A 57,671-nucleotide genomic window follows, 5' to 3' on the forward strand; every position below is an offset into this window, starting at 1 on the left:
GCCAGGAGAAGATCCCGGTAAATTTGCGGAATGCGCAACTGCAGCACATGTGTATCCTGATTAAAGTCATAACTCGCGTCAGGAATATATTGACTGATATCATCGACAAGCGCGTCATCGTCCAGGTGATTAAAGCTGGAAAGCGTGTCTACCTTGACGCCCAATTCCCGGAGTTCACCTTTGGTCAACTCCGGAAGCAGTTTCTTTTTATCTTTGGAAAGCGTGTAATTAAGATTGCGAGCGTCGAGGCGCTGTTGGTCCCACACTATCGTTGTCAAATATTGGCCTGGCGATAAACCATTATTTTTCAGATAGGCTTCCAGCGCGCCTGTATTCTCGAGCGGCGTATCCGTTTCAAGCACGCTGAGATTAAAATAATCTTCTGCAAGAACAGGGAAATTTAACGCCAGTATCGATAATGTGCATGTATTTAACGTAAATGCCCGAAGTTTTCGATATATAGCCATTATGACGCTCTCTAAATACAAGGTTCCCGAAAAAAATCATAAAGGCCGCTTTTGCACTTCCGTTTCAGATCCAAAGTCATTCATTGCAGACCACGCAACGTCCCCTTTTGCGCCCGCAGGTATCTCGAAAGATTGCTCGCTAAAGGGGGCCAACATCATGCTGAGCGCACTTGGCATATTTGAATTTCCTACCGGTTTAGCGTCACGCCCACCCACGGTTAGCTGTCCGAAAGTGATGAAAAAGGGAGAAGGATTTTTGACTGCCATACGATTACCGGTTCGCTTAAACTCTAAGGATTTCCAGGCATCTCTTGCATCGCTATCGCTTAACCCCGCAGGGCGATAAAAAAGCTTCAGTTTCGTCTTTATGGCAAATTGCAGCATATTTTTATCGCGCATATTTTCCGGGATCGCAGAAACAGACTTCACATTTGTCATAAAAATGGACTCGCGATCCTGAGGCAGCGCGTTTTCATGTCCCGTATAAACAATATGCAGTAGGGTTTGTCGGTTTTCATCAATCTTATAAATAGGGGGCGTAATAACAAAGGGCGCTTTGCTATCGTCGAGGTTGCTCACCCAACTTTGTACGAGATAACGTTTATCGGTATCTTTATTTTTTAACGCTATCTGGACTTCCGCCTGCTTAGCGGGGTAGATAATGCGCGTTCCGCCCAACACGATACCTGCCATTGCGGAATGCGATAACATGAAGAAAATAAAAGCGTATATATAGCGAAAGTTATTCATACTCTTTTTCAGTCCGTTGAAAAAACTGGCCCGCCCCGGGCCAGCAAAACTATCCTTAACGATAGAGCAAGGTATAGGTTGTTTCAGCAGAGTAATCACCCACCGTTGGCGCTGTGCTTCCTACCTGAATGACTTCAGCGGTATAGTTAAAAGCAACGTTCGCGCTATTGGCCTTATCCAGTGATGTGTCGGGTTCTGAACCATCAAATTTCACATAACTACTGCTTCCCTCAGGCAACAAGCGAACCCCTAAGTTTTTAGCTTTACCAGTAGTTGTTAATACTTCATCGGAATAACCGTCGATGCGGGTGCCTTCGAATTTAACGTTCAGTTTGCCGACAGAAGCATCACATTCCGTCAGGGCGATTTCGACTTTTTGCGTGTCGCCCACCTTTTTATCGGCGCCAAAAGCAGTCGCGGACAAATCATTAAATGTCACCGTTCCGTTAGTTGCCGTCCCATTGATATTAACGACACAACTATCATTAAGGATTTTGCCGCTAAACGTTATCGTTCCTGTATCAACAGCCATGGCTGGTGCAGAGAGCGCCGCGGTTAAACTGATTGCCAGCAGTGATAACACTGATTTTTTGCACATATAGCATTCCTTACTTATGCTCAATAATTGATAAAATGAATAAATACTGGAGAAAATAACAGATAAGGCGGACGTTACGGAGAACTCCATTACGCCTTCAATATTTACATTTACAGTTTCAATATTGAAAACAGCACATATCCTTTGCCTGAAAACCTCTCCTAAAAATATTATTATATTAAACCGCGGGAATGAACACCCTACGGAATGAGGAAAACGACAAGATTATACGCAAACGCCTGTATTATCTAGGAAATAAAAAACCTGATTTTTATTTAAAACGAAATTAAGTTAAATTAAAATTCATGAAATGAATATAACTAATATTATATTTGACATTAGCTAACCATTGACGCCGTTTGCTTTTATAAAAGAAAAAGCCAGATGTTATTCTGGCTTTTTCTCATGACATCAACGGGCACAGCGTCGCGTTAGTTACCGCCAAACATATCTTTGATCCAACCAGCCACGCCGTCGCTGTCTTTCTTCTCTTCCTGTGGCGCCTGCTGCTGTTGCGGCTGCGGCTGCGGCTGAGAAGATTGATCGAACGGGTTACCTGACGGTTGCTGCTGTTGCAGCATTTCACCCTGCTGGCAAAGCGCGTCAGGATCGGTTGTCCACACCGGCAATGTACGCATCCCGCCGCTGCAAACAAAGTTGCCGTCATAGTCCACGCCCATATCAACGATATCTTCCGGCGGCGTTAAGATCAGCGGCGTCGGCGTCTGATTCGCCAGATAGCGCTGGTAAATCGACATCGCCCCGCTCGCGCCATAGAGCTTCGTCGGCTGGTTGTTATCACGGCCGACCCAGGTAATCGTCACCTGACTACCGTCGATCCCGGCAAACCAGGTGTCCACGTTGTTATTGGTGGTCCCGGTTTTGCCCGCCAGATGCAGACCCGGATACTTCGCGCCAAGCTGGCGACCGGTACCGCGCTGGACAACCTGCTGCATCGTCCACAGCGTCATGTACGCCGCTTGCGCCGGAACGGCGCGCTCCGCCTGCGGGAAGCTTTGATACAGCACGGTGCCATCTTCCGCAATCACCGAACGCAACGCGGAGAGCGGCGCACGGTTACCGCCGCTGGCGATTGTTTGGAACGCTTGCGCCACTTCGACAGGCGTCAGGTTAAGCGCCCCCAACAGCATGGCCGGAACCGGATGCAATTGATCTTTTGGTACGCCCAGTTTTGCCCAAGTGTCAGTCACCGCAGGCAGGCCCAGCGCCATCCCCAGATTCACCGTCGGCACGTTCATCGAACGCGTCAGGGCATCGACCAGCATTACTTTTCCGCTTTCGCTATAGCGACGGTCATCGTTCTGCGGCGACCAGACCTGGCCGTTTGGCTGACGCAGCGCAATCGGCGCATCAGCGATCCACGTATTCAGGCGATAAATCTTTGGCTGGCTCAGGGCGGTCAGATAAGTAGCCGGTTTTGCCAGAGAACCAATCGAACGGCGCGCCTGCATCGCACGGTTATAGCCCGCAAACTGCGGTTCGGCGCCGCCGACCATCGCGCGTACTTCGCCGCTGAAGCGGTCCACCACCACGATCGCGGTTTCGAGATCGCTCAGCTTACGCTGCTTTTTCAGCAGCGGAATGCCTTCCACCGCCGCTTTCTCGGCGGCATCCTGCGCCACGGAATCGAAGGTGGTGAAAATCTTCACGCCGGAGAGATCTTTCACCTTATCGCCGAGCTTCGCCTGCAGTTCCTGACGCACCATCTGCATGAATGCCGGCTGCGGCGAGATCACCCCACCACGCGGCTGCACGCCCAGCGGACGCGCGCTCAGCATATCGTACAGTTCCTGATCGATGATCTGCTGCTGTTGCAGCAGGCGCAGCACAAGGTTACGACGCTCCAGCGCCAGCGTCGGGTTACGCCATGGGTTATAAATGGACGCCCCTTTCACCATTCCGACCAGCAACGCCTGCTGATCAAGGCTTAACTCTTCCACCGGGCGGCCAAAGTAGTACAGACTCGCCAGCGGGAAGCCGCGGATTTCGTTATCGCCGCTCTGTCCGAGATACACCTCGTTCATATACAGCTCAAGGATGCGGTCTTTGCTGTAGCGGGCATCCATCAGCAGCGCCATATAGGCTTCGTTGGCCTTACGCCAGTACGAACGCTCGCTGGTCAGGAACAGGTTTTTCACTAACTGTTGCGTCAGCGTACTTGCCCCCTGCACCGTCCGTCCGGCGGTCAGGTTCGCCAGAACCGCGCGGCCAATAGAGTACAGACTGACGCCGTCATGCTCGTAAAAGTGACGGTCTTCGGTCGCCAGCAGCGTATCCACCAGCAGATCCGGGAAGCCGCTGCGCGGCACAAACAGACGCTGCTCGCCGTTTGGCGAAGAGAGCATGGTGATCAGACGCGGATCGAGACGGAAAAACCCGAACTGGCGGTTATTATCCATGTTCACGATCGTATTCAGATGGCCGCCATCAAAGGTCAAGCGCGCGCGCACCTGCCCCTCTTTGCTGTCCGGGAAATCAAACGGACGGCGGATCATTTCAATGCTGTTGGCCTGCACGGTAAACTCGCCGGGACGCGTCATCTTCGTCACCTGGCGATACTGCGTCGCTTCCAGCAGTCGCACCATTTCGTTCTTGCTGACCGGCATTTCCGGCTCGAGATTCACCATCCGGCCATAAACGGCCGCGGGCAATTGCCAGACTTTGCCATCAATACGACTGCGGATTTTTTGATCCAGATAAACGCCGTAAATGGCGAACAGCACCAGAAAAACAATCGCTATTTTCAGCAGCAGCCACAACCAGCCGCGCTTACCACGAGGCTTACGCCCTTTGCCCTTACCTTTACGCGGCATCGGTTCTTCATCCTCATAGTCATCATCATAATCGTCGTCGTACTCATCATCTCTGAGTTGGCGACGGCTCACCTTTTGTTTCACCGGACGCGAGGGTTTCCCTTTGCGTCCAATCGGCTCGCGGTCATTCCCGGCCATGTTTTTTCTCCGCAACGTTCAGGCGCAAAGGCCCGATTTTCAGTTCTTCTGTCACCCGACAGAAGAAGAAATCTCTCAATTTATCGCTCGCTGTTTTACCAGATAACGCTTTGCTTACCGGCTTACAGAGGACATTCGTCCCACTATGAATACTTTTTGGTACGCCGCGTGGGCGCGGTATTCGCCGGGTCGTCAGGCCAGACATGTTTGGGGTAGCGTCCTTTCATCTCTTTTTGTACCTCGCGGTACGCCCCCTGCCAGAACGCGCTTAAATCACGGGTAATCTGTAAGGGCCGCTGGGCGGGCGATAAGAGTTCCAGTACCAACGGCACGCGCCCTTCGGCGATGGTCGGCGTACTGGCCTCGCCAAACATTTCCTGCATTCGGACCGCCAACGCGGGCGGGTTATCCTCATGATAACGAATGGCTATCCGACTTCCTGTCGGCACAGTGTAATGTGTGGGCAGCGAACTCACCAGACGTTGCTGCAGAGGATAGTCGAGCAGTCCCAGCAAAGCCTGATGAATATTCAGCGATTTCAGATTTTTTAACGAATGCACACCGGCCATATGCGGCAGCAACCAGCGCTCAAGATTCGCCAGTAGCGTCTGATCGTCCACCGCAGGCCAGTCATATTCCGGCAGCCACTTCGCCGCACACTGCAAACGCAGACGCAACTGCACCGCTTCCGGCGTCCAGTTGAGCACATCCAGCCCCCTGTCGCGGATCCCGTTCAGCATCGCCAGATGCAGCTCGTTTTCCGAGGGTTTCGCCAACGGCTGCACTTTCACCGTCAGTTGTCCGATGCGCATCCTGCGCCACGCTTTGAGCGTCCCCTGCGCCTCATCCCATTCAATCGTGTCCGACTGCTGCAACAGTTCCGGACATTGCCGGACAAGCGCGTCGATGTCCAACGGCAACGCCAGCAGGATCCGCGCGTCCGGCGACGCACTGCCCTGCAGCAAGAGCGGGGCGATCAGCCATTCATGACGTCCCAGCGCATCATCGGCGTCCAGCACTGCGCCCATGCCGTTTGCCAGTTGATAACGTCCGTCCAGGCCGCGCCGTCGCGCCACGCGATCGGCAAAGGCGTACGCCAGCAATGGCGCGATCCGCGAGACGTCCGCGACGCCGCTGCGGCTATTCAGGCGTTTCAACAGTTGCTGGCTGCGCTGCTGCCAGGCGGGCTGATGGCGTGAAAACGCTACGCCAAGATCGGTATTTCCCCCGCGCGGCGGCTCTTCGAGGATCGCCGCAAGCTGGGCGGCGGTCGCGGCGGCGTCGGGATCGGAAGCGCTCACTAACATGGCAGCCAGCCGCGGGTCGTTGCCCAACGCCGCCATCTTTTGCCCTCTTGCGCTCAGGCGTTCGCCATCCAACGCGCCCAGCATCTGTAACAGCCGTTTCGCCGCCTGTAAGTGTATCGCGGGCGGCAGATCCAGCCAGGTTAACTGTGCGGGATCGCTGCATCCCCATTGCAACAGCTCCATCAGCAGGCCGGAGAGATCGCTATGCAGGATTTCGGGATCCCCTTGCGCAGCGGCGCGTTCCGCCTGTTCTTTGGCGATCAGATGCAGGCAAATGCCCGGCGCCAGACGTCCGGCGCGACCGGCACGCTGGGTCATTGACGCCTGACTGACGCGCTGCGTAATCAGCCGGGTCAGCCCGGTACGCGCGTCAAATCTGGCGACACGCTCCTGGGCGCAATCGACCACCAGTCGGATGCCTTCGATGGTCAGACTGGTTTCGGCGATATTGGTCGCCAGCACTACTTTACGCATTCCCGGCGGCGCAGGCAGGATCGCCGTACGCTGGGCATTCAGCGACAGCGCGCCATACAGCGGACAGAGAAGGACATCGCTGCCGACACGCGCGCTCAGATGTTCCTGTACGCGCTGGATCTCGCCGACGCCGGGTAAAAACAATAGCAGCGATCCCGGTTCCTGGCGCAGCAGTTCGGCGGTGGCGACGGCAACGGCCTCATCAAAACGCAGTTGCGCCGCCAGGGGTTGATAGCGGCGCTCAACGGGGTAAGCGCGCCCTTCGGACACCACCACCGGCGCATCCGGCAGACGCTGCCGCAGGCGATCGTTATCCAGCGTGGCGGACATGATCAGCAGCGTCAGGTCGTCGCGCAGCCCCTGCTGCACATCAAGCAACAGCGCCAGCGCCAGATCCGCCTGCAGACTGCGCTCGTGGAATTCATCAAGGATCACCAGGCTGACGCCGCTTAGCTCCGGGTCACGCTGTATCATTCGCGTCAGCACCCCTTCGGTGACCACCTCCAGCCGCGTGGTTGGCCCCACGCAGGATTGCGCGCGCATCCGGTATCCCACCGTTTCGCCGGGCTTTTCGTTCAACAGCTCCGCCAGCCGCTGCGCCACGTTACGCGCCGCCAGACGACGCGGCTCAAGCAGGATAATCCGCCCGTTAAAGCGTTGATGGGAAAGAAACTGCAGCGGCAGCCAGGTGGATTTACCGGCGCCGGTCGGCGCGCTCAGCAGAACCTGCGGCGCAGAATCCAGTGCGGCAAGCAGTTCAGGCAGTACGGCGGCAACAGGCAATGACGTCACAAATGACTCCAGAGGGTTAACATTCTTCGCGCTGCATTGTAGCATCGCGTTAATTCATAACCGAGTACCGAAGATGTCTGAGCCGAAACGGCTGTTCTTTGCCATTGAGCTGCCCGCCGACGCGCGCGCGCAAATTGTTCACTGGCGCGCGGCGCACTTCGCACCCGAGGCGGGGCGACCCGTAGCGGCCGACAACCTGCACTTAACGCTGGCGTTTTTAGGCGACGTTAGCGCCGACAAACAACAGGCGTTAGCTACGCTGGCCGGACGCATTCGCCAGCCTGCTTTCACGCTGACGCTGGACGATGCGGGGCAATGGCTGCGCTCCCGGGTGGTCTGGCTCGGCACGCGCCAGTCGCCGCGGGGTTTACTGCAACTGGCCAATATGCTGCGCGCCCAGGCCGCGCGCAGCGGCTGCTACCAAAGCCCGCAGCCGTTTCATCCGCACGTAACTTTGCTGCGCAACGCCAGCCATGCGGTCGCCATTCCCGCGCCCGGTTTTTGTTGGTCGTTTCCGGTAACTGAGTTTACGCTTTACGCCTCCTCGTTCACCCGGGGACGAACCCGATACACGCCGTTGCAGCGCTGGACACTCAGCGAATAATTTAAGGACACGCGTGATGCAGTTTTCTCCCCCCCTCCAGCGCGCCACGCTGGTTAAGCGTTATAAACGTTTTTTAGCCGATGTGATCACACCCGACGGAACCGAACTCACGTTACACTGCCCAAATACTGGCGCAATGACCGGTTGCGCAGAGCCCGGGGACACCGTCTGGTATTCGACGTCAGAAAATACTAAACGCAAATATCCGCATACCTGGGAATTAACTGAAACCCAAAATGGCGCGCTTATTTGTGTTAACACATTATGGGCGAACAGGCTGACGAAAGAGGCTCTGGAACAAGGCAGGGTTTCAGAACTTTCAGGATACAGTACCCTGAAAAGCGAAGTAAAATACGGCGCCGAACGAAGCCGCATCGATTTTATGTTACAGGCAGATTTCCGGCCTGACTGCTATATTGAAGTGAAATCGGTAACGCTGGCGGAAAAGGATTTCGGTTTTTTTCCCGATGCCATCACTGAACGAGGTCAGAAACATCTTCGGGAATTGATGAGCGTAGCGGCTGAAGGCAAACGCGCCGTGATTTTTTTCGCCGTTCTGCATTCCGCCATTACACGGTTTTCACCTGCGCGCCATATTGACGCGAAATACGCGCAACTATTGATTGAGGCACAGCGTAAGGGGGTAGAAATTCTGGTTTATAAAGCGGAACTTTCTGCCGGGAGTATGACTCTTAAAGAGCCATTACCCATTACTTTTTAGTGATGTAAAATTTTGGTTATTTAGTATTCTGGTCGCGTGCGCAAATACGCTTTTCCTCACAGGGTTGTCAAGTGTTACGTTTAGTTAATTGCTATCCGGAAAAGCATCTGCTATTTATAGCGACCTGATTTTTCCCCCGAACATGGGGATCGATAGTGCGTGTTAAGGAGAAGCAACATGCAAGAAGGGCAAAACCGTAAAACATCGTCCCTGAGTATTCTCGCCATCGCTGGGGTGGAGCCGTACCAGGAGAAACCGGGCGAAGAGTATATGAACGAAGCCCAGCTGTCGCACTTCAGGCGTATTCTTGAAGCATGGCGTAATCAACTTAGGGATGAAGTCGATCGCACCGTTACTCATATGCAGGACGAAGCTGCCAACTTCCCTGACCCGGTAGACCGTGCCGCGCAGGAAGAAGAGTTCAGCCTTGAGCTGCGTAACCGTGACCGTGAGCGCAAACTGATCAAAAAGATCGAGAAAACGCTGAAGAAGGTTGAAGATGAAGATTTCGGCTACTGCGAATCCTGCGGTGTGGAAATCGGTATTCGTCGCCTGGAAGCGCGTCCGACAGCCGATCTCTGCATCGACTGCAAAACGCTGGCTGAAATTCGCGAAAAACAGATGGCGGGTTAATCCCCACCGTTTGATCACGTTTACACCAGGCGGGGACTTCCCCGCCTTTTCATTTGTCCGTAACGATGACTGACTCACACTATATTGGCCGCTTCGCCCCTTCCCCTTCCGGCGCACTGCATTTTGGCTCCCTGATTGCCGCGCTCGGCAGTTATTTACAGGCGCGCGCCCAAAACGGCATCTGGCGCGTACGCATCGAAGATATCGATCCTCCTCGTGAAGTTCCCGGTGCCGCTGACACCATTCTGCGCCAGCTGGAACATTACGGTCTGCTCTGGGATGGCGAAATACTCTGGCAATCCCGTCGCCATGAGGCGTATCGCGAGGCGCTCGCCTGGCTGCGCGATCACGGGTTGAGCTATTACTGCACCTGCCCCCGCGCGCGCATTCAACGCATCGGCGGTATTTATGACGGCCACTGCCGCGACAAGCATAACGGGCCGGATCAGGCAGCGGTACGCATCAGGCAACGTCATCCGGTCACCCGCTTTCACGATCGCCTGCGCGGTGATATTCAGGCCGACGAACGGCTGGCGCAGGAAGATTTTATTATTCATCGCCGGGATGGGTTGTTTGCCTATAACCTGGCGGTGGTAGTGGACGACCATTTCCAGGGCGTCACGGAAATCGTGCGCGGCGCCGATCTCATCGAACCAACGGTTCGACAAATTTCGCTCTACCAGTTGTTCGGCTGGACAGTGCCCGACTATATTCATTTGCCGCTGGCGCTGAATGCGCAGGGCGCAAAACTGTCTAAACAAAATCATGCGCCTGCTTTGCCGCAGGGCGACCCGCGTCCTGTCCTCATTGACGCGCTGCGCTTCCTCGGACAGCGTATTGCGCCAGACTGGCAGGCCATGCCAGTGGAGGCGATTCTTCAGTTCGCCACAGAGAACTGGCGCCTGGCAGACGTGCCGGAATCGGCATCTGTAAATCCGCCATTCTCAAACGCGTCGTGCTGAGCTATGATTAGCCGCTATTTTTGCTCGTTGTCTTTCGCATTTTCATAATCCGAAAGCCCGCGGGTAAATTGATTTGATTGATGATTGACACTACCGAGGTGCACTATTTTTACCCGAGTCGCTAATTTTTGCCGCAAGGTGCTAAGCCGCGAGGAGAGCGAGGCAGACACTGCCGTCGCCCGTCCACATATGACGGTCATCCCACGCGAGCAGCACGCTATTTCCCGCAAAGATATCAGTGAAAATGCCCTGAAGGTAATGTACAGGCTCAACAAAGCGGGATATGAAGCCTGGCTGGTTGGCGGCGGCGTCCGCGACCTGTTGCTGGGCAAAAAACCCAAAGATTTCGACGTGACCACCAACGCGACGCCGGATCAGGTACGCAAACTGTTCCGCAACTGTCGCCTGGTCGGTCGCCGATTCCGTCTGGCGCACGTGATGTTTGGTCCGGAAATTATTGAAGTCGCCACCTTCCGCGGTCACCACGAAGGCAGCGAGAGCGATCGCACGACCTCCCAACGTGGGCAAAACGGTATGCTGCTGCGTGACAATATTTTCGGCTCCATTGAAGAGGACGCCCAGCGCCGCGACTTTACCATTAACAGCCTGTATTACAGCGTCGCTGACTTTACTGTCCGTGATTACGTGGGCGGTATGAAGGATTTACAGGACGGCGTCATCCGTCTGATCGGCAATCCGGAAACCCGCTACCGTGAAGATCCGGTGCGGATGCTGCGCGCGGTGCGTTTCGCCGCCAAGCTGGACATGCGCATCAGCCCGGAAACCGCAGAGCCGATCCCGCGTCTGGCGACGCTGCTGAACGACATTCCGCCAGCCCGTCTGTTTGAAGAGTCGCTGAAGCTGCTCCAGGCAGGCTACGGCTACGAGACCTATCTTAAGCTGCGCGAATACAGCCTGTTCCAGCCGCTGTTCCCGACCATTACCCGCTATTTCACCGAAAACGGCGACAGCCCAATGGAGCGCATCATCGCCCAGGTGCTGAAGAACACCGATAACCGTATTCACAACGACATGCGGGTGAACCCGGCGTTCCTGTTTGCCGCCATGTTCTGGTACCCGTTACTGGAGATGGCGCAGAAAATCGCCCAGGAAAGCGGCCTGGCCTACTACGACGCATTCGCTCTGGCAATGAATGACGTGCTGGATGAGGCCTGCCGTTCGCTGGCGATTCCAAAACGCCTGACCTCGCTGACCCGTGATATCTGGCAGCTTCAGCTACGGATGTCCCGCCGTCAGGGAAAACGCGCGTGGAAGCTCATGGAACATCCGAAATTCCGCGCGGCTTACGATCTGCTGGCGCTGCGCGCCGAAGCGGAAAAAAGCGCCGAGCTGCAACGCCTGGCACAATGGTGGGGCGAATTCCAGGTCTCTGCGCCGCCAGAGCAGAAGGGCATGCTCAGCGAACTGGATGAAGACCCGATGCCACGCCGCCGCAATCGTCGCCCGCGCAAACGCGCCCCGCGTCGCGAGGGTACCGCGTGACCCTCGCTTATATCGCGCTTGGCAGCAACCTGGCCTCCCCCCTGGAACAGGTTAATGCTGCCATAAAATCGATTGGCGACATTCCGCAGAGCCGGATTGTCGCCGTCTCCTCTTTTTACCGCACTGCGCCCTTAGGTCCCCAGGATCAGCCGGATTACCTGAACGCGGCGGTCGCGCTGGACACCGACCTTGCGCCGGAGACTCTGCTCGATCATACCCAACGGATTGAACTGCAGCAGGGGCGCGTACGCAAAGCCGAGCGCTGGGGTCCGCGCACGTTGGATCTCGACATTATGCTGTTTGGCGATCGTGTCATTCAGACCGAGCGCCTGACTGTTCCCCATTACGATATGCACAACCGCGGCTTTATGCTTTGGCCGCTGTTTGAGATTGCGCCCGATCTGCGGTTTCCGGATGGAAAATCGTTACAACAACGCCTCGCCGAACTCGGCGAAGAAAAACCCGACCGCGGGTAAATCCCCCTCCCCTTTAGCGTTTACTGCTTTCACGCCAATCGATTGCTTAAAACAATTGCCCCCCTGAATGTGACTGTTAGAATGCCGATAAATATGACGTTCACCATCAGGAAATGTTATGAAACCAACCACTATCTCACTGTTGCAAAAGTGCAAACAGGAGAAAAAACGCTTCGCCACTATTACGGCTTACGACTACAGCTTCGCTAAGTTATTTGCCGACGAAGGCATCAACGTGATGCTGGTGGGCGACTCGCTGGGGATGACCGTTCAGGGCCATGACTCCACCCTTCCTGTTACCGTTGCGGATATCGCCTATCACACGTGCGCGGTACGTCGCGGCGCACCGAACTGCCTGCTGCTTTCTGACCTGCCGTTTATGGCGTACGCGACGCCGGAGCAGGCCTTTGAAAACGCGGCGGCGGTGATGCGCGCCGGGGCGAACATGGTCAAGATTGAAGGCGGCGCATGGCTGGCGGATACCGTAAAAATGCTCACCGAGCGTGCCGTTCCGGTCTGCGGTCACCTGGGGCTGACGCCGCAATCGGTCAATATTTTCGGCGGTTACAAGGTTCAGGGGCGTGGTGACGCCGGGCAAGCGCTGCTTGATGACGCGCTGGCGCTGGAAGCCGCGGGCGCACAGTTGTTGGTGCTCGAATGCGTGCCGGTTGAACTGGCAAAACGCATCACTGACGCGCTCACCATTCCGGTGATCGGCATTGGCGCGGGCAACGTGACTGACGGTCAGATTCTGGTGATGCATGACGCTTTCGGCATCACCGGCGGTCATATTCCGAAATTTGCCAAAAATTTCCTTACCGAAGCAGGCGACATGCGCGCCGCGGTGCGGCAGTATATTGCCGAGGTGGAGTCCGGCGTCTATCCGGGCGAAGAACACAGTTTCCATTAAGGAGTTTTGTTGTGTTGATAATTGAAACCCTGCCGCTGCTGCGCCAGCATATCCGCAGAGCCCGCCAGGAAGGAAAACGCATTGCGCTGGTTCCAACCATGGGCAACCTGCACGACGGTCATATGAAGCTGGTTGATGAAGCGAAAGCCCGCGCCGATATCGTGGTGGTCAGCATCTTCGTTAATCCGATGCAGTTCGACCGCCCGGACGATCTGGTGCGTTATCCGCGCACGCTGCAGGAGGACTATGAGAAGCTGAACAAACGTAAAGTCGATTTTGTTTTCGCGCCGGCAGCCGATCAAATCTACCCGCAGGGCACCGAAGGCCAGACGTATGTTGATGTTCCAGGTCTTTCCACCATGCTGGAGGGCGCCAGCCGCCCGGGCCATTTCCGCGGCGTTTCCACCATCGTCAGCAAGCTGTTTAACCTCGTTCAGCCGGATATCGCCTGTTTCGGTGAAAAAGATTTTCAGCAACTGGCGCTGATCCGCAAAATGGTGGCCGATATGGGCTACGACATTGAAATCGTCGGCGTACCGATTATTCGCGCCAAAGACGGTTTAGCCCTCAGTTCACGCAATGGTTATTTGACCGCGGAGCAGCGCAAAATCGCCCCGGGTTTATACAAGGTCATGTGTGAGATTGGTGAAAAACTGCAGGCCGGCGAGCGCGAACTGGATGAAATGATCGCCCTTGCGGAAAAAGCCCTGAATGAGAAAGGCTTCCGCGCCGATGATATTCAGATCCGCGACGCCGACACCCTGCTTGCGCTGACGGAAACCAGCCAGCGGGCGGTCATTCTGGTGGCCGCGTGGCTGGGACAGGCGCGCCTGATTGACAACCAGACGGTAACATTAACCCAGTAGACAGGGGTTAAAAATCGGGCAATACTGCCTGAGAAAATTCTCAAGGCAGGGCGCGCCCTGCCGGGTTAACGACAGTACATACTCATCAATCTTCTCAGGCGTCCTGTACAGGGACAGCCTGAATGATGACGAATATTTTAAGGTAGACGTTATGATTCGCACTATGCTGCAGGGCAAACTCCACCGCGTGAAAGTGACTCAGGCGGACCTGCACTATGAAGGTTCCTGCGCCATCGATCAGGATTTCCTTGATGCCGCCGGGATCCTCGAAAATGAAGCTATCGATATCTGGAATGTATCGAATGGCAAACGCTTTTCCACCTATGCAATTGCCGCCGAGCGCGGTTCGCGCATTATCTCCGTCAACGGCGCGGCGGCGCATTGCGCCAGCGTGGGGGATATTGTGATCATCGCCAGCTTCGTCACCATGTCCGACGAAGAAGCGCGCCGCTGGCGGCCAAATGTCGCCTACTTTGAAGGCGACAATGAAATGAAACGCACCGCAAAAGCCATTCCGGTTCAGGTTGCCTGATATCTACCCCTGCGGCTGATTGCTGATCAGCCGCGACATCGTCTCCAGCGAGTCCGTTCTCAGGATGTACAGGCGCTTCAGCAATAACGGATTATCTCCCGGCTTAACCTTCCCTTTTACCGTCGTCACCGCCAGATGAAATCCGGCGTCTTTCGCGGCCTTAACCGCCGTCGCGTTATAACCGCCAAACGGATACGAAAGGTAACGCACCTGCGGCGTAAACTGCGCCAGCGCCCGGCGTGACCGTTTGAAATCAAACAGAATATTATGGTGGCTGCGGCTTAACAGAATGGGATGACGATAGCCATCAACCCGATGCAAAAAGTGGGTATGCGACTGAAGGTCAAAAACATCACGGATGTGGTTAAGCTCGGAAACACTCATAAACTGTAGCGAACGTGGATCCCACTTCTGCGGTCGACCTTTTATGCGCGAGGTGATAATGAACGCGGTGGCCTTCATGCCGTACTGCTTCAACACCGGATACGCATAGCGGCTGACGGACTTGAGACCGTCATCAAAGGTAATGACCACCGCCTTCCCGGGCAGGTTCATTTTATTGCGCACATACCCTTCAAGCTGCGCCATCGTCAGCGTGGCGTAACCCTGGTCCCGCAGCCAGGTCATCTGGTTACTGAATGCCCGCACGCTGGTGGTTGTCGAAGTATGACGAAAGCGGGTGTTTTCTTCATCACGCAGAATGTGGTGGTAAGTGAGCACCGGCAGCCCCTTGTCCTCCTGGGCATCCAGCGCGCTTATCCAGGCCAGCCGCTCGCCAATGCGGATTTGATACCAGGTCTGGTTAAGCCGATCCTTCAGCTTACTGATGACGGGATAACGTACGTTTTCCGCCAGCACGCCAAACGGCGCGCTGCCCACATTCGGGGCGTTGTAAACGGGCGTCGCTTTCCAGGTCACCAGGTTTTGGTTACTGAGTGGCTTATTGAGATCGCCTAAGCTGTCTTCAACCCGCTGCTTGCCCTGTACCGGCGCCAGGTGCCCTTTATCGATAAAGCCGGTTCCGAAGCCAAATGAAAATTCATAATAGTCAGCCGCCACGGGGATGACCGCAAGGATTTGCCCGGCGCGAATGTTCCCCACCGTTATCATTTTGTCGCCAATCTGCGCCCAGATCGCCGCATCTTCGGTGGTTTGCATATAACGGGCAGGCAACGCCGCGCTGACGACTGTAGAGACACACAGCAGCAGAAAGAGAAGGTATTTTTTCATGACACGAACCGGGAAAGAGACAACGCGAGGATTGTATCAATTCATCTCAGTGATCAAAATGACCCAGCGCCTGTCCCGTCAGGCGCTAGCAGTCATACAGATCGTGCAACAGCACAAACGGTGGATTCTTTTGCTGCTGATGCCAGAGACTGGTTACCTCCGGCGCGCCACGCGACACAATATGATGGCGAAACGCCTCGCTGCTCATCGTTGCGCGGAAGGGGAGCATCTGCTCCAGCAAGGGAAAATGGATGCCAGAAATGACTTCACAACGGGGATGTTTGTGGCTCATCAGTGACGCCACCCGATACGGCGCAGCACCAGACGTATCGGTTAAAAAGATGACGCCGTCGCCGGTATCCGTTTCGTGCAGCGCATCGCACAACATCCTGCTCAGCATGTTGGCGCTCAGACCGCGCCAGAAATTCACCGCCCGGCATTGCGCCAGTGGGCCATATTTCGTTTCCAGACGCTCCAGCAGTTCCTCTGCTTTATCGTCATGACAGGTAATCACCCAGCCTAACATTGTTTGCCTCCTTAGCAGGCAAGTAGTTTATCAGGGTGATAAATAGAGAATGATGACAGCGGTCAAATGTTATCCCCTCCCCGAACGGAGAGGGGAATGAGGCCATTAGCTACGCAGGCCGCGACCGCGCTGGATCAGCGTCCAGCAAAGCAGATAAAACGCGACGATAAACACCACCAGCACACCGAACGTGGTCACCAGCGGCACATCGTGAATGCCGAGGAAACCGTAGCGGAAGCCGCTGATCATGTAGACGATAGGGTTCAGATGCGACAGCCCCTGCCAGAACGGCGGCAGCAGCGTCAGGGAGTAGAACACCCCGCCCAGATAGGTCAGCGGCGTCAGCACGAAGGTTGGGATCAGGCTGATATCGTCGAAGGTTTTTGCAAACACGGCGTTAAGCAGACCCGCCAGCGAAAACAGTACTGCGGTCAGCACCAGCGTCAGCGCGACAAACACCCACGAATGCACCTGAAATGGCACGAAGAACAGCGAAATCGCCGTCACCAGAATACCCACGCATAAACCACGCGCCACGCCGCCGCCGACAAACCCGGCGATGATGACATGGGTAGGCACCGGCGCCACTAGCAGTTCTTCGATGTTGCGCTGAAACTTGGCGCTGAAGAACGAAGAGGCAACGTTCGCGTAGGCGTTGGTAATGACCGCCATCATGATCAGGCCCGGCACGATAAACTGCATGTAGCTGAAGCCATGCATTTCGCCGATTCGCGAACCGATCAGGTTACCAAAAATAATAAAATACAGCGTCATGGTGATAACGGGCGGCACCAGCGTCTGCACCCAGATGCGCATGAAGCGATGAATTTCTTTCGCCCAGATACTTTTCAGCGCGACCCAGTAAAGCTGCATCATGCGCGATCTCCTTGTTTTTCATGAACCAGTGACACAAACAGCTCCTCAAGGCGGTTCGCTTTGTTACGCATGCTCAATACCTGAATGCCCTGCTCGCTGAGCTGGCTGAACACGCTGTTGATCCCCTGTTCGCGCAGGACTTCCACTTCCAGCGTGGAGGTATCCACCAGCCGGTACTGATAGCCGTTCAGCTTTGGCAGCGGGCTTTTCGGCGCCAGGTCGAGAATGAAGGTTTCGGATTTCAACTTCGACAACAGAGTCTTCATTGAGGTGTTTTCCACCAGCTCGCCATGCTGAATAATACCGATGTTGCGGCACAGCATTTCCGCTTCTTCCAGATAGTGGGTGGTGAGAATGATCGTGGTGCCTTTGTCGTTTAAATCCTTCAAAAAACCCCACATTGAGCGGCGAAGCTCAATATCCACCCCGGCGGTTGGCTCATCAAGAATCAACAGTTTCGGCTCATGCATCAGGGCGCGGGCGATCATCAGGCGACGCTTCATCCCGCCGGATAACATCCGCGCGCGTTCGTTACGCTTCTCCCATAAATCGAGCTGTTTCAGATACTTTTCGCTGCGCTCGACCGCTTCTTTACGTTCGACGCCGTAGTACCCCGCCTGATTCACGACAATTTGCTGCACCGTCTCAAAAGGGTTGAAGTTAAACTCCTGCGGCACCAGTCCCAGCTGGCGTTTGGCGTTGACAATATCTTTTTCAAGATCGTAGCCAAACACGCTAACGCGCCCGGACGTTTTGTTAACAAGCGAACTGATGATGCCGATGGTGGTCGACTTTCCTGCCCCGTTTGGTCCCAGAAGCGCATAAAAATCACCCGCTTCGACCTGCAAATCGATACCGCGCAGCGCCTGAACGCCCCCCGGATACGTTTTTTTAAGTTGTTGAAGTTCCAGTGCAATGGTCATAAATTTTTACTTACCTTACGTTCTTACACTTTATATGTGGTTTAAATAATCGCGGAGTTGCCCTATATTAGCCCAACGCACTTATTTGGTTACAGGTCGTTAACCTCCATGAAAGACATAGATACACTCATCAGCAACAATGCACTATGGTCAAAAATGCTGGTGGAAGAGGATCCCGGATTTTTTGAGAAACTGGCGCAAGCGCAGAAACCGCGCTTTCTATGGATTGGATGTTCCGACAGTCGCGTTCCCGCAGAACGTTTAACCGGACTCGAGCCGGGCGAATTATTTGTTCACCGTAATGTGGCCAACCTGGTCATCCACACCGATCTCAACTGCCTCTCTGTGGTGCAGTATGCCGTCGATGTGCTGGAAGTTGAACACATTATTATCTGCGGCCACTACGGATGTGGCGGCGTGCAGGCGGCGGTTGAAAACCCGGAACTGGGTTTAATCAACAACTGGCTGCTGCACATCCGCGATATCTGGTTCAAACATAGCTCATTGCTCGGTGAAATGCCGCAGGAGCGTCGGATGGACACCTTGTGTGAGCTGAACGTAATGGAACAGGTGTACAACCTGGGCCATTCCACCATCATGCAGTCGGCGTGGAAGCGCGGTCAGAAAGTAACGATTCACGGCTGGGCGTACGGTATTCACGACGGGTTGCTGCGCGATCTGGAAGTGACGGCCACCAACCGCGAGTCGCTGGAACAGCGGTATCGTCAGGGCGTGTCTAACCTCAGTAAGAAACACATCAATCACCGCTAATTGACCATGCCGGGCGGCAACGCCATCCGGCATGTCTTCGCTTACTCGTCCAGCAGAACCACTTTACCGACATATGGCAGATGGCGATAACGCTGCGCGTAATCAATGCCGTAGCCCACCACGAACTCATCCGGAATCGAAAAACCGATAAATTCCACCGGCACGTTCACTTCACGACGGGAGGGTTTATCCAGCAGAGTGCAGATCGCCAGCGATTTCGGTTCGCGCAGCCCCAGGATCTCACGCACTTTCGACAGCGTATTCCCGGAATCAATAATATCTTCCACAATCAGCACGTCTTTGCCGCGAATATCTTCGTCCAGGTCTTTGAGGATTTTCACGTCTCGGGTAGTAGACATGCCGCTACCGTAGCTGGAGGCGGTCATAAAATCGACTTCATGAGATACCTGCACTTCACGGCACAGGTCCGCCATAAACATGAATGACCCCCGCAGCAGACCCACCAGCACCATTTCACTGCCGCTGTCTTTATAACGTTCAGTAATCTGACGACCCAGTTCGGCAATACGCGCTTTGATCTCCGCTTCAGGGATCATGACTTCTACAGTATGTTTCATATCTCTAACCATATGATTTAAAAACAAATCACTCAATGCCTGCTCCAGATGAACCGGCATCGAAATGCAAGGCACGCAGTATACCAGTAAAAGTATTTATTCGCGGCATCTGTTGATAAAGCTCATTTTGTGATGACGATCACACATGTTAAATCCTATAATTAATTGCTATTAAAAATTTAACAAATTGAGATGGTGTCTTTTTATGGCTGAAAACAATGCACGTTCGCCACGGCTTCTCGTGACGCTAACGGCCCTCTTTGCCGCGCTCTGCGGGCTGTATTTACTGATCGGCGGCGGCTGGCTGGTCGCTATCGGCGGCTCCTGGTACTACCCGATCGCCGGTCTGGCGATGCTGGGCGTCGCCTGGCTGCTCTGGCGCAGCAAGCGCTCCGCGCTGTGGCTGTATGCCTCTCTGCTGCTCGCCACTCTGATCTGGGGCGTATGGGAAGTCGGCTTCGACTTCTGGGCGCTGACGCCGCGCAGCGACATTCTTGTCTTCTTCGGCATCTGGCTGATTTTACCTTTTGTCTGGCGTCGCCTGATAATTCCTTCCGGCGGCGCGGTCGCCGCCCTGCTGGTCGCCCTGCTGATCAGCGGCGGGATCCTGACCTGGGCGGGTTTCAACGATCCGCAGGAAATTGACGGCACGCTCAGCGCCGAGTCGACGCCAGCCGAACCTATCTCGCCGGTGGCTGACGGTGACTGGCCTGCCTACGGGCGCAACCAGGAAGGCCAGCGCTATTCACCGCTGAAGCAGATTAACGCCGATAACGTTCACAAGCTGAAGGAAGCGTGGGTGTTTCGTACCGGCGACCTGAAGCAGCCGGACGATCCGGGCGAACTGACTAACGAAGTCACGCCTATCAAAGTGGGTGACACGCTGTATCTGTGCACCGCCCACCAGCGACTGTTCGCGCTGGATGCGGCGACGGGGAAAGAGAAATGGCATTACGACCCGGAACTGAAACCGAACGAGTCTTTCCAGCACGTCACCTGCCGCGGCGTCTCCTACCATGAAGCGAAGGCCGACACAGCCTCTCCGGAAGTGATTGCCGACTGTCCGCGCCGCATCATCCTGCCGGTAAACGATGGACGTCTGATTGCGCTGAACGCGGAAAACGGCAAGCTGTGCGAAACCTTTGCCAACAAAGGCGTGCTGAACCTGCAAACCAATATGCCGGATCAAACGCCGGGTCTGTACGAACCGACCTCGCCGCCAATCATTACCGATAAAACGATTGTGATTGCCGGGTCGGTCACCGATAACTTCTCCACCCGCGAAACGTCCGGAGTGATCCGCGGTTTCGACGTTAACAACGGTAAACTGCTGTGGGCGTTCGATCCAGGTGCGAAAGATCCAAATGCCATTCCTTCGGATGAGCACACCTTCACCTTTAACTCACCGAACTCGTGGGCGCCTGCGGCCTATGATGCGAAGCTGGACCTGGTTTATCTGCCGATGGGCGTCTCCACGCCGGATATCTGGGGCGGCCACCGTACGCCGGAGCAGGAACGCTACGCCAGCTCCGTTCTGGCGCTGAATGCCACTACCGGTAAGCTCGCGTGGAGCTATCAGACCGTTCACCACGATCTGTGGGATATGGACCTGCCCGCTCAACCGACGCTGGCGGATATTACCGTCAACGGCCAGACCGTGCCTGTTGTCTACGCCCCGGCGAAAACCGGCAACATTTTTGTCCTTGACCGTCGTAACGGCAAGCTGGTCGTCCCGGCGCCGGAAACCCCGGTACCGCAGGGCGCCGCAAAAGGCGACTACGTCACCAAAACCCAGCCGTTCTCCGAGCTGAGCTTCCGTCCGACGAAAGATTTGACCGGTGCGGATATGTGGGGCGCCACCATGTTCGACCAGTTGGTGTGCCGCGTGATGTTCCACCAGTTGCGCTATGAAGGTATCTTCACCCCGCCATCTGAGCAGGGTACGCTGGTGTTCCCGGGTAACCTCGGGATGTTCGAATGGGGCGGTATCTCCGTCGATCCCAACCGTCAGGTGGCGATTGCCAACCCGATGGCGCTGCCGTTCGTTTCGAAGCTGATCCCGCGTGGTCCGGGTAACCCGATGGAGCAGCCGAAAGACGCCAAAGGCACCGGCACCGAGTCGGGTATTCAGCCGCAGTACGGTGTGCCCTATGGCGTGACGCTGAATCCGTTCCTGTCACCGTTTGGTCTGCCGTGTAAGCAACCGGCCTGGGGGTATATCTCAGCGCTGGATCTGAAAACCAACGAAATCGTCTGGAAGAAACGCATTGGTACGCCGCAGGACAGTATGCCGTTCCCGATGCCGGTTCCGGTTCCCTTTAATATGGGAATGCCGATGCTCGGCGGCCCCATCTCAACCGCCGGTAACGTGCTGTTTATTGCCGCCACTGCCGATAACTACCTGCGTGCTTATAACATGAGCAACGGGGAAAAACTGTGGCAGGGTCGTCTGCCCGCAGGGGGCCAGGCGACGCCGATGACCTATGAGGTCAACGGTAAGCAATACGTGGTGATTTCCGCCGGGGGTCACGGTTCGTTTGGTACGAAGATGGGCGACTATATTGTCGCGTATGCCCTACCGGACGGCGAGAAGTAACGCTTATGCCCGGGTAAGGCCGGGCATACCGCCGGGGGCGCAATCACAGCCGCCCCCGGCATTTTTATACGGTAAATCCTAACATCATCCCCGTATCTTCATGTTCCAGCAGATGACAATGCGCCATATAAGCATGTTCTTTTGGCGCGTCGTGATCGAACTTCACTAACACTTCACTCACCCCGCCTTCAACCCGAACCGTGTCCTTCCATCCGCGGCGATGCGCCACTGGCGGCTGTCCATTTTCTGACAGAATACGGAACTGCGTACCGTGAATATGGAACGGATGCAGCATCATGTCGCCAACGCCAGAAATCACCCAACGCTCATGTTGTCCTTTGCTGGCGGCAAACATCGGTTTGTTCATGTCAAAGGCGACGCCGTTGATCATATTGGCATTGTGGAAGTCAACATGCCCGCCGTGGTTCATCTTCTCCATACCGCCGTGCTGCATATGGCCCTTATGCCCCTGCATCTGGCCATGATTCATACCCGACATCGCCTGCGGACCATACTTTTTCATCAGCAATTGCATGCCCATCATGTCAAGCATCGGGTCCATAGATAGCTGCAATTTACGTACGGTCAACCCGTCAAGCGACGGCAGGGCTGGCAATGTCGCGAGCGTGTCCGGCAGCGTCCCGGAGGCGTTTACCGCCACTGGCTGAATGCGCATCACCGGGTGCGGCTTATCAAACGGCGCGACCGCCATCCCCATCTGGCTGACGGGCAGGGTCACAAGGTCGAACGGCTTACCGTCGCTCACGTCCACCAGCACCTCAAAGCGTTCGCCCATCAACATCGGCAGTTCAGCCACTTTTACCGGTTCAGGCAACAGGCCGCCATCGCTGGCAATGACATAGAATGGACGCTTATCGCTGGTCGCAAAATTAAGCGAACGGGCGTTACAACCGTTGAGCAGACGCAGACGCAGCCAGCCGCGCGGCGCAGCATGTTGTGGGTAAAGCGCCCCATTGGTCAGCAGCGTATCGCCAAACCATCCGACGGCGGCAGTCATGACGTCCAGTTGATAGTCTATCTGCCCGGCGTCGGTAAAGCGCTTGTCCTGAACAATGACCGGCACATCGTCAATGCCCCACTGTTTCGGCAACAGCAGTGTGTGGATCTCGTCGTCTTCAATCATCACCAGACCGGCCAGCCCCATCGCCACCTGACGCCCGGTTTTGCCATGCTGATGGGGATGAAACCAGCAGGTCGCCGCGCGCTGTTCGGGCGTAAAGGTCACGGTGCGTTTTCCCCCGGCGGGAATAATGCCCTGCGGGCCGCCATCCACGTCGCCGGGCACTTCCAGCCCATGCCAGTGCACCGTGGTCTCTTCCGCCAGTTGGTTATGAATATCCACCGTCACCGTTTTACCGCGCTGTAATTTCAGGGCCGGACCAAGCACGTTGCCGTTATAACCCCAGGTCGTCGCCGTCTTCCCGGCAAACGTTGACTGCCCTGCCTGAATCGTCAACGAGAGACGATGACGGGCATCGGGAGTCAGAAGATTCGGAATGGGAAGCGCAGGGCGCTCAGCGGCAAAAACAGCGCGGCTCCACAGCGGCAAAGCCGACGCCACCCCAAGCGCCACAGAATATTTTAAGAAATCACGACGTTGCATAATCACTTCCTTATTTTGCAGCAGGCGAAAACAGCCCAATCCTTGAGCATAGACCCTCCCCTTACGGGAAGGTCAAGTTTATGACATCACGCTGAACAATAATAAAAGTCGTCGCCTTGCCAACAGTGTGCTAACGTTTAGTTTCCGTGATGCCGTGGTAGAAGCAATGAAGACGTTTTTCAGAACCGTGCTGTTCAGCAGTCTGATGGCTGTTTGCGCGAACAGTTATGCGCTCAGTGAATCTGAAGCCGAAGATATGGCCGATTTAACAGCCGTTTTTGTTTTTCTGAAAAATGACTGCGGCTACCAAAATTTACCCAACGGGCAAATTCGGCGCGCGCTGGTCTTTTTTGCTCAGCAAAACCAGTGGGACCTCAGTAATTACGACTCCTTCGATATGAAATCGCTCGGCGAAGACAGCTATCGCGATCTGAGCGGTATCGGTATTCCCGTCGCTAAAAAATGCAAAGCGCTGGCGCGCGACTCGCTGAGCCTGCTCGCCTACGTCAAATAAAATCATGCTACCCTGTTGTTGACATCATGACCGTGCATCCGCGGTCATAGTTAGCTATTATGTTGCGCCCTTTTTAACGGGTGTTAACAATGGAGGTATCAACCTTTGGCCGACAAACAGCAGTGGCATGAAACGCTACACGACCAGTTTGGACAGTACTTTGCCGTCGATAACGTGCTTTATCACGAGAAGACCGAACATCAGGATCTGATCATCTTCGAAAACGCCGCCTTTGGCCGCGTCATGGCGCTGGATGGGGTGGTGCAAACTACCGAGCGCGATGAGTTCATTTATCATGAAATGATGACACACGTTCCGCTACTGGCCCACGGCCACGCGAAGCACGTGCTGATTATTGGCGGCGGCGACGGTGCGATGCTGCGTGAAGTCACCCGCCACAAAAACGTTGAAACCATCACCATGGTGGAGATCGATGCGGGCGTGGTCTCTTTCTGCCGACAGTATCTGCCTGCGCACAACGCTGGCAGCTATGACGATCCGCGTTTTACCCTGGTGATCGACGACGGCGTTAATTTCGTCAACCAGACGCAGCAAACCTTTGATGTGATCATCTCCGATTGCACCGATCCGATCGGCCCCGGCGAGAGCCTGTTCACCTCGGCGTTCTACGAAGGCTGCAAACGCTGCCTGACCCCCGGCGGGATCTTTGTCGCCCAGAACGGCGTATGTTTCCTGCAACAGGACGAAGCTGTCGACAGCCACCGCAAGCTCAGCCATTACTTCGCCGACGTCGGGTTTTATCAGGCAGCCATTCCCACCTATTATGGCGGCATCATGACCTTCGCCTGGGCGTCCGATAACGACGCGCTACGTAGCCTGTCGACCGAAATCATCCAGGCGCGTTTCCACAGCTCAGGTCTGAAGTGCCGCTATTACAACCCGGCTATCCATACAGCAGCCTTTGCCTTACCCCAGTATCTGCTAGACGCACTGACCGCCTCGTCGTCCTAAGGAGAAGATAAGAAATTGAAAAAACTGAAACTGCATGGCTTTAACAACCTGACCAAAAGTCTGAGTTTTTGTATTTATGATATCTGCTACGCCAAAACCGCCGAAGAGCGCGACGGCTACATCGCCTATATCGATGAACTGTATAACGCCAATCGTCTGACCGAAATCCTGTCAGAAACCTGCTCCATCATTGGCGCCAATATTCTGAACATCGCCCGTCAGGACTACGAACCGCAGGGCGCCAGCGTCACCATTCTGGTGAGCGAAGAACCCGTCGATCCGCGGCTTATCGATAACACCGAGCATCCAGGTCCCCTACCGGAAGCAGTGGTCGCCCATCTCGATAAAAGTCACATCTGCGTGCATACCTACCCGGAAAGCCATCCGGAAGGCGGTTTGTGCACCTTCCGCGCGGATATCGAAGTGTCAACCTGCGGCGTGATTTCCCCGCTTAAAGCGCTAAATTACCTGATCCACCAGCTTGAGTCCGATATCGTGACCATCGACTACCGCGTTCGCGGCTTTACCCGCGACATTAACGGCATGAAGCACTTCATCGACCATGAGATCAACTCCATTCAGAACTTTATGTCTGAAGACATGAAGTCGCTGTATGACATGGTGGACGTCAATGTGTACCAGGAAAATATTTTCCATACCAAAATGCTGCTTAAAGAGTTCGATCTTAAGCACTATATGTTCCATACCCGACCGGAAGATCTGACCGAAGCCGAGCGCAAAGACATTACCGCAGCGCTCTGGAAAGAGATGCGTGAGATTTACTACGGGCGCAATATCCCGGCGGTGTAACGTTTACCAACGTGCCGGATGGCGTCATCCGGCAAATCGGTTCTGCGTTTCGCCCGAAGTGTTTCACCCAATATGGACATGGCCGTGGTCGGCCCCGCCAGGGACGATGGGCGCTATCTGACAGTGATATGGAAGCGCAGGCGGCAAGATTAGGCCCCGGTCTGGCCTATGTCCCCGAGGAGTAAGTTCGAGAAGATTTAGCCCACGGCAGGCTTATCCGGACGCTACAGAACCACCGTTTGGGCCTGGAAGGGGCGTTTTTGTATTATCCGCGTCGCAACGTGTCGCCCGCCCTGAGAGCGGTGATCGCTCCCTTTAAAATTCAGGCTGTACCAGCGTAAGAGCCACGGAGTGGGCTTTCAGTTCAGCCTGGACAGGGAAGGGCAGATTCACATCGGTCACCACATCGGTAAAACGGCTCAGCGGCGCTACGTTGAACAGCGAATGCGCGCCATATTTGCTGCTGTCGGCCAGCAGAACCTTGCGTTGGGCGTTAGCGATAATCTCCTGCTTCAGCCCTGCTTTGTCTTCCGTCGGCGTCGTGACGCCCTTTTCCATACTCCAGGTGTTACAGCTCATGAAGGCGATATCGGGATAGACGCTACGCAACATTTTGCGACCAAACTCGCCGATGCAGGACTGACTGCTGTCATCAATGCGGCCACCCACAATGGTGACTTCAATCTGGCGAAACTCGGACAAAAACAGGGCGATATGCAGATCGACGGTGATCACCCTGAGCGGCAGATGAGTCAGGCATTTTGCCAACTCCAGCATGGTGGTGCCGGCGTCCAACACCACTGCGTCGCCCGCCTGTACCATTGAGGCGGCAAAACGCGCGATCGCCCGCTTTTCAGCAGGCGATCGTAATTGCTTTTCATTGGTTGTGGGTTGCGCCGGTTCAAAACGCCGCAGAGCAACACCGCCGTGGCTGCGGCTGATCACGCCCTGTTCATCCAGCTTGATCAGATCGCGTCGGATCGTCGCGGGCGATGCTTCTACCGCATCTACCAGCTGTTCCACGGTCACCAGCGTATGATTTTTCAAATACGCCACAATCTTATCCAGACGGTGTTGTCCTTTCATAACAGGAAATTACGCCAGTTGCATTGCCAGTTTAATCGATACGGCCATGCTCTCAGATTTTGCTTTTCCCGTCCAGGCGATATCAAACGCCGTCCCGTGATCGGCAGAGGTACGAATAAACGGCAGACCGGCGGTGATGTTCACGCCATCATAGAAACCGAGCAGTTTGAGCGGAATATGCCCCTGATCGTGGTACATCGCCACCACCATGTCATATTGGCCTTCGTACGCCTGTAAAAACACGGTGTCCGGCGGACATGGGCCGTAAACGTCTGTTCCCTTCGCCTTCATGTTTTCAATGGCTGGCGACACGATGCGAATTTCTTCATCGCCAAACAGACCGTTTTCACCTGCATGGGGATTGACCCCGGCAACGGCGATGCGCGGTTGGGCGAAACCAACACGCTTCAGGAAGCGATCCGCGATGCCGATGACCGTCTCCACGCGTTGTCCGTTGAGGGTGTCGAGAAACTTGCGTAACGCAATATGGGTCGAAACGTGAATCACTTTCAGCTTGTCGGTGTAAAGCACCATCGCATAGTCACGGCTTTCGGTCAGCGTCGCCAACAGTTCGGTATGTCCCGGGTAATGATGCCCCGCCAGATGCAGCGCTTCTTTATTCAGCGGCGCGGTGGCGATGGCGTGTACATCGCCTTTCAGTGCCAGCTCTGTCGCACGTTTTACGCAACGGTAGGCCAGATCGCCCGCCTCGGCCTGCACTTTACCTGGCTCCAGCGCCTCCGGCTGCGCCAGCGGCTCGTCGATGACGTGAATCACGCCCGGCGTAAATCGCGCCTGCGTGACACCGTCAATCGCGCGAAAAGTCACCCCTTCCGCCAGCCCTTTGGCCTGCAAACGTTTGAGGGTTTGCAGGCATCCCACCACCACCAGCGGCGCGCCGTTAAGTTCATCTTCACAAAGCGCTTTGACAATGATTTCCGGACCGATACCCGCCGGATCGCCCATCGTAATCGCAATTGTTTTAGTTACCACTGTACATCTCCTCAATAAAATAAAGCGCATCACAAAGGGTGCTGTCTGAACCGAATCCGCCTGCTTTCGTGATCACCGGAAGGTCGTCGATTTCGCTGTTCACAAACGTCCCGCAGGGAATGCAGGGCGCGACCTCGCTCTGGATGCGATAGCCTTCCGCGCCAAGCGCGCTGGCAACCGCAGTGGCGATATCTCCTCCGGTCAGGAACAGCCCGCCAATACGCGCCTGTTCGATAATGCGCAGCGTAATGGTCCCGAGGCGTTGGCTGAGCATCTCACCAAGCTGCTGGCGGCTCACGCCTGCTTCAGTACACAGCGCGTCGATCATCTGCCGATCGTCCGCGCTCCGGCTGGTGCGGAGAATCGTGTGCTGCTGGCGGCCGAGCAGCGCGCAGGCCTGCTCCACCACCGCGGCGATTTCCTGTTCGGCCTGCGCCGAAATCAGCCGTGAGGCATCAATGTCCACCACGCTGGCGCGCGCCTGGCAGAGCGCTTTTTCAACCTGCCGCCGCGTGGCTTCGCTCATCGACCCCGCCACCACCAGCACCGGAAGTTCCTGCTTCTCCTGCATGAACATTCTGACCGGTAGCGCGTTCGCCAGTCCGGCAGCGCCGACCAGCAGCGGCAGCGTAGCCTGTTCACAAATAGCCTGGGCAATCAGCGACAGATCGCGATCTTCTACCGCATCGACCACCACCATACATTCCCCCTCGGCGGCAAAAGCCCTCAGCAACGCGCTGACCTGTCCGCGTCGCACGTCATCGAGCGACACGTCATGTACCGGGATATCGCTTTGTAGCGCAATCAGCTCCGCAATGCGCGAGGAGAGAATCGGCGTTTTCGGATCGCTGGCAAATTCGGTTTCCAGTAGCGGCGTACCGTTGACCAGGCATAATCCGTCACGGGTGGTGCGCCCGGCAGCGGGGATCGCCGCCGCGATCACCGCCAGCGTCCGGTTGGCGGCTCGCATCGCCGCCGTCACTTCCGCGCCAACGTTGCCGCGAAAGGTGGAATCAATTTTCTTGTATACCAGCGGGAGCGTCTCACCTTCGCACCAGGGCGCTAACGCCTGCGCTACCGCTTTCGCCGCCTGCTCTGCGGGTATCGCGCGGCTTTCGGTGTTGATAACCAGCACATCGGCACGACGCGAGGGCTTTTGCTCCGGCGTCAGCATCACCTCAGTGCGCGCCCCTTTCTTCGCCAACTGCACGCCGGTATCGTTAGAGCCCGTAAAGTCGTCGGCGATAACGATCATCTTCATGCTTTTTTCTCCTCAGCGACCTGACGCGCCTGCTTTTTGGCGACCCACGAAGTCAGGACAGGCGTCAGAATCGCGGTTGTGATCACCGATGCGGCAATCAGCGGGGCGGCAGCGGCAGCTACTTCCGCCAGCGACGGGTCTGCCTGGGCAATCGCCAGTGGCGTCGCCACCGCGTTCCCGGCGGTGCTGGAGGCCGCCGCGCCGGCAATGCCGGTTCCCCCCACCAGACGGTCGGCGCGAATGTTAAAGAAACCGCCGACGAAGGTGGTCAGTACGCCAAGCAGAATGCCTGCCAGACCGCCCTGCAGCAGCATTTCAAGGTTGATCCCCGCACCCAGCGCAAACGCGAAGAATGGGATCAACAGTGGCCCCCCTTTGGTCAGGAAGTCGCGCATGTTGGGATCAAGGTTACCGAGGATCATCCCCACCACCAGCGGAACCAGCACCGCGACCAGCGCCATGATCGGTATGTTCGCCATACCCGCCGCGCCCAGCGCGATCATCGTAAAGAACGGCCCGTCATTCAGAGACAGAATGGAAATAGCGCCGACATCACGCTCGTTGCCAAACTCCCCCACCAGCGCCGCGTAAAGCCCGCCGTTTGAGTTACTCATCGCCGCAATGATCGCCACGCCGCTTAAGCCGAAGATCCCTTCCGCACCAAACAGATGCTCAATGCCCAGGCCAATCGCAATGGCGACCAGCAGTTTGGTCAGGGTTATCGTACCGCCCTGCAACAGCGCCTGAGGTGCGGCTTTCACGCTAATCCCCGCCCCCATACAGAGCAGGAAGGCGCCAATCAGCGGCGCCGCGCCGTTTTTGAACAGCGCGGTGGTGAACCCGCCAATCTCCAGCGCCTGTGGGGCAAAGGTATTGATAATGGCGCCGATCACCAGTGGCACAACCATCATGCCGCCGGGTACGCGTTCTATTGCCTTTTTGATGTTCATGGTCTTCCCGCCTGTTGTTATGTTGTGATTAAATAAAATCACAAAGATTATATTTAATCAAATCTAAAGCACAAACGCGCCAGATCACAGATTCAAAATGATTAATAAAAATCAATAAGGACTATTACGGCTAAAAAAAAGCCGGACACTGGCGTCCGGCCTTGTGGATGATTGAATTCACTCAGGATTGCGCTAAAAAATCCCGATAAGCCCGCACCACCTGTAGAAAATCTTCCACGCCACACAGCGACAGGCTCTCTTCATCGTAGTAGTTCATGCCTTCTTCCATCTCATCGCCCGTAAACTCCAGTTGGTTCGCGCGGATCATCACCTCCTCGCCGTCCATCCAGAGCGTGTATTCATGACCCGCCCGCTGCCAGGAACGTTCACTGCCTTTTACCGCGCGTGCGGCCTGTTCCACTTCATCGAGCAACGCCAGGTTATCCTTCACTTCTTCATTAAACCAGTGCCCGACCACTTCGTGGCCCATCGACATACGCACTTTTACCCCACCGGTAACATCGCGCAGAAATTCGTAATCCATAAGGTGTTCCTCTGCAAAGCCCTTGAGCTAATTATCGCAGCAGAGAGGAAGAAAAAAAGCGTGAGAGGCGGGAGGAATGAAAATAAAAAACCCACCGCCGTTGCGATGGGTTGTCTCAGCCGGTGGGCCTGATAAGCGCAGCCCGTCAGATTAACCCGTACCGGATGGCGGCGTAACGCCTGTCCGGCACGGGAAAACCATCAAAACTACACTGCCGTCTGGAAGATCACCCCGTCAGCTTTCTCGGTGTACTGAGACAACTGGTCGAAGTTCAGGTAGCGGTAAGTATCGACAGCGGTTTTATCCACCTGCGCCACATAGGTTTGATACTCTTCCGGCGTCGGCAGTTTACCGATCAGCGCCGCAACCGCCGCCAGCTCCGCAGAAGCCAGGAAGACGTTCGCCCCGGTCCCCAGACGGTTCGGGAAGTTACGGGTAGAGGTGGAGACCACCGTCGCGCCGTCAGCCACGCGCGCCTGGTTACCCATGCACAGCGAACAGCCCGGAATTTCGATACGCGCGCCGCTCTTACCGAAGACGCTGTAATAGCCCTCTTCCGTGAGCTGCGCGGCATCCATGCGGGTTGGCGGCGCGACCCACAGACGGGTCGGCAACTGGCCTTTGTGCGCATCCAGCAGCTTACCGGCCGCACGGAAGTGACCGATGTTGGTCATACAGGAACCGATAAACACTTCATCGATCTTCTCGCCCTGTACGTCGGAAAGCAGACGCGCATCGTCCGGATCGTTTGGCGCACACAGGATCGGCTCTTTGATATCCGCCAGATCGATGTCGATTACCGCCGCGTACTCTGCGTCAGCATCGGCTTCCAGCAACTGCGGATCCGCCAGCCATTTTTCCATGCCCTGAATACGGCGTTCCAAAGTGCGACGATCGCCGTAGCCTTCCGCAATCATCCACTTCAGCAGGACGATGTTGGAGTTCAGATACTCAATGATCGGCTCTTTGTTCAGCTTGATGGTGCAACCGGCAGCAGAACGCTCGGCAGAGGCGTCGGTCAGCTCGAACGCCTGCTCGACTTTCAGATCCGGCAGACCTTCGATTTCGAGGATGCGGCCAGAGAAGATGTTTTTCTTACCTTTCTTCTCGACGGTCAGCAGGCCCTGCTTGATAGCATACAGCGGGATGGCGTGAACCAGATCGCGCAGGGTGATGCCCGGCTGCATTTTGCCCTTAAAGCGCACCAGCACGGACTCAGGCATGTCGAGAGGCATCACGCCGGTCGCCGCGGCAAACGCCACCAGGCCGGAGCCCGCCGGGAAGGAGATGCCGATCGGGAAACGGGTATGGGAGTCACCGCCGGTACCCACGGTATCCGGCAACAGCATACGGTTGAGCCAGGAGTGGATCACGCCATCGCCCGGACGCAGCGACACGCCGCCACGGTTCATGATGAAGTCCGGCAGCGTGTGGTGCGTGGTGACGTCGACCGGCTTCGGATACGCCGCAGTGTGGCAGAAGGACTGCATGACCAGATCAGAGGAGAAGCCCAGGCACGCCAGGTCTTTCAGTTCATCACGGGTCATTGGGCCGGTGGTGTCCTGAGAACCAACGGAAGTCATCTTCGGCTCGCAGTACGCGCCAGGACGGACACCGGTTACGCCGCAGGCGCGGCCAACCATTTTCTGCGCCAGCGAGAAGCCGCGGCTGCTTTCCGCTACATCTTTCGCCTGACGGAACACGTCTGAATGCGGCAGGCCCAGCGCTTCGCGCGCTTTGGTGGTCAGGCCACGACCGATGATCAGCGGGATACGGCCGCCGGCGCGCACTTCGTCGATCAGCACGTCCGTTTTTAACTCAAACGTGGCCAGCAGTTCATTGGTTTCATGGTTACGCACTTCCCCTTTGTACGGGTAAACGTCAATCACGTCGCCCATGTTCAGGTTGCTCACATCCACTTCAATTGGCAGCGCGCCCGCGTCTTCCATGGTGTTAAAGAAGATAGGAGCAATTTTACCGCCGAGGCACAGGCCGCCGCCGCGCTTGTTCGGCACGTGCGGAATGTCATCGCCCATGAACCACAACACCGAGTTGGTGGCGGATTTACGGGAAGAGCCGGTCCCCACGACGTCGCCGACGTAGGCCAACGGGAAGCCTTTTTGCTGCAGGGCTTCGATTTGTTTGATCGGACCGACCACGCCAGGCTGATCCGGTTCGATACCTTCACGGGCGTTTTTCAGCATCGCTAACGCATGCAACGGGATATCCGGGCGGGACCAGGCGTCCGGCGCCGGGGACAGATCGTCGGTGTTAGTTTCACCGGTGACTTTAAACACGGTAACGGTCATTTTTTCGGCCAGCGGCGGACGGTTCAGGAACCATTCGGCATCCGCCCACGACTGCATCACCTGTTTTGCAAATGCGTTACCCGCTTTGGCTTTTTCTTCCACATCGTAGAAGTTATCGAACATCAGCAGGGTATGGGACAGCGCTTTGGCGGCAATCGGCGCCAGCGTGTCGTTGTCGAGCGCGTCGATCAGCGGATGGATGTTGTAACCACCCTGCATGGTGCCAAGCAGTTCGATGGCTTTTTCTGGCGTAACCAGCGGGGAGGTCGTTTCGCCTTTGGCGACGGCAGCGAGAAAACCCGCTTTAACGTAGGCGGCTTCATCGACGCCAGGGGGAACACGGTTGATTAACAGGTCTAACAGGAATTCTTCTTCACCCGCAGGCGGGTTTTTCAGCAGCTCGACGAGCGCGGCCATTTGGGTTGCATCTAAGGGTTTGGGCACAATCCCCTCGGCGGCACGTTCAGCTACGTGCTTACGGTATTCTTCTAGCACGACGGTTCTCCTCGCTCTCATTGTCATAGTGCGGCGCTTTTATCGATGGGCGATTTTCTTCACGCTCCTGTGAGACAGCAGTTAGTAGGGTAAATGCCCGGTACCGCAACGGGCAGAATAACAGGATTTTAGTGGGGTGTTAATCTGTTTACAAAAAAGCAACATAAAAAAGTGGCTGAATCGTTAAGGATGGTCTAATGCGCTTTTCGGTATCCCTTAAAGGGCAGGAAGCACTGTTACGAATGGATACATTATTTTCGATTTTAATAATCACTCTACTGTAACGATCCCAAGATTAGTCAAAAATTAAACTATCGTCTCTTTATACTCCCGCAACACTGCACCTGCGGGTGGCAGCAATTCGACCATAGCGATTTCTTCAGGAATCGGGAGTAAGAAAATGACGTTGCCCTTCAAACCCCACGTGCTGGCGCTGGTCTGTAGCGCTGGGTTATTCGCCGCATCCGGCGTGATGTATGTAAAAAGCCGGACGCCAGAAGCCCCCACTCAGCCGGTTCCTGTCACCGCGCCTGCTCCTGCTCCCGCCGCGCCGGTGGCGAAACCCACATTTACCACCGCGCAAATCGATCAATGGGTCGCCCCCGTGGCGCTGTATCCCGATCCGCTGCTGTCCCAGGTGTTAATGGCCGCCACCTACCCGGCAAACGTGGTGCAGGCGGTACAATGGTCGCGTGATAATCCCACGTTGCAGGGCGATGCTGCGATTCAGGCCGTTTCCGGACAACCCTGGGACCCGAGCGTGAAATCACTGGTGGCGTTTCCGCAACTGATGGCGTTGATGGGAGAAAACCCGGAATGGGTGCAAAATCTGGGCGACGCCTTTCTGGCGCAACCGCAGGATGTGATGGATGCGGTACAGCGATTGCGTCAACTGGCGCAGCAGACGGGTTCACTGAAATCCACGCCGCAGCAAACCGTCACCAGTACGCCAAAGAAAAACGTCGCCACGCAGGCCTCGTCAACGTCCCATACCACGAACGTGCAGTCGACCACGCCGACGGTCATTAAAATTGAACCGGCAGACCCGCAGGTCGTCTACGTACCCAACTACAACCCCACAACGGTGTACGGCGCCTGGCCAAATACGGCTTATCCGCCCGTCTACCTGCCGCCGCCTCCGGGAGAGCAGTTCGCCAGCAGCTTTGTACGAGGCTTCGGTTACAGCCTCGGCGTTGCCACCACTTACGCGCTGTTCAGCAATATTGACTGGGACGACGACGATGACCACCACCATGATGACGATCATCACCATCATGATGATGGTGACTCTCATCATGACGGTTATCAGCATAACGGCGATAACATCAACATTAACGTTAACAACTTCAACCGTATCACCGGGCAGAACCTGAAAGAACAGAATCTGACCTGGCGCCATAATCCGGCATACCGTGACGGCGTTCCCTACCGCAACAGCGCCACCGCACAGCGTTTTCATCAGACCAGCGTCAGCGGTGGGTTAAGCGCAACGCCGCAGCCCGCTCCAGCCAGCCGTGACAGCCAGCGCCAGGCGGCAATGGCGCAGTTGCAACAGCGTCAGACATCTTCACGTGATGTCCAGCGTAACGCCGCCTCGCAGCAGTTAAACCAGATTGCCCAGCGCAATAATTACCGCGGCTACGATACGGATCGCGCCAGCGCCCATCACCAGACGGTACATAAACCGACAGTTGGGCAGCAGCAACAGCACCGTGAAGCGCGTAAAACGAAGGTACAGCAGCACCCGATTTCAGAACAGCAGAGGGACAACGCACGTCAGCGAATCGCCTCCGCCACGCCTGAGCAGCGCCAGACGTTCCGGCAACATCATGCCAATGTGTTTAGCGGCAACGACAGCCGTTCGCCAGACTGGCAATCGCAGTAGCGACGCGGTCAGGAAAGCCGTCGTATCAGCCACTTAAGCGATGAGCAGCGCGCCACCGCGCGTGAACATATATCTGAGCATCATGAATTTCGTCGTCGTTGATCGGAGCCGATAATGAAAAATATCCTGTTTAGCGCCCTTCTGTTCTCCCTGCCGCTGATGGGCTATGCGCAGCAGAACTTCGCCTCGCCGGACGAGGCGGCCAACGCCTTCGCCTCCGCAATCGCCAGTAAAAACGACACGCAGCTCACCGCGCTTTTAGGGGATAACTGGCGGCAATTTCTCCCGCCGGAGGGCGCCGACCCGGAAGCGGTCGCGCGTTTTAACCGCGACTGGAAAATCAGCCATCAGGTGGTGCAAAACGACAACGTTGCGCATCTGAACGTGGGGAAAGAAGGCTGGCAGCTTCCTGTTCCTGTCGTGAGGTCCGCAGCGGGATGGCATTTCGATATGGCCGCCGCGCAGGAGGAGATCCTCACCCGCGCCATTGGCCGTAATGAGCTATCGGCTATTCAGGCCATGCGCGCCTACGTGGATGCCCAGTATGATTACTGGCAGCGCAAGCAGATGTTCGCGACCAGACTGATCAGCAGCGAAGGTCAGCAGGATGGGCTTTACTGGCCAACGCGGCCAGGCGAAAGGCCCAGCCCGTTAGGCCCGGCGTTCAGTTCCGATCGTCACGCCGAGGGTTACCATGGTTATCGGTTCCGCGTAATTGCCAACGACAACGACAAAGGTTTTGCCCTTCTGGCCTGGCCCGTCTCGTGGGGAGAGACAGGGGTCACGAGCTTTATGGTGAATCAGGATGATCGGGTGTATCAGGCTGATTTAGGCAAAGAGACGGAGAAGCGCGTTACGGCAATAAATCAATACAGTGAAGATGAACCGTGGAAGCCTGTTGACTAGCAGACACAAAAAAGCGGCTTACAAGCCGCTTTTTATTTGCCCGACGGCACGTTGCTTATCGGGCTTACAATCGAACCGGGAAGATTATTTCTTCTTCGCTTTCGGGTTCGGCAGGTCGGTGATGCTGCCTTCGAACACCTCAGCCGCCAGCCCCACGGATTCGTGCAGCGTCGGGTGAGCATGGATGGTCAACGCGATGTCTTCCGCGTCGCAACCCATTTCGATCGCCAGACCGATTTCACCCAGCAGCTCGCCGCCGTTAGTACCGACAATCGCACCACCAATGACACGATGAGATTCTTTGTCGAAAATCAGCTTGGTCATGCCGTCCGCGCAGTCGGAAGCGATAGCACGGCCAGAAGCAGCCCACGGGAAGGTGGCGGTTTCGTAGCTGATGCCTTTCTCTTTCGCTTCTTTCTCGGTCAGACCGACCCATGCCACTTCTGGTTCAGTGTAGGCGATGGACGGAATTACTTTCGGGTCGAAGTAGTGTTTCTTGCCGGCGATAACTTCAGCGGCAACATGGCCTTCATGGACGCCTTTATGCGCCAGCATCGGCTGACCGACAATATCGCCGATAGCGAAGATGTGCGGCACGTTGGTGCGCAACTGTTTGTCAACGCGGATAAAGCCACGGTCGTCCACTTCCACGCCCGCTTTACCGGCGTCGAGGTTTTTACCGTTCGGCACACGGCCAATCGCTACCAGCACCGCGTCGTAACGCTGGGCTTCAGCAGGCGCTTTTTTGCCTTCCATGGAAACGTAGATACCGTCTTCTTTCGCTTCAACGGCAGTCACTTTGGTTTCCAGCATCAGGTTGAATTTCTTGCTGATGCGCTTGGTGAAGACTTTAACGATATCTTTGTCAGCCGCCGGGATCACCTGGTCGAACATTTCAACCACGTCAATCTCTGAACCCAGCGCATGGTACACGGTTCCCATTTCCAGGCCGATGATACCGCCGCCCATAACCAGCAGGCGCTTAGGAACGGTTTTCAGTTCCAGAGCGTCAGTGGAATCCCAGACGCGTGGATCTTCATGCGGAATAAACGGCAGTTGGATCGGACGGGAACCCGCCGCGATGATCGCGTTGTCGAAGTTGATTACGGTTTTGCCGTTTTCACCTTCCACTTCCAGGGTGTTCGCCCCGGTAAATTTACCCAGACCGTTTACCACTTTCACTTTACGGCCTTTGGCCATACCTGCCAGACCACCGGTCAGTTGTGTGATAACTTTCTCTTTCCAGGTACGAATCTTGTCGATATCGGTTTTCGGCTCACCGAAGACGATACCGTGTTCAGCCAGCGCTTTGGCTTCTTCGATCACTTTCGCAACGTGCAGCAGCGCTTTAGAAGGGATACAGCCGACGTTCAGACAGACACCACCGAGGGTGTTGTAACGTTCTACGATTACGGTTTCCAGACCTAAATCAGCGCAACGGAAGGCTGCAGAGTAACCTGCCGGGCCTGCCCCAAGTACCACGACCTGAGTTTTGATTTCAGTACTCATCATGACCTCTTAATTGATTTCCGGCGATCCCTGGTCTTGTCGCCCATCGTCCACCGGGTCGTTCTATCCGCCCGTATTTTACAAAATTGTTAACAATTTTGAAACAACAAAACGGCAACGATTTATCTTTAGCACCAATAACCCCAATGACAACATGAGATTACCAGAAAAAAGCCGGCCGTCGGGCCGGCTTTTTTGCTTACATCACCAGACGGCGAATGTCAGACAGCATATTGTTAATGATGGTAATGAAACGCGCACCATCAGCACCGTCAATCACACGGTGGTCGAAGGAGAGAGAGATCGGCATCATCAGACGCGGCACAAACTCTTTACCGTTCCACACCGGCTCCATCGCAGACTTGGAAACGCCAAGGATAGCGACTTCCGGCGCGTTGACGATCGGCGCGAAATGGGTGGTGCCCAGGCCGCCGATGCTGGAGATGGTGAAGCAACCGCCCTGCATTTCGCCCGCAGTCAGTTTGCCGTCACGCGCTTTCTTCGAGATCGTGGTCAGTTCACGGGAAAGCTCAGTCACGCTCTTCTTGTTCACGTCTTTAAAGACCGGAACCACCAGACCGTTCGGGGTATCAACCGCAACACCGATGTTGATGTATTTCTTCAGCGTCAGGCGCTGACCGTCTTCAGACAGTGAGCTGTTGAAGCGTGGCATCTGCTCAAGCGCAGCAGCAACGGCTTTCATGATGAACACAACCGGCGTGTATTTGACGTCCAGTTTGCGTTTTTCAGCTTCAGCGTTTTGCTGTTTACGGAACGCTTCCAGATCGGTGATATCGGTCTTGTCGAAGTGCGTAACGTGCGGGATCATCACCCAGTTACGGCTCAGGTTCGCACCAGAGATTTTCTGGATACGGCCCAGTTCCACTTCTTCAATTTCACCGAACTTGCTGAAGTCCACTTTCGGCCATGGCAGCATGCCCGGGATACCGCCGCCAGCGGCTGCAGCAGGTGCAGCTTCAGCGCGTTTCACCGCGTCTTTCACGTAAGCCTGAACGTCTTCGCGCAGGATACGACCTTTACGGCCTGTACCCTTCACTTTCGCCAGATTCACGCCGAATTCGCGCGCCAGGCGGCGAATCAGCGGGGTGGCATGGACGTAAGCGTCGTTCTCAGCGAACTCGGATTTGCCTTCCGCTTTTGCCGCAGGCGCCGCAGCAGGGGCTTCAGCTTTCGCCGCCGGCGCTGCCGCTTCCTGCTTAGCCGGAGCCGCAGCAGGCGCCGCGCCTTCCACTTCGAAGACCATAATCAGAGAACCGGTTTTGACTTTGTCGCCGGTGCTGATTTTGATTTCTTTAACGGTACCCGCGAACGGCGCCGGTACTTCCATCGAAGCCTTGTCACCTTCTACGGTGATCAGGGACTGCTCGGCTTCAACCTTGTCGCCGACCTTGACCATCACTTCGGTCACTTCAACTTCGTCACCGCCGATGTCCGGTACGTTAACGTCTTTCGCGCCGCCAGCCGCAGCCGGCGCAGCAGCCGGAGCCGCTTCCGCTTTTGCTGGCGCCGCAGCGCCTTCAGCACCCGCCACCTCGAAGACCATGATCAGAGAGCCAGTGGACACTTTGTCACCGGTGTTGATCTTGATCTCTTTCACGGTACCTGCGAACGGCGCCGGTACCTCCATCGAAGCTTTGTCGCCTTCAACGGTGATCAGAGACTGTTCCGCCGCAACGGTGTCGCCCACTTTGACCATGATTTCGGTGACTTCAACTTCATCACCGCCGATGTCCGGCACGTGAACGTCTTTCGCAGCCGCTGCAGCAGGCGCCGCCGGGGCCGCTTCTTTCTTCTCTTCTGCCGGAGCAGGCGCAGCGTCAGCTGCACCGTCGGCGGAATCGAAAATCATGATCAGTTTGCCGGTCTCGGTTTTGTCGCCAACGGAGACTTTGATCTCTTTGACGATGCCAGCCTGCGGAGACGGAACTTCCATAGAGGCTTTGTCGCCTTCTACGGTGATCAGCGACTGTTCAGCTTCAACTTTGTCGCCAACCTTGACCAGGATCTCGGTGATTTCAACTTCATCTGCCCCGATGTCCGGTACTTTGATTTCGATAGCCATTATTCTTTTACCTCTTACGCCAGACGCGGGTTAACTTTTTCTGCATCGATGTTGAATTTGGTAATTGCATCCGCAACCACTTTCTTATCGATTTCGCCACGTTTAGCCAGTTCGCCCAGTGCCGCTACCACCACGTAGGACGCATCCACTTCGAAGTGATGACGCAGGTTTTCACGGCTGTCAGAGCGACCGAAACCGTCGGTACCCAGTACGCGGTAATCATCTGCCGGTACATAAGTACGAACCTGTTCAGCAAACAGTTTCATATAGTCAGTTGATGCGACAGCCGGTGCGTCGTTCATCACCTGAGCGATGTACGGTACGCGCGGGGTTTCCAGCGGGTGCAGCATGTTCCAGCGCTCACAATCCTGGCCGTCACGCGCCAGTTCGGTGAAGGAGGTCACGCTGTATACATCAGAACCCACGCCGTAATCTTTCGCCAGGATCTCTGCCGCTTCACGGACGTGACGCAGGATAGAACCCGAGCCTAAGAGCTGAACTTTACCTTTGCTACCTTCGAGGGTGTCGAGTTTATAGATACCTTTGCGGATACCTTCCTCAGCGCCTTCCGGCATAGCCGGCATGTGGTAGTTTTCGTTCAGCGTGGTGATGTAATAGTAAACGTTCTCTTGTTTTTCACCGTACATGCGCTCCAGACCGTCATGCATGATGACCGCCACTTCGTATGCGTAAGCCGGATCGTAAGAGATACAGTTCGGGATAGTCAGAGACTGAATATGGCTGTGACCATCTTCATGCTGCAAACCTTCGCCGTTCAGGGTCGTACGACCGGAAGTACCGCCAATCAGGAAGCCGCGCGCCTGCTGGTCGCCCGCTGCCCAGCACAGGTCGCCGATACGCTGGAACCCGAACATGGAGTAATAGATGTAGAACGGGATCATCGGCAGATCGTTAGTGCTGTAAGAGGTCGCAGCCGCCAGCCAGGAAGAACCTGCGCCCAGCTCGTTGATACCTTCCTGCAGGATCTGACCTTTCTCGTCTTCTTTGTAGTACGCAACCTGCTCACGGTCCTGCGGGGTGTACTGCTGGCCGTTCGGGCTGTAAATACCGATCTGACGGAACAGACCTTCCATACCAAAGGTACGCGCTTCGTCGGCGATGATCGGAACCAGACGATCTTTGATCGACTTGTTCTTCAGCATCACGTTCAGGGCGCGAACGAAAGCGATAGTGGTGGAGATCTCTTTGTTCTGCTCTTCCAGCAGCGCGCCAAAATCTTCCAGGGTCGGCAGCTCCAGCTTCTCGGTGAAGTTCGGCTGGCGGCTCGGCAGGTAGCCGTGCAGCGCCTGACGACGTTCGTGCAGGTACTTGTGCTCTTCAGAACCTTCCGGGAAGGTGATGTACGGCAGTTTTTCAATGTCAGCATCGGATACCGGCACGTTGAAACGATCGCGGACGTAGCGAACGCCGTCCATGTTCATTTTCTTCACCTGGTGGGCGATGTTTTTACCTTCGGCAGAGTCGCCCATGCCGTAACCTTTAATGGTATGGGCGAGGATGACAGTCGCTTTGCCTTTGGTTTCCTGCGCTTTTTTCAGTGCAGCGTAGACTTTCTTCGGATCGTGGCCGCCACGGTTCAGGGCCCAGATCTGCTCATCAGTCCAGTCTGCCACCAGCGCGGCGGTTTCCGGATACTTGCCGAAGAAGTGCTCACGCACGTACGCGCCGTCTTTTGATTTGAAGGTCTGGTAGTCGCCGTCAACGGTTTCGTTCATCAGTTGGATCAGCTTACCGCTGGTATCTTTACGCAGCAGCTCATCCCAACGACCGCCCCACATGACTTTAATCACGTTCCAGCCCGCGCCGTCGAAGATGCCTTCCAGTTCGTTAACGATTTTGCCGTTACCGGTGACCGGGCCGTCCAGGCGCTGCAGGTTACAGTTGATGATGAAGACCAGGTTGTCCAGTTTTTCGCGGGTCGCGATGGTGATAGCGCCTTTGGATTCCGGCTCGTCCATTTCACCGTCGCCCAGGAAGGCGTAAACGGTCTGTTTGGAGGTGTCTTTCAGGCCACGGTGTTCCAGATATTTCAGGAATTTAGCCTGGTAAATAGCGCCGATTGGACCCAGCCCCATAGAAACGGTCGGGAACTGCCAGAATTCCGGCATCAGTTTCGGGTGCGGGTAAGAAGACAGGCCGTTGCCATGCACTTCCTGACGGAAGTTATCCATCTGCTCTTCGGTCAGACGGCCTTCCAGGAATGCGCGTGCGTAAACGCCCGGCGAGATGTGGCCCTGGAAATACACCAGGTCGCCGCCATCCTGCTCGTTGCGGGCGCGGAAGAAGTGGTTGAAGCAAACGTCATATACGGTTGCGGAAGACTGGAAGGATGCCATGTGGCCGCCCAGCTCGAGGTCTTTTTTAGACGCACGCAGTACCGTCATGATGGCGTTCCAGCGGATAGCAGAACGAATACGACGCTCCAGCTCCAGATTGCCCGGGTATTCCGGTTCATCTTCAACGGCAATAGTGTTGATGTAATTGCTTGCCCCTGCACCTGCCGCCACTTTCACGCCGCCTTTGCGGGCTTCGGAAAGCAGTTGGTCGATCAGATACTGAGCGCGCTCAACACCTTCTTCACGGATGACCGATTCGATCGCCTGTAGCCAGTCGCGAGTTTCGATCGGATCCACGTCATTTGGGAAACGTTCTGACATGGGTTATTCCTTATCTATCTAATACGTTGAGTTATCTGGAACCTGTCCCATTAAACTTTCGTCAGAAAGCTTAATAAGACAGGTTCTGCGTTTAGTTGCCGCGCACATTTTTGCGCTTTATTAACAACATCTTCTGGTAAACGAACTGCCAGAAAAAACTAATTCTTGCGCTGTTCCAGACGGCGTAAGGCGCGTTCACGACGACTTTCCTCACGGCTTCTGTCCAGCAATATCTCTTCGATAAACGCCAGGTGGCGATGCGATGCTTCGCGCGCCTCCTCGGGGTTACCGGCCATGATCGCTTCGAAAATACGGGTGCGGTGACTGCTCACCAGCGGAAGCATCTCGCGACGCGAATAGAGTAATTCGAAGTTTTGCCGGACATTCTGGGCCAACATCGGCTCCATACACCTTAGCAGATGGAGCAAAACCACATTGTGTGCCGCTTCGGTGACAGCAATTTGATATTGCAGAACCGCATCGGACTCAGCGTCCAGGTCACCCGACTCCTGCGCCAGCTCAATCGCATGGTGCAGTTCGCGAATCCGCGTTTTGTCTTCGTCCGTGCTGCGCAGCGCCGCGTAATAGGCCGCAATGCCTTCCAGCGCGTGGCGCGTCTCGAGCAGGTCAAACTGGGATTCAGGATGATCGGAGAGCAATTCTACCAGTGGGTCGCTGAAGCTCTGCCACAGGCTGCTCTGAACAAAAGTGCCGCCGCCCTGGCGACGAAGCAACAGGCCCTTCGCTTCGAGACGTTGGATCGCCTCACGCAGGGAGGGACGGGAGACGTCGAACTGTTTCGCCAGTTCGCGTTCCGGTGGGAGTTTTTCGCCGGGGCGCAAGGTGCCCTCAAGAATCAAAAACTCCAGCTGTTGCTCAATCACATCGGATAATTTTGGTTGGCGGATTTTGCTGTAGGCCATGATGTCCTGTCTTAAGCCATTTGCCCGGAGTCAATTGGTCTTACCAATTTCATGTCTGTGACGCTAAAGTAACAAAGTATTCACCTTCTGTCCATACAGGTTTTGATTGAAATCAGGAAACCACGCACATTTTAACAACATTACAGAAATAACGTTTCAAACATGTAACTATGCACAAATGTTAAATTTACCGACCCCGCGCCAGTTTTAACCTTATTGAAACGAAATAAAATCCAAATTGAACCGATTCACTCGCATATTCATGCAAATAAAATAAATAATTACGCAATTTGTTGGGCTGAGATATGGCGTGTGAGATTAACGAAGGGCTGTTACATCTGCTTTCTTTTTATGCAACTCGTCATCAACCATTCATAAAGCAGGTGCATTCGCCTGCGCATACCATTATTCTTATCCAGACAAAAGAGTTCCGGCGACATTTCATTAAACACAACTGTAAATAAAAAAATACAACAAACGGAATTGTTAACTTACACACGCATCCTGCGTCGTTACTACATAAACGCTCATCACAGAAAGAGCGCACCACACACGAGGTTTCATGATGGACAGTCAGCAGCACGGCGAGCAGCTTAAGCGCGGGCTAAAAAACCGCCATATCCAGCTAATCGCGCTGGGCGGCGCAATCGGGACAGGCCTGTTCCTGGGAAGCGCCTCCGTTATCCAGTCAGCCGGTCCCGGTATCATTCTGGGTTATGCGATCGCAGGGTTTATCGCTTTTCTGATCATGCGTCAGTTAGGGGAAATGGTTGTGGAGGAGCCGGTTGCCGGTTCGTTCAGCCACTTTGCCTATAAGTACTGGGGCAGTTTTGCCGGTTTTGCCTCCGGCTGGAATTACTGGGTGTTGTATGTGCTGGTCGCGATGGCGGAACTGACCGCCGTCGGTAAATACATCCAGTTCTGGTATCCGGAGATCCCGACCTGGGTCTCGGCGGCGGCCTTCTTTGTGCTGATCAACGCGATCAACCTGACCAACGTGAAAGTGTTCGGTGAAATGGAGTTCTGGTTCGCCATTATTAAAGTGATCGCCGTGGTGGCGATGATTCTGTTCGGCGGCTGGCTGCTGTTCAGCGGCAACGGCGGCCCGCAGGCTACCGTGCGCAACCTGTGGGAACAGGGCGGCTTCCTGCCGCATGGCTGGACCGGGCTGGTCATGATGATGGCGATCATTATGTTCTCCTTTGGAGGGCTTGAGCTGGTGGGGATCACCGCGGCGGAAGCCGATAACCCGGAGCAAAGCATTCCGAAAGCGACCAACCAGGTTATCTACCGTATTCTGATCTTCTATGTTGGCTCACTGGCAGTGCTGCTTTCCCTGCTGCCGTGGACGCGCGTAACCGCCGACACCAGCCCATTTGTCCTTATCTTCCACGAGCTGGGCGACACCTTTGTGGCGAATGCGCTGAACATCGTGGTGCTGACCGCGGCGCTGTCGGTGTATAACAGTTGCGTCTACTGCAACAGCCGAATGTTGTTTGGCCTTGCGCAGCAGGGAAACGCGCCAAAAGCGCTGCTTTCCGTCGACAAACGCGGCGTGCCGGTCAATACCATTCTGGTTTCTGCGCTGGTCACCGCACTGTGCGTACTCATTAACTATATGGCGCCGGAGTCGGCGTTTGGCCTGCTGATGGCGCTGGTGGTTTCCGCACTGGTCATTAACTGGGCGATGATTAGTCTGGCGCACATCAAGTTCCGTCGCGCGAAACAGCAACAGGGCGTTAAAACGCGCTTCCCGGCTCTGCTATATCCGCTCGGAAACTGGGTCTGCCTGCTGTTTATGGCTGCGGTACTGGTAATTATGTTAATCACGCCGGGAATGGCGATCTCAGTCTATTTGATCCCCGTATGGCTGCTGGTCCTGGGCGTCGGTTATCTGTGCAAGCAGAAAACGGCGAAGACCGCCAAAGCGCATTAATTCTCTTCCCCTCGCCCGCCCGCCGGGTGAGGGGTGTTATCTGCTTCACACTTTCCTGCCAATAGCTATTTCGTCCATATCAGCGGCGCTATCCTGCAACGCAATTATTCACTCGCAGACGAATAATTCATTCCATCACCTGATGGGGAGACGTCTCAATGGAAAAGGGTAAACTTTCGGTACGAGAGAAGATTGGTTATGGCATGGGCGACGCCGGATGTAACATCATTTTTGGCGCCATCATGTTGTTTGTTAACTATTTTTATACGGATATTTTTGGGCTGGAACCCGCATTGGTGGGCGTACTGTTACTGTCTGTGCGCGTCATTGACGCGGTCACCGACCCGGTGATGGGCGCCATCGCCGATCGCACCCAAAGTCAATATGGTCGTTTCCGCCCCTGGCTGCTGTGGATCGCTTTCCCCTATGCGCTGTTCAGTATCCTGATGTTCACCACCCCAGACTGGACGTATAACAGCAAGGTTATCTATGCGTTTGTCACCTATTTCCTGCTGTCGATCACTTATACCGCTATCAATATCCCCTATTGCTCGTTAGGCGGCGTGATCACCAACGATCCTAAAGAACGCGTGGCCTGCCAGTCTTATCGCTTTGTGTTAGTCGGTATCGCGACGTTGCTGCTGTCGCTTACGCTGCTGCCAATGGTCGACTGGTTTGGTGGCGGCGACAAAGCCAAAGGCTACCAGATGGCGATGACCGTGCTGGCGATTATCGGCATGTGTATGTTCCTGTTCTGCTTTGCCACCGTTCGCGAACGCGTCCGCCCTGCCGTTCCCACCCACGATGACATGAAAAACGATTTTAAAGACGTGTGGAAAAACGATCAGTGGGTGCGCATTTTGTTGCTGACGCTGTGCAATGTCTGCCCGGGCTTCATTCGGATGGCGGCGACCATGTATTACGTGACCTGGGTGATGGGACAAAGCACCCACTTCGCCACGCTGTTTATCAGCCTGGGCGTGGTTGGCATGATGATCGGCAGTATGCTGGCGAAAGTGCTGACCGACCGCTGGTGCAAGCTGAAAGTGTTCTTCTGGACCAACATCGCGCTGGCCCTCTTCTCTTGCGCGTTTTACTTCTTCGACCCGAAAGCCACCGCGTTGATTGTCGTGCTCTATTTCCTGCTGAATATTCTGCATCAGATCCCGTCGCCGCTGCACTGGTCGCTGATGGCGGACGTTGACGACTACGGCGAATGGAAAACCGGCAAACGTATCACCGGCATCAGCTTCTCCGGTAATCTCTTCTTCCTGAAACTGGGCCTGGCGATCGCCGGGGCGATGGTAGGCTTTCTGCTCTCCTGGTACGGCTATGACGCTGGCGCGAAAACCCAGAGCGACACGGCAATCAACGGCATCGTACTGCTGTTTACGGTGATCCCGGGCGTCGGTTATCTCATTACCGCAGGCGTGGTACGTCTGCTGAAAGTCGACCGTGAACTGATGAAACACATACAGGACGATCTGGAAAAGCGCCGCACCAATTACCGCGAGCTTAACGAATATCAGGAACTGAAAGCCGCTGAAAGCGTAAGGAAAGCCTAATGCAAGACTGGCCAAACCCCTTTATTGAGCAACGCGCCGATCCGTTTATTCTGCGAGACGGCTGCGACTACTACTTTATTGCCTCGGTGCCGGAATATGATCGGCTGGAAATCCGACGGGCGAACACCCTGGAGGGCCTGCGCAGCGCGGAACCGGTTATCGTCTGGCGTAAACCGGAAACCGGCCCGATGTGCGAGCTGATCTGGGCGCCGGAAATTCACCGCATCAACGGTAAGTGGTATATCTATTTCGCCGCTGCCCATACCCAGGCGCTCGACAAACTGGGGATGTTCCAGCATCGGATGTACGCGCTGGAATGTGCGGATGCCGACCCGCTCACTGGCGTCTGGTACGAAAAAGGCCAGATCAAAACGCCGTTTGACACGTTCGCGCTCGATGCCACTACCTTTCATCATCAGGGAAAACAGTGGTATCTGTGGGCGCAAAAATCCCCGCATATCGCCGGTAACTCCAACATCTATCTTGCCGAAATGGAAAACCCGTGGACCATTAAAGGCGAACCTGTGATGCTCAGCAAACCGGAATATGACTGGGAATGTCGGGGATTTTGGGTCAATGAAGGCCCGGCGGCGCTCACTCATGGCGATAAACTGTTTGTCAGCTACTCCGCCAGCGCGACGGATGAAAACTACTGCATGGGGCTTCTGTGGATTGATATGAATGCCGATCCGCGAAAACCGGCAAACTGGCGCAAATCGCCGCGTCCGGTCTTTACCACCAGCCACGAAAACCGTCAGTACGGCCCGGGCCATAATAGCTTTACGCAAACACCGGAAGGAGAAGATGTGCTGGTGTATCACGCACGCAACTACACCGAAATTGAAGGGGACCCGCTCTACGATCCCAACCGTCACACCCGCCTGAAGCGCGTTCGTTGGGATGAAAACGGGATGCCTGATTTTGGCGTGCCGCCAGCGGATACGATTTGAATACGTAGCCCGGTAGCGCAACGCTTACCGGGCGCCCCCTGCCGGATAAGCGCTGTACGCCGGCCACTCAATCCGCTACACCAGCGCCCCGTAAATGGTCAGGAAAGCGATCGCCACTACCACCACCAGCGACGTTTTCTTGGCCATCGATACCGCCGCTTTCGGCGTCTCGACCTTATCGGTATGCGGTTCCCGCGCCAACGAGAACTGCGCCAGTCGGGTTAACACCTGGTACTGCGCGGTATGCATGTCGGCCAGCGAGGCAAACCACGCAGGAAGCGCTTTCTCTCCGTGCCCGATCAAGGCGTAAACCACGCCTGCCAGACGCACCGGGATCCAGTCCAGCACGTGAAGAATGGCGTCAATACCCGACTGCAAACGCTCATGCGGCGTCAGGTAACGCGCCAGCCACGACTGCCATGAGCGCAGAAAAGCATAGCCCACCAGCAGCACCGGCCCCCACTGACCGCCGACGATCAGCCAAAACAGAGGCGCAAGATAGAAACGGAAGTTAATCCACAGTAGCGCGTTTTGCAGTTCACGTAAAAACTCGCGCTCATCGCAATCCGGCGGGACGCCGTGGATCAGGGTGAGCTCACTGGCCATTGCTTTACGGGCGTGGGCGTCATCGCGCGAAGCCGCCTGGAGATAGGCGTGGTAATGCATCCGCACTTTCCCGGCGCCAATGCACAACAGCCCCAGCAGGATCCACGCCAAAATCGTCGGCACATTGAACAACAGCCCCTGAAGCGCGCGTAAAAGCAGGAATGCGACCGCCATCGCAATAAACGTCATCCCCAGCGTACGCGCCATCGAAAAACGCGTAATGCGCCGAAATAACGCTTCCAGGCGGTGATCGAGCTGCCAGTGCTCTCCCAGTTTGAACAGGCGCTCAACAAACAGCACCAGTAGAGTCGTAAACAGCGTCATGTCATCTCCTTATCTGACGAGGGGGTGACCAGAGCGCGAAACCTCGCCCAGTCAAAAGCGGGGCCGGGATCGGTCTTGCGATCAGGCGCAATATCACAATGTCCGGTTATGTTATCGGCAATCGCCGGGTAATACGTTATCAGCGTGCGCGTAATGGCCGCCAGCTGTTGGTACTGCGCATCGGTGTAGGCCAGCGTATCGGTGCCTTCCAGCTCAATGCCAATCGAAAAATCATTGCACCGCTCGCGACCCCGGTAACGGGAAACGCCAGCGTGCCACGCGCGTTTATCGAAAGGAACATACTGAACGATTTCACCGTCACGGCGAATCAGACAATGTGCGGAAACACGAAGATGCGCGATTTCCGCAAAAAAGGGGTGAGCGGTGGGATCAATTGTTCCAGTGAATAGCGCATCGATCCACGGGCCGCCAAATTCGCCGGGCGGCAGGCTGATATTGTGCACCACCAGCAGAGAAGGATGGTCGTCATCCGGGCGGCAATCATAATGAGGAGAAGGGACGCGCCGCGCCTCTGCCAGCCAGCCCTTGTCTAACAACATGCAGGATCTCCTTTTGAGTGGTGCTTATAGCCGCTTCAGAGTAGCATGTTTCTACCTTATGATTCGTTAGCAATTTGGAGTTTTATCATGCCGCCTCGCCGTTATAACCCTGACTACCGACGTGACGCGCTGTTGGAACGCATTAATCTGGATATCCCTGCCACTGTCGCCCAGGCGCTGCGCGAAGATTTAGGTGGCGAAGTGGATGCCGGCAACGACATTACGGCACAACTTTTGCCGGAAAATACCCGCTCTCACGCGACCGTTATCACGCGTGAAAATGGCGTTTTTTGTGGCAAACGCTGGGTGGAAGAAGTGTTTATTCAGCTGGCTGGCGATGATGTCACGGTTACCTGGCACGTCGATGACGGCGACAGCATCCTCGCGAATCAACCGCTGTTCGAGCTGGACGGTCCTTCCCGGGTATTGCTCACGGGTGAGCGTACCGCGCTGAACTTCGTACAAACCCTTTCCGGCGTCGCGAGCGAAGTGCGTAAATATGTCGAACTGCTGGCGGGGACCAAAACTCAACTGCTAGACACACGTAAAACGCTGCCGGGACTGCGCACCGCATTGAAATACGCCGTACTGTGCGGCGGCGGAGCCAATCACCGCCTGGGCCTTTCCGATGCCTTTTTAATCAAAGAAAACCACATTATTGCTTCCGGATCCGTTCGTCAGGCGGTGGAAAAAGCCTTCTGGCTGCACCCGGATGTGCCGGTGGAAGTCGAAGTTGAAAACCTTGATGAGCTGGATGAAGCGCTGAAAGCGGGCGCAGACATCATCATGCTGGATAATTTTGAAACCGAGCAGATGCGTGAAGCGGTTAAACGCGCCCACGGGCAAGCGCGACTGGAAGTTTCCGGCAACGTGACGGACAAAACGCTGCGCGAATTTGCGCAAACCGGTGTCGATTTCATTTCCGTCGGCGCGCTCACTAAGCACGTGCGCGCGCTGGACCTTTCGATGCGTTTCCGTTAACCCTCTTTGCCCGGTGACGCTGTCGCTCACCGGGCCTGTCTGGCGCTTTTCTCGAGCCGCCTCGTAAATCCCTTGTCCTGTGATGAAACGCTGACAACTTCCTCTGAACCCTGATTCCCGTTTCTCTTTTTGATGCTCGCGTGTCTTTATCCCGTTTGCCAAAGTGACCGCCACTGACTCAAGGAGCGAACAATGGATAAACAACGTGGATTTACCCTGATCGAACTGATGGTGGTCATCGGCATTATCGCCATTCTCAGCGCCATCGGCATTCCGGCGTACCAAAACTATCTGCGCAAGGCCGCGCTAACGGACATGCTGCAAACATTTATTCCTTACCGCACTGCAGTCGAACTGTGCGCGCTTGAACATGGCGGCATCGTCACCTGCGATGGCGGAAGCAACGGCATCCCCTCACCCACTACAACGCGCTATGTCTCAGGAATGAGCGTGGCGAAGGGCGTGGTATCACTCAGTGGTCAGGAGAGCCTGAACGGTCTGAGCGTCACGATGACGCCGAACTGGGATAACGCAAACGGCATTACGGGCTGGACGCGTAACTGCACTATTCAGAATGACGGTGCGTTACAGCAGGCTTGTGAAGATGTTTTTCGTTTTGACGGCAACTAAGGAGCAGCGATGAATACCACTCAACTTACCGCCCTTTGTCAGCGTCATAACGGCATCTTACTTGATGCAGACAGTGACGTGGTACACGTCGCCGTCGTGGACGCGCCGTCTCATGAACTGCTCGACGCTTTGCATTTTGCGACGACAAAACGCATTGAGATCGCCTGCTGGACACGCCAGCAAATGGAAGGGCATTTGCATCATCCGCCACAAACGCTGCCTGCGGTCGTACCGGAAGCCAGCCTCAGCGCGGCAGCATTGCTGGATAAAACCCTTCAGGCGGCGATGACTAAACGCGCATCCGACATCCACATTGAGCCTGCGGAACACCATTTCCGCATTCGACTGCGTGTTGACGGGGTGTTATACAACCTGCCCACTGTCGCCAAAGAAACGGGATTAGCCCTGACGGCCCGCCTGAAGGTGTTAGGTCAACTGGATATTGCTGAACACCGCCTGCCGCAGGATGGGCAGTTCACCGTCGGGCTGGCCGGTTCCACCGTCTCGTTTCGTATCGCCACGTTACCCTGTCGTCATGGCGAAAAGGTTGTTTTGCGTTTGTTGCACCAGGTTAGTCAGGCGCTGGATGTCACCGCCCTGGGGATGCATGACTCGCAGCTTTCGGCGTTCATTCATGCCTTGCAACAACCCCAGGGGCTGGTGCTGGTGACCGGACCGACGGGCAGCGGAAAGACGGTGACACTGTACAGCGCTCTCCAGATGCGAAACGCCACGGAGGTGAATCTGTGCAGCGTTGAAGATCCAGTGGAAATCCCGCTGGACGGCATCAACCAGACGCAGATCCATCCGCGTGCGGGGCTCACCTTTCAGGGCGTCTTACGGGCGCTGTTACGCCAGGATCCCGACGTCATTATGGTCGGAGAGATCCGCGACGGCGAAACAGCCGAAATCGCCATTAAAGCCGCGCAAACGGGTCATCTGGTGCTTTCCACGCTGCACACCAACTCCAGCTGCGAGGCACTGATCCGCTTGCAGCAAATGGGAGTGGCGCGCTGGATGCTCTCCTCCGCCTTAAATCTTGTGGCGGCGCAACGGCTGGTCAGAAAGCTCTGCCCTCACTGTCGACGGCTGACTGACGACCCGATCCGTTTGCCGCAGACATTATGCCCAACCGCGTTGCCGCGCTGGCAGGCGGTAGGCTGCGAGCACTGCTATCACGGCTTTTATGGGCGTACGGCGCTGTTTGAAGTCCTCCCCGTTACCGCTGAACTACGCCAGCACATCGCCAGTGGCGCGCCCGTTGAAGCACTGGAAGGTTATGCCCGACAAGCCGGTATGCTCACGCTTTTTGAAAGCGGCTGCCGCGCCGTCGACCAGGGGTTAACGACCTTTGAAGAGCTGGTACGCATTCTGGGGATGCCCAATGAGCAGTAAAACGCTTTGGCGATGGCAAGGTATTGACAGCGATGGCTTACCTGGCGAGGGCGCATTATGGGCCGAAAGCCAGGCTTTACTGGTACTGGCGCTCGAACAGCGCAAGATAACGCCACTGCGCGTGAAGCCGCTGCGCGTTAACCGCGCGCTGTGGCGCGCCGGGAGATGTTCTGAAGTGATTCATCAACTCGCCACGCTGCTGAAGGCGGGCCTGACGCTCTCCGACGGGCTGGCGCTTCTCGCCGGACAACAACCTGGAAAACAGTGGCAAGCGCTGTTGCAGAGCCTGGCGCACGAACTGGAGCAGGGTACGCCCCTCTCCAGCGCGCTGGCGCAATGGCCAGATGTTTTTCCTCCGCTGTATCAGGCGATGATTCGCACCGGTGAACTGACCGGAAAGCTCGACGAATGCTGCTTCGAACTGGCCCGGCAGCAAAACGCCCACAAACAGTTAAGCGATAAGATCAAGAAAGCGTTGCGTTATCCCTTTATCATTCTGGCGATGGCTTTCTTTGTGGTGCTGGCCATGTTGCACTTTGTCTTACCCGAGTTTGCCGCCATTTACCGGACCTTCAACACGCCCCTACCGGCGCTGACGCAGGGAATCATCACGTTCGCTGACTGGAGTGCAAACCAGGGCTGGTTGATTTTACTGCTGGGCGGCGGAGTCATTGCGGCAAACAGCGCGGTGAAGCACCGTTCCTCATGGCTGATAACGCGCCAGCGCTGGCTGCTGCGCATACCGGTAATGGGTCGCCTGCTCAGGGGGCAAAAACTCACGCAGATTTTTACCATTCTCGCGTTAACACAACGCGCAGGGATCGCATTTTTACCGGCGCTGGAGAGCGTACGGGAAAGCCTGCAATGTCCCTACTGGTCCCAGCGACTGGCGCAAGTCCAACGTGATATCAGTCACGGTCTCCCGGTCTGGCAGGCATTTCAAAATGCGCAAGTCTTCAGCCCGCTGTGCCTGCAACTGATTAGAACAGGCGAAGTTTCCGGTTCACTGGACACGATGCTGCATAATCTTGCCCGGCATCATAGTGAGAACACGCTGGCGCTGGCAGACAGTCTCGCCGCATTGCTGGAACCTGCTTTGCTGGTCATTACAGGGTTAATTATTGGCACGCTGGTGGTTGCCATGTATCTGCCGATATTCCATCTGGGGGATGCGATGAGCACAGTAGGCTGAAGCGATTGGAGAGCGGGAACAGAACTCAAAGCCGGATTAGGCATGTATGCCTAATCCGGCAAACGGAAAGGATTACAGGCTGTTGAAAATGCGGTTTTCCTGTTCCTGTACGCGGATAAAGGTCGTGCGTTTGGTCAGTTCTTTAAGACGCGATGCGCCAACGTAAGTGCAGGCAGAACGCAGGCCGCCGAGGATATCACGGGCTGTGTTTTCCACCGGGCCACGTAAAGGAAGCTTAACGGTTTTGCCTTCCGCTGCACGGTACTGTGCAACGCCGCCAACGTGACGGGTCATGGCCGATTCGGAACTCATCCCGTAAAACAGCATGAACTTCTCGCCATTTTCTTCAACGATCTTGCCGCCGCTCTCTTCATGCCCTGCCAGCATACCGCCGAGCATCACGAAGTCAGCGCCGCCACCAAAGGCTTTAGCTACATCACCTGGCATAGTGCAACCGCCGTCACTGACAATCATTCCGCCCAGACCGTGCGCCGCATCAGCGCATTCGATCACCGCAGAAAGCTGCGGATAACCAACACCGGTTTTGACGCGCGTGGTGCAGACAGACCCCGGCCCGATCCCGACTTTGACGATATCGGCGCCGGAGAGGATCAGTTCTTCGCACATCTCGCCCGTCACAACGTTACCGGCGCAGATCGTTTTCGTCGGCCAGGCTTCACGCGCTTTTGACACGAACTGAACGAAGTGCTCAGAGTAACCATTAGCCACATCAATGCAGACAAAGTTCAGCGCCGGGCTTAATGCCAGAATCTGTTTGGTTTTCTCAAAGTCCGCGTCAGAAGTACCGGTAGAGACCATCACGTGTTTCAGCACGTTGGCAGGCGCTTCACCGATAAACGCGGACCACTCTTCAACGGAGTAATGCTTATGGACGGCGGTCAGAATATCGAATGAGGCAAGCGCGGTCGCCATCTCGAACGTCCCGACGGTATCCATATTGGCGGCAATGACAGGTACGCCAGACCAGGTCTGACCTGAGTGTTTGAAGGTAAACTGACGTTCCAGCTCAACATCGGAACGGCTTTTAAGAGTAGAACGCTTAGGGCGGATAAGAACGTCTTTAAAACCTAACTTCAGATCTTCTTCAATACGCATGTGCGGATTCCTGGGGTTAAGGGCTATAAGTATGAGAGCGCAACTCCAGTGACGCTATCATACGCACTAATCAGTGCCGCGCAAGACTGCGAAATTCTCTTTTTTTACGCTACAATCCCATAAATTTACCTGGTGAAAGGCGGGACAGCTTTAGCGCCATTTCACTCTGATGCGATCAATATTCAACCAATTGATTATTAAAATAAATGACCGGGAACTGAGCTTATGAGGTATACAGTGGCCTTAACGGGCGGCATTGGCAGCGGCAAGAGTACCGTCGCCAACGCGTTCGCTGACCTCGGAATTCAGATTGTTGATGCAGATATGATTGCCCGCCAGGTCGTCGAGCCTGGCCAGCCCGCGCTGGCCGCTATTGCCGACCACTTCGGTCAGGCGTTACTCGACGCAGACGGTAGGCTACAGCGTCGTCTGCTACGCGAGCGGATCTTCGCCAATCCGCACGAGAAAGTCTGGCTAAATGCCCTGCTGCACCCGCTTATTCAGCAGGAGACGCAGCGCCAGTTTCAGCAGGCGACATCCCCTTATGTACTTTGGGTTGTTCCTCTGCTGGTTGAAAATGGCCTGACGACCAAAGCGAACCGCGTTCTCGTGGTCGACGTGACGCCCGAGACGCAGCTTTTACGCACCATGCAGCGCGACGATGTTACCCGCGCACATGCCGAACAGATCCTCGCCGCCCAGGCAACACGTGAAGCGCGCCTTGCCGCGGCAGACGATGTTATTGATAATAACGGCGCACCAGAGTCCATCAGGTCGGATGTCGCCCGCCTGCACGCGCTGTATTTACAGCTTGCGTCGCAGTTTGTCTCACAGGAAAAACCGTAATGCACACCCACGTCCTTTTTGAACACCCGCTCAATGAAAAAATGCGTACATGGCTGCGCATTGAGTTTTTAATTCAACAACTTTCGGTTAATCTCCCCATCGCCACCCATGCGGACGCACTGCATTTTTTTCGCAATGTCGGGGACTTGCTGGACGTGTTCGAACGCGGGGAAGTGCGTACAGAATTGCTGAAAGAGCTTGAACGCCAGCAGCGTAAACTTCAGGCATGGATAGAAGTACCCGGCGTCGATCAAAGCCGTATTGAAGCACTGCGCCAGCAGCTAAAAACGACGGGAACTGTTTTGATTTCCGCGCCGCGTATCGGGCAGTTTTTACGCGAAGATCGGTTAATTGCGCTGGTTCGCCAGCGCCTGAGCATTCCTGGCGGCTGCTGCAGTTTTGATTTACCCACGCTGCACATGTGGCTGCATTTGCCACAGGCTCAGCGTGACGCACAAGTGGATGCCTGGCTTGCCAGCCTGAATCCGCTAAACCAGGCGCTGACGCTGATCCTCGATCTCATTCGCAACTCCGCGCCGTTCCGCAAACAGACCAGCCTGAACGGTTTTTATCAGGATAACGGCGAAGATGCTGATTTATTGCGTCTCAATTTGCCGTTCGAATCTCTGCTTTATCCGCAAATTTCCGGTCACAAGAGCCGTTTTGCCATTCGTTTTATGCCGCTTGATAGCGAACACGGCGTGGTACCTGAGCGCCTCGATTTTGAGCTGGCCTGCTGTTAAGGAGTAAAAATGTCAGAAACGATCACCGTCAACTGCCCTACCTGCGGTAAAACGGTCGTCTGGGGCGAGATTAGCCCGTTTCGCCCGTTCTGTAGTAAACGCTGTCAGTTAATCGATCTGGGAGAATGGGCCGCCGAGGAAAAACGCATTCCGAGCAGCGGCGATTTGTCAGACAGCGACGACTGGAGCGAAGAAAAACAGTAACCGTTGCCTGGAGGTCGGATGGCGCAATTCAGTGTGCTTATCCGGCCTACAAAAGTGTTTAACTCTGAAAAGCGTGTTTTAGCTTCGCAATGACCGGTTCGTTAGCGGGTGGAAAATCATCTTCCCTGAGCGCTTCAATAGCAACCCACTTTCCTGGTTGACCTTCCTTGCCCCACGGCTCTCCCTGCCAGGCTTCCACCAGCCAGAACCACAGGGTGACATGCCGGTCCGGAAATTGATATTCCAGCTTTTCAAACAGCGTGACGGTCGTCGGGGTAATCCCCACCTCTTCCTGTAACTCCCGGCTCAGGGCTTGCTCCGGCGTTTCACCCGATTCAAACTTTCCTCCGGGAAATTCCAGCTTATTCGCCATATGCGCATCAGCGGCGCGCTGGGTGATAAAAATTTCATTTTGCGGATTACGGATAATCCCGACCGCGATGTGCAGTGTTTTCATCTTGTCGCATCCATAAAAAAGGCGCAGTCTCCCGCGCCTTTTTGTTGGTCACTTACCGTTGACCGGATAAACGTAGCGTTACCCGGCAATGATGCCTGGGCTCAGCTCAGGCGGCCATGGCACTGTTTGTATTTCTTGCCGGAACCGCACGGGCACGGATCGTTACGGCCAACTTTGCGTTCGCCGGTTTGCGCTGCCAGATCAGCCGCCGCCGCGCTATCGTCGTCCTGATGGCTCAGCTGTTGCATCTGTGCCAGACGTTCCGCTTCTTCGCGACGCTGCTGCTCCATCGCTTCCACTTCTTCCGGCATACGTACCTGGACCTTACTCAGCGTGCTGATCACTTCATACTTCAGCGATTCCAGCATCGCGGCGAACATCGCAAAGGACTCACGCTTATATTCCTGCTTCGGATCTTTCTGCGCATAGCCGCGCAGGTGGATACCCTGACGCAGATAGTCCATCGCCGCCAGGTGTTCTTTCCACAGGGAGTCGAGCGTCTGCAACATCACGCCTTTTTCGAAGTGACGCATCATCTCAGCGCCGACCACTTCTTC

General features: G+C 55.5%; 51 protein-coding genes and 2 pseudogenes (2 of these 53 cut by a window edge). 27 read left to right on the forward strand and 26 right to left on the reverse strand.

What is annotated here, in order from left to right; all coding sequences use genetic code 11:
* From OOJ60_RS14260 to hrpB, 5 genes are all read right to left on the reverse strand, one after another.
* Window positions 1–467, reverse strand: partial view of a fimbria/pilus outer membrane usher protein gene (locus tag OOJ60_RS14260; RefSeq protein ID WP_199956881.1) — the 5' end (the start) only. The gene continues 2,026 nt to the left of window position 1, outside the view; the window shows 467 of its 2,493 coding nt (coding positions 1–467); it begins with the start codon at window positions 465–467; its stop codon lies beyond the left edge, outside the window.
* A 36-nt stretch (window positions 468–503) separates the two neighbouring features.
* Window positions 504–1,217: a fimbrial biogenesis chaperone gene (locus tag OOJ60_RS14265; protein WP_167333864.1), complete on the reverse strand. Its 714-nt coding sequence runs from the start codon at window positions 1,215–1,217 to the stop codon at window positions 504–506.
* A gap of 55 nt (window positions 1,218–1,272) precedes the next feature.
* Window positions 1,273–1,815, reverse strand: a complete 543-nt coding sequence (locus OOJ60_RS14270; RefSeq protein ID WP_042289923.1) for a fimbrial protein — start codon at window positions 1,813–1,815, stop codon at window positions 1,273–1,275.
* Window positions 1,816–2,246: 431 nt separating this feature from the next.
* Window positions 2,247–4,787, reverse strand: coding sequence for a bifunctional glycosyl transferase/transpeptidase (gene mrcB / locus OOJ60_RS14275; protein ID WP_042289926.1), 2,541 nt, complete (start codon window positions 4,785–4,787; stop codon window positions 2,247–2,249).
* Between the two features lie 143 nt (window positions 4,788–4,930).
* Window positions 4,931–7,360: an ATP-dependent helicase HrpB gene (hrpB, locus tag OOJ60_RS14280; RefSeq protein WP_205612757.1), complete on the reverse strand. Its 2,430-nt coding sequence runs from the start codon at window positions 7,358–7,360 to the stop codon at window positions 4,931–4,933.
* A gap of 73 nt (window positions 7,361–7,433) precedes the next feature.
* On the opposite strand from hrpB, the gene thpR reads away from it, so the two are divergent.
* From thpR to panD, 9 genes are all read left to right on the forward strand, one after another.
* A complete protein-coding gene (gene thpR, locus OOJ60_RS14285) occupies window positions 7,434–7,964 on the forward strand; it encodes an RNA 2',3'-cyclic phosphodiesterase (protein ID WP_042289930.1) in 531 nt (176 codons plus the stop codon).
* Between the two features lie 16 nt (window positions 7,965–7,980).
* Complete coding sequence (gene sfsA / locus OOJ60_RS14290; protein ID WP_042289932.1) at window positions 7,981–8,685, forward strand: DNA/RNA nuclease SfsA; 705 nt, start codon at window positions 7,981–7,983, stop codon at window positions 8,683–8,685.
* Window positions 8,686–8,862: 177 nt separating this feature from the next.
* Entirely contained in the window at window positions 8,863–9,318 is a 456-nt protein-coding gene (gene dksA, locus OOJ60_RS14295; protein WP_003829221.1) for an RNA polymerase-binding protein DksA, read from the forward strand.
* Between the two features lie 65 nt (window positions 9,319–9,383).
* Entirely contained in the window at window positions 9,384–10,280 is an 897-nt protein-coding gene (gluQRS, locus tag OOJ60_RS14300) for a tRNA glutamyl-Q(34) synthetase GluQRS (RefSeq protein ID WP_205612758.1), read from the forward strand.
* Window positions 10,281–10,385: 105 nt separating this feature from the next.
* Window positions 10,386–11,783, forward strand: a complete 1,398-nt coding sequence (pcnB, locus tag OOJ60_RS14305; protein WP_205612825.1) for a polynucleotide adenylyltransferase PcnB — start codon at window positions 10,386–10,388, stop codon at window positions 11,781–11,783.
* Window positions 11,780–12,259: a 2-amino-4-hydroxy-6-hydroxymethyldihydropteridine diphosphokinase gene (folK, locus tag OOJ60_RS14310; RefSeq protein ID WP_205612759.1), complete on the forward strand. Its 480-nt coding sequence runs from the start codon at window positions 11,780–11,782 to the stop codon at window positions 12,257–12,259. Before pcnB ends, folK begins: the two co-directional genes overlap by 4 nt.
* A 118-nt stretch (window positions 12,260–12,377) precedes the next feature.
* Window positions 12,378–13,169: a 3-methyl-2-oxobutanoate hydroxymethyltransferase gene (panB, locus tag OOJ60_RS14315; protein WP_060570017.1), complete on the forward strand. Its 792-nt coding sequence runs from the start codon at window positions 12,378–12,380 to the stop codon at window positions 13,167–13,169.
* Between the two features lie 11 nt (window positions 13,170–13,180).
* Window positions 13,181–14,035, forward strand: a complete 855-nt coding sequence (gene panC, locus OOJ60_RS14320; protein ID WP_205612760.1) for a pantoate--beta-alanine ligase — start codon at window positions 13,181–13,183, stop codon at window positions 14,033–14,035.
* Between the two features lie 151 nt (window positions 14,036–14,186).
* Entirely contained in the window at window positions 14,187–14,567 is a 381-nt protein-coding gene (panD, locus tag OOJ60_RS14325; RefSeq protein ID WP_042289947.1) for an aspartate 1-decarboxylase, read from the forward strand.
* Between the two features lie 3 nt (window positions 14,568–14,570).
* On the opposite strand, the gene OOJ60_RS14330 is transcribed toward panD, so the two are convergent.
* The 4 genes from OOJ60_RS14330 to OOJ60_RS14345 form a co-directional block, all read right to left on the reverse strand.
* Entirely contained in the window at window positions 14,571–15,797 is a 1,227-nt protein-coding gene (locus OOJ60_RS14330; RefSeq protein ID WP_205612761.1) for a polysaccharide deacetylase family protein, read from the reverse strand.
* Window positions 15,798–15,882: 85 nt separating this feature from the next.
* Window positions 15,883–16,323: a PTS sugar transporter subunit IIA gene (locus OOJ60_RS14335; RefSeq protein WP_042289954.1), complete on the reverse strand. Its 441-nt coding sequence runs from the start codon at window positions 16,321–16,323 to the stop codon at window positions 15,883–15,885.
* Window positions 16,324–16,428: 105 nt separating this feature from the next.
* Window positions 16,429–17,199 carry an ABC transporter permease gene (locus tag OOJ60_RS14340; protein ID WP_042289957.1) on the reverse strand — a complete coding sequence of 257 codons (771 nt, stop codon included), beginning with the start codon at window positions 17,197–17,199 and terminating at the stop codon, window positions 16,429–16,431.
* Complete coding sequence (locus tag OOJ60_RS14345; protein ID WP_042289958.1) at window positions 17,196–18,122, reverse strand: ABC transporter ATP-binding protein; 927 nt, start codon at window positions 18,120–18,122, stop codon at window positions 17,196–17,198. Before OOJ60_RS14345 ends, OOJ60_RS14340 begins: the two co-directional genes overlap by 4 nt.
* A 108-nt stretch (window positions 18,123–18,230) precedes the next feature.
* Between OOJ60_RS14345 and can the strand changes: the two genes are divergently transcribed.
* Window positions 18,231–18,893, forward strand: coding sequence for a carbonate dehydratase (gene can / locus OOJ60_RS14350; protein WP_042289961.1), 663 nt, complete (start codon window positions 18,231–18,233; stop codon window positions 18,891–18,893).
* A gap of 41 nt (window positions 18,894–18,934) precedes the next feature.
* Here the strand turns inward: can and hpt are convergent, their stop codons facing one another.
* Window positions 18,935–19,471 carry a hypoxanthine phosphoribosyltransferase gene (gene hpt, locus OOJ60_RS14355; RefSeq protein ID WP_042289964.1) on the reverse strand — a complete coding sequence of 179 codons (537 nt, stop codon included), beginning with the start codon at window positions 19,469–19,471 and terminating at the stop codon, window positions 18,935–18,937.
* Window positions 19,472–19,676: 205 nt separating this feature from the next.
* Here hpt and OOJ60_RS14360 point away from each other — a divergent pair, with 205 nt between their 5' ends.
* Entirely contained in the window at window positions 19,677–22,067 is a 2,391-nt protein-coding gene (locus OOJ60_RS14360; RefSeq protein WP_205612762.1) for a glucose/quinate/shikimate family membrane-bound PQQ-dependent dehydrogenase, read from the forward strand.
* A gap of 64 nt (window positions 22,068–22,131) precedes the next feature.
* On the opposite strand, the gene cueO is transcribed toward OOJ60_RS14360, so the two are convergent.
* Window positions 22,132–23,691, reverse strand: coding sequence for a multicopper oxidase CueO (cueO, locus tag OOJ60_RS14365; RefSeq protein WP_205612763.1), 1,560 nt, complete (start codon window positions 23,689–23,691; stop codon window positions 22,132–22,134).
* A gap of 166 nt (window positions 23,692–23,857) precedes the next feature.
* Here cueO and OOJ60_RS14370 point away from each other — a divergent pair, with 166 nt between their 5' ends.
* The 4 genes and pseudogenes from OOJ60_RS14370 to OOJ60_RS14385 all read left to right on the forward strand — a co-directional run.
* Window positions 23,858–24,205: a YacC family pilotin-like protein gene (locus OOJ60_RS14370; RefSeq protein ID WP_042289971.1), complete on the forward strand. Its 348-nt coding sequence runs from the start codon at window positions 23,858–23,860 to the stop codon at window positions 24,203–24,205.
* A gap of 105 nt (window positions 24,206–24,310) precedes the next feature.
* Window positions 24,311–25,177, forward strand: coding sequence for a polyamine aminopropyltransferase (gene speE / locus OOJ60_RS14375; RefSeq protein WP_042289975.1), 867 nt, complete (start codon window positions 24,311–24,313; stop codon window positions 25,175–25,177).
* 15 nt (window positions 25,178–25,192) lie between these two features.
* Complete coding sequence (gene speD, locus OOJ60_RS14380) at window positions 25,193–25,987, forward strand: adenosylmethionine decarboxylase (RefSeq protein ID WP_199956904.1); 795 nt, start codon at window positions 25,193–25,195, stop codon at window positions 25,985–25,987.
* Between the two features lie 92 nt (window positions 25,988–26,079).
* Window positions 26,080–26,328 (forward strand): annotated as a pseudogene (locus OOJ60_RS14385) (LysR substrate-binding domain-containing protein); the annotation flags it as partial.
* Here OOJ60_RS14385 and OOJ60_RS14390 read toward each other — a convergent pair.
* The 6 genes from OOJ60_RS14390 to acnB all read right to left on the reverse strand — a co-directional run bounded on the left by OOJ60_RS14390 (window position 26,303) and on the right by acnB (window position 33,625).
* Complete coding sequence (locus tag OOJ60_RS14390) at window positions 26,303–27,073, reverse strand: DeoR/GlpR family DNA-binding transcription regulator (protein ID WP_042289980.1); 771 nt, start codon at window positions 27,071–27,073, stop codon at window positions 26,303–26,305. The pseudogene OOJ60_RS14385 and the gene OOJ60_RS14390 sit on opposite strands and share 26 nt — an antisense overlap.
* 9 nt (window positions 27,074–27,082) lie before the next feature.
* Window positions 27,083–28,066: a D-threonate 4-phosphate dehydrogenase gene (locus OOJ60_RS14395; RefSeq protein WP_082636854.1), complete on the reverse strand. Its 984-nt coding sequence runs from the start codon at window positions 28,064–28,066 to the stop codon at window positions 27,083–27,085.
* Window positions 28,056–29,327 (reverse strand): D-threonate kinase, encoded by a 1,272-nt coding sequence (gene dtnK, locus OOJ60_RS14400; RefSeq protein ID WP_205612764.1) that lies wholly within the window; start codon window positions 29,325–29,327, stop codon window positions 28,056–28,058. Before dtnK ends, OOJ60_RS14395 begins: the two co-directional genes overlap by 11 nt.
* The gene (locus OOJ60_RS14405; protein ID WP_205612765.1) at window positions 29,324–30,277 is read right to left on the reverse strand and encodes a 2-keto-3-deoxygluconate permease 1; all 954 of its coding nucleotides are present in this window, start codon (window positions 30,275–30,277) and stop codon (window positions 29,324–29,326) included. The genes dtnK and OOJ60_RS14405 overlap by 4 nt, the downstream gene beginning before the upstream one ends.
* Before the next feature lie 181 nt (window positions 30,278–30,458).
* Window positions 30,459–30,821 (reverse strand): protein YacL, encoded by a 363-nt coding sequence (gene yacL / locus OOJ60_RS14410; protein ID WP_042289991.1) that lies wholly within the window; start codon window positions 30,819–30,821, stop codon window positions 30,459–30,461.
* A 206-nt stretch (window positions 30,822–31,027) separates the two neighbouring features.
* The gene (acnB, locus tag OOJ60_RS14415; RefSeq protein ID WP_205612766.1) at window positions 31,028–33,625 is read right to left on the reverse strand and encodes a bifunctional aconitate hydratase 2/2-methylisocitrate dehydratase; all 2,598 of its coding nucleotides are present in this window, start codon (window positions 33,623–33,625) and stop codon (window positions 31,028–31,030) included.
* A 400-nt stretch (window positions 33,626–34,025) separates the two neighbouring features.
* Between acnB and OOJ60_RS14420 the strand changes: the two are divergent.
* A pseudogene (locus OOJ60_RS14420) lies at window positions 34,026–35,612 on the forward strand (DUF3300 domain-containing protein).
* Window positions 35,613–35,624: 12 nt separating this feature from the next.
* Complete coding sequence (locus OOJ60_RS14425) at window positions 35,625–36,416, forward strand: DUF2950 family protein (protein WP_205612768.1); 792 nt, start codon at window positions 35,625–35,627, stop codon at window positions 36,414–36,416.
* An 84-nt stretch (window positions 36,417–36,500) separates the two neighbouring features.
* On the opposite strand, the gene lpdA is transcribed toward OOJ60_RS14425, so the two are convergent.
* The 4 genes from lpdA to pdhR form a co-directional block, all read right to left on the reverse strand.
* The gene (gene lpdA / locus OOJ60_RS14430) at window positions 36,501–37,925 is read right to left on the reverse strand and encodes a dihydrolipoyl dehydrogenase (RefSeq protein ID WP_042290330.1); all 1,425 of its coding nucleotides are present in this window, start codon (window positions 37,923–37,925) and stop codon (window positions 36,501–36,503) included.
* A 199-nt stretch (window positions 37,926–38,124) separates the two neighbouring features.
* A complete protein-coding gene (gene aceF / locus OOJ60_RS14435; protein ID WP_200034895.1) occupies window positions 38,125–40,008 on the reverse strand; it encodes a pyruvate dehydrogenase complex dihydrolipoyllysine-residue acetyltransferase in 1,884 nt (627 codons plus the stop codon).
* A gap of 14 nt (window positions 40,009–40,022) precedes the next feature.
* Window positions 40,023–42,686 (reverse strand): pyruvate dehydrogenase (acetyl-transferring), homodimeric type, encoded by a 2,664-nt coding sequence (gene aceE, locus OOJ60_RS14440; protein WP_042290001.1) that lies wholly within the window; start codon window positions 42,684–42,686, stop codon window positions 40,023–40,025.
* 158 nt (window positions 42,687–42,844) lie between these two features.
* Window positions 42,845–43,609, reverse strand: coding sequence for a pyruvate dehydrogenase complex transcriptional repressor PdhR (gene pdhR / locus OOJ60_RS14445; protein ID WP_042290003.1), 765 nt, complete (start codon window positions 43,607–43,609; stop codon window positions 42,845–42,847).
* Between the two features lie 562 nt (window positions 43,610–44,171).
* On the opposite strand from pdhR, the gene aroP reads away from it, so the two are divergent.
* From aroP to OOJ60_RS14460, 3 genes are all read left to right on the forward strand, one after another.
* Window positions 44,172–45,545 (forward strand): aromatic amino acid transporter AroP, encoded by a 1,374-nt coding sequence (gene aroP / locus OOJ60_RS14450; RefSeq protein ID WP_120714903.1) that lies wholly within the window; start codon window positions 44,172–44,174, stop codon window positions 45,543–45,545.
* Window positions 45,546–45,703: 158 nt separating this feature from the next.
* Window positions 45,704–47,110, forward strand: coding sequence for a glycoside-pentoside-hexuronide (GPH):cation symporter (locus OOJ60_RS14455; protein WP_205612769.1), 1,407 nt, complete (start codon window positions 45,704–45,706; stop codon window positions 47,108–47,110).
* A complete protein-coding gene (locus OOJ60_RS14460; RefSeq protein ID WP_205612770.1) occupies window positions 47,110–48,060 on the forward strand; it encodes a glycoside hydrolase family 43 protein in 951 nt (316 codons plus the stop codon). Before OOJ60_RS14455 ends, OOJ60_RS14460 begins: the two co-directional genes overlap by 1 nt.
* A gap of 75 nt (window positions 48,061–48,135) precedes the next feature.
* Here the strand turns inward: OOJ60_RS14460 and ampE are convergent, their stop codons facing one another.
* A complete protein-coding gene (ampE, locus tag OOJ60_RS14465; RefSeq protein ID WP_060570721.1) occupies window positions 48,136–48,990 on the reverse strand; it encodes a beta-lactamase regulator AmpE in 855 nt (284 codons plus the stop codon).
* Window positions 48,987–49,550 carry a 1,6-anhydro-N-acetylmuramyl-L-alanine amidase AmpD gene (gene ampD / locus OOJ60_RS14470; protein WP_060570722.1) on the reverse strand — a complete coding sequence of 188 codons (564 nt, stop codon included), beginning with the start codon at window positions 49,548–49,550 and terminating at the stop codon, window positions 48,987–48,989. The genes ampE and ampD overlap by 4 nt, the downstream gene beginning before the upstream one ends.
* 87 nt (window positions 49,551–49,637) lie before the next feature.
* On the opposite strand from ampD, the gene nadC reads away from it, so the two are divergent.
* The 4 genes from nadC (at window position 49,638) to hofC (ending at window position 53,748) form a co-directional block, all read left to right on the forward strand.
* The gene (nadC, locus tag OOJ60_RS14475) at window positions 49,638–50,531 is read left to right on the forward strand and encodes a carboxylating nicotinate-nucleotide diphosphorylase (RefSeq protein ID WP_205612771.1); all 894 of its coding nucleotides are present in this window, start codon (window positions 49,638–49,640) and stop codon (window positions 50,529–50,531) included.
* A 192-nt stretch (window positions 50,532–50,723) separates the two neighbouring features.
* A complete protein-coding gene (ppdD, locus tag OOJ60_RS14480) occupies window positions 50,724–51,161 on the forward strand; it encodes a prepilin peptidase-dependent pilin (protein ID WP_042290020.1) in 438 nt (145 codons plus the stop codon).
* A 9-nt stretch (window positions 51,162–51,170) separates the two neighbouring features.
* Window positions 51,171–52,556, forward strand: a complete 1,386-nt coding sequence (gene gspE, locus OOJ60_RS14485; RefSeq protein ID WP_205612772.1) for a type II secretion system protein GspE — start codon at window positions 51,171–51,173, stop codon at window positions 52,554–52,556.
* Window positions 52,546–53,748, forward strand: a complete 1,203-nt coding sequence (gene hofC / locus OOJ60_RS14490; RefSeq protein ID WP_205612773.1) for a protein transport protein HofC — start codon at window positions 52,546–52,548, stop codon at window positions 53,746–53,748. The genes gspE and hofC overlap by 11 nt, the downstream gene beginning before the upstream one ends.
* A 72-nt stretch (window positions 53,749–53,820) precedes the next feature.
* Here the strand turns inward: hofC and OOJ60_RS14495 are convergent, their stop codons facing one another.
* Window positions 53,821–54,864, reverse strand: coding sequence for a GMP reductase (locus OOJ60_RS14495; RefSeq protein WP_042290026.1), 1,044 nt, complete (start codon window positions 54,862–54,864; stop codon window positions 53,821–53,823).
* A 225-nt stretch (window positions 54,865–55,089) separates the two neighbouring features.
* On the opposite strand from OOJ60_RS14495, the gene coaE reads away from it, so the two are divergent.
* Genes coaE through yacG form a run of 3 tightly spaced genes read left to right on the forward strand, consistent with a single transcriptional unit; the run spans window position 55,090 to window position 56,657 of the window.
* The gene (gene coaE, locus OOJ60_RS14500) at window positions 55,090–55,710 is read left to right on the forward strand and encodes a dephospho-CoA kinase (protein ID WP_199956923.1); all 621 of its coding nucleotides are present in this window, start codon (window positions 55,090–55,092) and stop codon (window positions 55,708–55,710) included.
* Complete coding sequence (gene zapD, locus OOJ60_RS14505; RefSeq protein ID WP_042290030.1) at window positions 55,710–56,453, forward strand: cell division protein ZapD; 744 nt, start codon at window positions 55,710–55,712, stop codon at window positions 56,451–56,453. The genes coaE and zapD overlap by 1 nt, the downstream gene beginning before the upstream one ends.
* 9 nt (window positions 56,454–56,462) lie before the next feature.
* Entirely contained in the window at window positions 56,463–56,657 is a 195-nt protein-coding gene (yacG, locus tag OOJ60_RS14510; protein ID WP_042290032.1) for a DNA gyrase inhibitor YacG, read from the forward strand.
* A gap of 58 nt (window positions 56,658–56,715) precedes the next feature.
* On the opposite strand, the gene mutT is transcribed toward yacG, so the two are convergent.
* The gene (gene mutT, locus OOJ60_RS14515) at window positions 56,716–57,114 is read right to left on the reverse strand and encodes an 8-oxo-dGTP diphosphatase MutT (protein WP_205612774.1); all 399 of its coding nucleotides are present in this window, start codon (window positions 57,112–57,114) and stop codon (window positions 56,716–56,718) included.
* Window positions 57,115–57,215: 101 nt separating this feature from the next.
* On the reverse strand, window positions 57,216–57,671 hold the 3' portion of the coding sequence (secA, locus tag OOJ60_RS14520; RefSeq protein WP_042290036.1) for a preprotein translocase subunit SecA. The gene runs 2,250 nt beyond the window's last position; the window shows 456 of its 2,706 coding nt (coding positions 2,251–2,706); the start codon falls outside the window, past its right edge — the gene reads right to left on this strand; its stop codon occupies window positions 57,216–57,218.

This window comes from Citrobacter sp. R4 (assembly GCF_026719175.1).
Classification (GTDB): domain Bacteria; phylum Pseudomonadota; class Gammaproteobacteria; order Enterobacterales; family Enterobacteriaceae; genus Citrobacter_A; species Citrobacter_A sedlakii.

Bases quoted from the DNA above. Each gene is read 5' to 3' on its own strand.
- OOJ60_RS14265 (WP_167333864.1), bottom strand. From the start codon at position 1,217: ATGAATAACTTTCGCTATATATACGCTTTTATTTTCTTCATGTTATCG.
- OOJ60_RS14270 (WP_042289923.1), bottom strand. From the start codon at position 1,815: ATGTGCAAAAAATCAGTGTTATCACTGCTGGCAATCAGTTTAACCGCG.
- mrcB (WP_042289926.1), bottom strand. From the start codon at position 4,787: ATGGCCGGGAATGACCGCGAGCCGATTGGACGCAAAGGGAAACCCTCG.
- thpR (WP_042289930.1), top strand. From the start codon at position 7,434: ATGTCTGAGCCGAAACGGCTGTTCTTTGCCATTGAGCTGCCCGCCGAC.
- sfsA (WP_042289932.1), top strand. From the start codon at position 7,981: ATGCAGTTTTCTCCCCCCCTCCAGCGCGCCACGCTGGTTAAGCGTTAT.
- dksA (WP_003829221.1), top strand. From the start codon at position 8,863: ATGCAAGAAGGGCAAAACCGTAAAACATCGTCCCTGAGTATTCTCGCC.
- gluQRS (WP_205612758.1), top strand. From the start codon at position 9,384: ATGACTGACTCACACTATATTGGCCGCTTCGCCCCTTCCCCTTCCGGC.
- panB (WP_060570017.1), top strand. From the start codon at position 12,378: ATGAAACCAACCACTATCTCACTGTTGCAAAAGTGCAAACAGGAGAAA.
- panD (WP_042289947.1), top strand. From the start codon at position 14,187: ATGATTCGCACTATGCTGCAGGGCAAACTCCACCGCGTGAAAGTGACT.
- OOJ60_RS14330 (WP_205612761.1), bottom strand. From the start codon at position 15,797: ATGAAAAAATACCTTCTCTTTCTGCTGCTGTGTGTCTCTACAGTCGTC.
- OOJ60_RS14335 (WP_042289954.1), bottom strand. From the start codon at position 16,323: ATGTTAGGCTGGGTGATTACCTGTCATGACGATAAAGCAGAGGAACTG.
- OOJ60_RS14340 (WP_042289957.1), bottom strand. From the start codon at position 17,199: ATGATGCAGCTTTACTGGGTCGCGCTGAAAAGTATCTGGGCGAAAGAA.
- OOJ60_RS14345 (WP_042289958.1), bottom strand. From the start codon at position 18,122: ATGACCATTGCACTGGAACTTCAACAACTTAAAAAAACGTATCCGGGG.
- can (WP_042289961.1), top strand. From the start codon at position 18,231: ATGAAAGACATAGATACACTCATCAGCAACAATGCACTATGGTCAAAA.
- hpt (WP_042289964.1), bottom strand. From the start codon at position 19,471: ATGAAACATACTGTAGAAGTCATGATCCCTGAAGCGGAGATCAAAGCG.
- OOJ60_RS14360 (WP_205612762.1), top strand. From the start codon at position 19,677: ATGGCTGAAAACAATGCACGTTCGCCACGGCTTCTCGTGACGCTAACG.
- cueO (WP_205612763.1), bottom strand. From the start codon at position 23,691: ATGCAACGTCGTGATTTCTTAAAATATTCTGTGGCGCTTGGGGTGGCG.
- OOJ60_RS14370 (WP_042289971.1), top strand. From the start codon at position 23,858: ATGAAGACGTTTTTCAGAACCGTGCTGTTCAGCAGTCTGATGGCTGTT.
- OOJ60_RS14390 (WP_042289980.1), bottom strand. From the start codon at position 27,073: ATGAAAGGACAACACCGTCTGGATAAGATTGTGGCGTATTTGAAAAAT.
- dtnK (WP_205612764.1), bottom strand. From the start codon at position 29,327: ATGAAGATGATCGTTATCGCCGACGACTTTACGGGCTCTAACGATACC.
- OOJ60_RS14405 (WP_205612765.1), bottom strand. From the start codon at position 30,277: ATGAACATCAAAAAGGCAATAGAACGCGTACCCGGCGGCATGATGGTT.
- yacL (WP_042289991.1), bottom strand. From the start codon at position 30,821: ATGGATTACGAATTTCTGCGCGATGTTACCGGTGGGGTAAAAGTGCGT.
- OOJ60_RS14425 (WP_205612768.1), top strand. From the start codon at position 35,625: ATGAAAAATATCCTGTTTAGCGCCCTTCTGTTCTCCCTGCCGCTGATG.
- lpdA (WP_042290330.1), bottom strand. From the start codon at position 37,925: ATGAGTACTGAAATCAAAACTCAGGTCGTGGTACTTGGGGCAGGCCCG.
- aceF (WP_200034895.1), bottom strand. From the start codon at position 40,008: ATGGCTATCGAAATCAAAGTACCGGACATCGGGGCAGATGAAGTTGAA.
- aceE (WP_042290001.1), bottom strand. From the start codon at position 42,686: ATGTCAGAACGTTTCCCAAATGACGTGGATCCGATCGAAACTCGCGAC.
- pdhR (WP_042290003.1), bottom strand. From the start codon at position 43,609: ATGGCCTACAGCAAAATCCGCCAACCAAAATTATCCGATGTGATTGAG.
- aroP (WP_120714903.1), top strand. From the start codon at position 44,172: ATGATGGACAGTCAGCAGCACGGCGAGCAGCTTAAGCGCGGGCTAAAA.
- OOJ60_RS14455 (WP_205612769.1), top strand. From the start codon at position 45,704: ATGGAAAAGGGTAAACTTTCGGTACGAGAGAAGATTGGTTATGGCATG.
- OOJ60_RS14460 (WP_205612770.1), top strand. From the start codon at position 47,110: ATGCAAGACTGGCCAAACCCCTTTATTGAGCAACGCGCCGATCCGTTT.
- ampE (WP_060570721.1), bottom strand. From the start codon at position 48,990: ATGACGCTGTTTACGACTCTACTGGTGCTGTTTGTTGAGCGCCTGTTC.
- ampD (WP_060570722.1), bottom strand. From the start codon at position 49,550: ATGTTGTTAGACAAGGGCTGGCTGGCAGAGGCGCGGCGCGTCCCTTCT.
- nadC (WP_205612771.1), top strand. From the start codon at position 49,638: ATGCCGCCTCGCCGTTATAACCCTGACTACCGACGTGACGCGCTGTTG.
- ppdD (WP_042290020.1), top strand. From the start codon at position 50,724: ATGGATAAACAACGTGGATTTACCCTGATCGAACTGATGGTGGTCATC.
- gspE (WP_205612772.1), top strand. From the start codon at position 51,171: ATGAATACCACTCAACTTACCGCCCTTTGTCAGCGTCATAACGGCATC.
- hofC (WP_205612773.1), top strand. From the start codon at position 52,546: ATGAGCAGTAAAACGCTTTGGCGATGGCAAGGTATTGACAGCGATGGC.
- OOJ60_RS14495 (WP_042290026.1), bottom strand. From the start codon at position 54,864: ATGCGTATTGAAGAAGATCTGAAGTTAGGTTTTAAAGACGTTCTTATC.
- coaE (WP_199956923.1), top strand. From the start codon at position 55,090: ATGAGGTATACAGTGGCCTTAACGGGCGGCATTGGCAGCGGCAAGAGT.
- zapD (WP_042290030.1), top strand. From the start codon at position 55,710: ATGCACACCCACGTCCTTTTTGAACACCCGCTCAATGAAAAAATGCGT.
- yacG (WP_042290032.1), top strand. From the start codon at position 56,463: ATGTCAGAAACGATCACCGTCAACTGCCCTACCTGCGGTAAAACGGTC.
- mutT (WP_205612774.1), bottom strand. From the start codon at position 57,114: ATGAAAACACTGCACATCGCGGTCGGGATTATCCGTAATCCGCAAAAT.